Annotated in this window: 50 protein-coding genes and 1 tRNA gene (1 of these 51 only partly in view); 37 read left to right on the top strand and 14 right to left on the bottom strand. The window is 58.6% G+C overall.

What is annotated here, in order from left to right; all coding sequences use genetic code 11:
* Positions 1-22: 22 nt before the first annotated feature.
* The 11 genes from Q1W40_RS01660 to Q1W40_RS01710 all read left to right on the top strand — a co-directional run bounded on the left by Q1W40_RS01660 (position 23) and on the right by Q1W40_RS01710 (position 9901).
* A tRNA-Val gene (locus tag Q1W40_RS01660) sits at positions 23-99 on the top strand.
* Positions 100-194: 95 nt separating this feature from the next.
* Positions 195-1133, top strand: coding sequence for a site-specific integrase (locus Q1W40_RS01665; RefSeq protein WP_300708214.1), 939 nt, complete (start codon positions 195-197; stop codon positions 1131-1133).
* A gap of 2 nt (positions 1134-1135) precedes the next feature.
* Entirely contained in the window at positions 1136-1684 is a 549-nt protein-coding gene (locus Q1W40_RS01670; RefSeq protein WP_300708216.1) for a hypothetical protein, read from the top strand.
* Between the two features lie 80 nt (positions 1685-1764).
* The gene (locus tag Q1W40_RS01675) at positions 1765-2082 is read left to right on the top strand and encodes a hypothetical protein (protein WP_300708218.1); all 318 of its coding nucleotides are present in this window, start codon (positions 1765-1767) and stop codon (positions 2080-2082) included.
* A complete protein-coding gene (locus Q1W40_RS01680; RefSeq protein WP_300708220.1) occupies positions 2076-4589 on the top strand; it encodes a DNA-primase RepB domain-containing protein in 2514 nt (837 codons plus the stop codon). The genes Q1W40_RS01675 and Q1W40_RS01680 overlap by 7 nt, the downstream gene beginning before the upstream one ends.
* Before the next feature lie 109 nt (positions 4590-4698).
* On the top strand, positions 4699-5160 hold the full coding sequence (locus Q1W40_RS01685; protein ID WP_300708222.1) for a P27 family phage terminase small subunit: 462 nt from the start codon (positions 4699-4701) through the stop codon (positions 5158-5160).
* A 333-nt stretch (positions 5161-5493) separates the two neighbouring features.
* On the top strand, positions 5494-6312 hold the full coding sequence (phnC, locus tag Q1W40_RS01690; RefSeq protein ID WP_020200553.1) for a phosphonate ABC transporter ATP-binding protein: 819 nt from the start codon (positions 5494-5496) through the stop codon (positions 6310-6312).
* Between the two features lie 2 nt (positions 6313-6314).
* Positions 6315-7175 (top strand): phosphate/phosphite/phosphonate ABC transporter substrate-binding protein, encoded by an 861-nt coding sequence (gene phnD / locus Q1W40_RS01695; RefSeq protein ID WP_004629229.1) that lies wholly within the window; start codon positions 6315-6317, stop codon positions 7173-7175.
* 12 nt (positions 7176-7187) lie between these two features.
* Positions 7188-7985, top strand: a complete 798-nt coding sequence (gene phnE, locus Q1W40_RS01700; protein ID WP_009238668.1) for a phosphonate ABC transporter, permease protein PhnE — start codon at positions 7188-7190, stop codon at positions 7983-7985.
* 24 nt (positions 7986-8009) lie between these two features.
* Positions 8010-9020, top strand: coding sequence for a phosphonate dehydrogenase (locus Q1W40_RS01705; protein WP_009238667.1), 1011 nt, complete (start codon positions 8010-8012; stop codon positions 9018-9020).
* The gene (locus Q1W40_RS01710; protein ID WP_004629222.1) at positions 9017-9901 is read left to right on the top strand and encodes a LysR family transcriptional regulator; all 885 of its coding nucleotides are present in this window, start codon (positions 9017-9019) and stop codon (positions 9899-9901) included. Before Q1W40_RS01705 ends, Q1W40_RS01710 begins: the two co-directional genes overlap by 4 nt.
* 265 nt (positions 9902-10166) lie before the next feature.
* Here the strand turns inward: Q1W40_RS01710 and Q1W40_RS01715 are convergent, their stop codons facing one another.
* Entirely contained in the window at positions 10167-10613 is a 447-nt protein-coding gene (locus tag Q1W40_RS01715) for a hypothetical protein (RefSeq protein WP_300708245.1), read from the bottom strand.
* Positions 10614-11220: 607 nt separating this feature from the next.
* Between Q1W40_RS01715 and Q1W40_RS01720 the strand changes: the two genes are divergently transcribed.
* Entirely contained in the window at positions 11221-12150 is a 930-nt protein-coding gene (locus Q1W40_RS01720; protein ID WP_300708247.1) for a hypothetical protein, read from the top strand.
* Between the two features lie 8 nt (positions 12151-12158).
* Here Q1W40_RS01720 and Q1W40_RS01725 read toward each other — a convergent pair whose 3' ends face one another.
* The 4 genes from Q1W40_RS01725 to Q1W40_RS01740 all read right to left on the bottom strand — a co-directional run bounded on the left by Q1W40_RS01725 (position 12159) and on the right by Q1W40_RS01740 (position 18422).
* The gene (locus Q1W40_RS01725) at positions 12159-14198 is read right to left on the bottom strand and encodes a M3 family metallopeptidase (RefSeq protein ID WP_300708364.1); all 2040 of its coding nucleotides are present in this window, start codon (positions 14196-14198) and stop codon (positions 12159-12161) included.
* A gap of 141 nt (positions 14199-14339) precedes the next feature.
* Positions 14340-15191 (bottom strand): bifunctional methylenetetrahydrofolate dehydrogenase/methenyltetrahydrofolate cyclohydrolase FolD, encoded by an 852-nt coding sequence (gene folD, locus Q1W40_RS01730; protein ID WP_300708249.1) that lies wholly within the window; start codon positions 15189-15191, stop codon positions 14340-14342.
* 76 nt (positions 15192-15267) lie between these two features.
* On the bottom strand, positions 15268-15894 hold the full coding sequence (locus Q1W40_RS01735; protein WP_300708251.1) for a response regulator transcription factor: 627 nt from the start codon (positions 15892-15894) through the stop codon (positions 15268-15270).
* Positions 15891-18422, bottom strand: coding sequence for a PAS domain S-box protein (locus Q1W40_RS01740; protein ID WP_300708253.1), 2532 nt, complete (start codon positions 18420-18422; stop codon positions 15891-15893). Before Q1W40_RS01740 ends, Q1W40_RS01735 begins: the two co-directional genes overlap by 4 nt.
* A 172-nt stretch (positions 18423-18594) precedes the next feature.
* On the opposite strand from Q1W40_RS01740, the gene aceE reads away from it, so the two are divergent.
* From aceE to lpdA (Q1W40_RS01755), 3 genes are read left to right on the top strand one after another with little or no spacing between them, the layout of a single operon-like run.
* Entirely contained in the window at positions 18595-21291 is a 2697-nt protein-coding gene (gene aceE, locus Q1W40_RS01745) for a pyruvate dehydrogenase (acetyl-transferring), homodimeric type (RefSeq protein ID WP_300708255.1), read from the top strand.
* A 15-nt stretch (positions 21292-21306) separates the two neighbouring features.
* Positions 21307-23031, top strand: coding sequence for a dihydrolipoyllysine-residue acetyltransferase (gene aceF, locus Q1W40_RS01750; RefSeq protein WP_300708257.1), 1725 nt, complete (start codon positions 21307-21309; stop codon positions 23029-23031).
* A gap of 9 nt (positions 23032-23040) precedes the next feature.
* A complete protein-coding gene (lpdA, locus tag Q1W40_RS01755) occupies positions 23041-24900 on the top strand; it encodes a dihydrolipoyl dehydrogenase (RefSeq protein WP_300708259.1) in 1860 nt (619 codons plus the stop codon).
* A 107-nt stretch (positions 24901-25007) separates the two neighbouring features.
* On the opposite strand, the gene Q1W40_RS01760 is transcribed toward lpdA (Q1W40_RS01755), so the two are convergent.
* Both Q1W40_RS01760 and Q1W40_RS01765 read right to left on the bottom strand, forming a co-directional pair.
* Positions 25008-25790, bottom strand: a complete 783-nt coding sequence (locus Q1W40_RS01760) for a class II aldolase/adducin family protein (RefSeq protein WP_300708261.1) — start codon at positions 25788-25790, stop codon at positions 25008-25010.
* Between the two features lie 98 nt (positions 25791-25888).
* The gene (locus Q1W40_RS01765) at positions 25889-26788 is read right to left on the bottom strand and encodes a hypothetical protein (RefSeq protein ID WP_300708263.1); all 900 of its coding nucleotides are present in this window, start codon (positions 26786-26788) and stop codon (positions 25889-25891) included.
* Positions 26789-26934: 146 nt separating this feature from the next.
* Here Q1W40_RS01765 and Q1W40_RS01770 point away from each other — a divergent pair, with 146 nt between their 5' ends.
* The 5 genes from Q1W40_RS01770 to Q1W40_RS01790 are packed head-to-tail and all read left to right on the top strand — an operon-like array spanning position 26935 to position 29859.
* The gene (locus Q1W40_RS01770; RefSeq protein ID WP_300708265.1) at positions 26935-27240 is read left to right on the top strand and encodes a YciI family protein; all 306 of its coding nucleotides are present in this window, start codon (positions 26935-26937) and stop codon (positions 27238-27240) included.
* A 12-nt stretch (positions 27241-27252) separates the two neighbouring features.
* A complete protein-coding gene (locus Q1W40_RS01775) occupies positions 27253-27555 on the top strand; it encodes a Dabb family protein (protein WP_300708267.1) in 303 nt (100 codons plus the stop codon).
* Between the two features lie 18 nt (positions 27556-27573).
* Positions 27574-28191, top strand: a complete 618-nt coding sequence (locus Q1W40_RS01780) for a nuclear transport factor 2 family protein (RefSeq protein WP_108322736.1) — start codon at positions 27574-27576, stop codon at positions 28189-28191.
* 37 nt (positions 28192-28228) lie between these two features.
* Positions 28229-29236, top strand: a complete 1008-nt coding sequence (locus Q1W40_RS01785; RefSeq protein ID WP_300708271.1) for a tripartite tricarboxylate transporter substrate binding protein — start codon at positions 28229-28231, stop codon at positions 29234-29236.
* A gap of 35 nt (positions 29237-29271) precedes the next feature.
* Entirely contained in the window at positions 29272-29859 is a 588-nt protein-coding gene (locus Q1W40_RS01790) for a malonic semialdehyde reductase (RefSeq protein ID WP_199222238.1), read from the top strand.
* 7 nt (positions 29860-29866) lie between these two features.
* Here Q1W40_RS01790 and Q1W40_RS01795 read toward each other — a convergent pair whose 3' ends face one another.
* From Q1W40_RS01795 to ylqF, 4 genes are all read right to left on the bottom strand, one after another.
* A complete protein-coding gene (locus tag Q1W40_RS01795) occupies positions 29867-30460 on the bottom strand; it encodes a 3'-5' exonuclease (protein WP_300708275.1) in 594 nt (197 codons plus the stop codon).
* A 44-nt stretch (positions 30461-30504) separates the two neighbouring features.
* A complete protein-coding gene (locus tag Q1W40_RS01800; protein ID WP_300708277.1) occupies positions 30505-32169 on the bottom strand; it encodes an FAD-dependent oxidoreductase in 1665 nt (554 codons plus the stop codon).
* A gap of 17 nt (positions 32170-32186) precedes the next feature.
* Positions 32187-33056: a fumarylacetoacetate hydrolase family protein gene (locus Q1W40_RS01805; RefSeq protein ID WP_300708278.1), complete on the bottom strand. Its 870-nt coding sequence runs from the start codon at positions 33054-33056 to the stop codon at positions 32187-32189.
* A 153-nt stretch (positions 33057-33209) separates the two neighbouring features.
* Positions 33210-34157 (bottom strand): ribosome biogenesis GTPase YlqF, encoded by a 948-nt coding sequence (gene ylqF / locus Q1W40_RS01810; protein WP_300708279.1) that lies wholly within the window; start codon positions 34155-34157, stop codon positions 33210-33212.
* A gap of 106 nt (positions 34158-34263) precedes the next feature.
* On the opposite strand from ylqF, the gene Q1W40_RS01815 reads away from it, so the two are divergent.
* The 3 genes from Q1W40_RS01815 to Q1W40_RS01825 all read left to right on the top strand — a co-directional run bounded on the left by Q1W40_RS01815 (position 34264) and on the right by Q1W40_RS01825 (position 38517).
* The gene (locus tag Q1W40_RS01815) at positions 34264-36342 is read left to right on the top strand and encodes a DEAD/DEAH box helicase (RefSeq protein ID WP_300708280.1); all 2079 of its coding nucleotides are present in this window, start codon (positions 34264-34266) and stop codon (positions 36340-36342) included.
* 356 nt (positions 36343-36698) lie between these two features.
* A complete protein-coding gene (locus Q1W40_RS01820; protein ID WP_300708282.1) occupies positions 36699-37193 on the top strand; it encodes a hypothetical protein in 495 nt (164 codons plus the stop codon).
* Between the two features lie 148 nt (positions 37194-37341).
* On the top strand, positions 37342-38517 hold the full coding sequence (locus Q1W40_RS01825) for a YbfB/YjiJ family MFS transporter (RefSeq protein ID WP_300708284.1): 1176 nt from the start codon (positions 37342-37344) through the stop codon (positions 38515-38517).
* 6 nt (positions 38518-38523) lie between these two features.
* Here Q1W40_RS01825 and Q1W40_RS01830 read toward each other — a convergent pair whose 3' ends face one another.
* Positions 38524-39228 (bottom strand): VOC family protein, encoded by a 705-nt coding sequence (locus Q1W40_RS01830; protein ID WP_300708286.1) that lies wholly within the window; start codon positions 39226-39228, stop codon positions 38524-38526.
* Entirely contained in the window at positions 39225-39824 is a 600-nt protein-coding gene (locus Q1W40_RS01835) for a C40 family peptidase (RefSeq protein WP_233250002.1), read from the bottom strand. Before Q1W40_RS01835 ends, Q1W40_RS01830 begins: the two co-directional genes overlap by 4 nt.
* Positions 39825-39896: 72 nt before the next feature.
* Between Q1W40_RS01835 and Q1W40_RS01840 the strand changes: the two genes are divergently transcribed.
* From Q1W40_RS01840 to Q1W40_RS01880, 9 genes are all read left to right on the top strand, one after another.
* Complete coding sequence (locus Q1W40_RS01840; protein ID WP_108322725.1) at positions 39897-40502, top strand: isochorismatase family protein; 606 nt, start codon at positions 39897-39899, stop codon at positions 40500-40502.
* 152 nt (positions 40503-40654) lie between these two features.
* A complete protein-coding gene (locus Q1W40_RS01845) occupies positions 40655-42553 on the top strand; it encodes a propionate--CoA ligase (protein WP_300708293.1) in 1899 nt (632 codons plus the stop codon).
* Positions 42554-42762: 209 nt separating this feature from the next.
* Positions 42763-45630 carry a 2-oxoglutarate dehydrogenase E1 component gene (locus Q1W40_RS01850; RefSeq protein ID WP_300708295.1) on the top strand — a complete coding sequence of 956 codons (2868 nt, stop codon included), beginning with the start codon at positions 42763-42765 and terminating at the stop codon, positions 45628-45630.
* A 44-nt stretch (positions 45631-45674) separates the two neighbouring features.
* Entirely contained in the window at positions 45675-46928 is a 1254-nt protein-coding gene (gene odhB / locus Q1W40_RS01855) for a 2-oxoglutarate dehydrogenase complex dihydrolipoyllysine-residue succinyltransferase (RefSeq protein WP_300708297.1), read from the top strand.
* A gap of 59 nt (positions 46929-46987) precedes the next feature.
* The gene (gene lpdA, locus Q1W40_RS01860) at positions 46988-48415 is read left to right on the top strand and encodes a dihydrolipoyl dehydrogenase (RefSeq protein WP_300708299.1); all 1428 of its coding nucleotides are present in this window, start codon (positions 46988-46990) and stop codon (positions 48413-48415) included.
* Between the two features lie 113 nt (positions 48416-48528).
* Positions 48529-49626: a cell division protein ZapE gene (gene zapE / locus Q1W40_RS01865; RefSeq protein ID WP_300708301.1), complete on the top strand. Its 1098-nt coding sequence runs from the start codon at positions 48529-48531 to the stop codon at positions 49624-49626.
* The gene (locus Q1W40_RS01870; protein ID WP_300708303.1) at positions 49623-49955 is read left to right on the top strand and encodes a hypothetical protein; all 333 of its coding nucleotides are present in this window, start codon (positions 49623-49625) and stop codon (positions 49953-49955) included. Before zapE ends, Q1W40_RS01870 begins: the two co-directional genes overlap by 4 nt.
* Positions 49956-49963: 8 nt before the next feature.
* A complete protein-coding gene (locus Q1W40_RS01875) occupies positions 49964-50170 on the top strand; it encodes a DUF465 domain-containing protein (RefSeq protein WP_300708366.1) in 207 nt (68 codons plus the stop codon).
* Positions 50171-50265: 95 nt separating this feature from the next.
* A complete protein-coding gene (locus Q1W40_RS01880) occupies positions 50266-52272 on the top strand; it encodes an ATP-dependent DNA helicase (protein ID WP_300708368.1) in 2007 nt (668 codons plus the stop codon).
* Here Q1W40_RS01880 and Q1W40_RS01885 read toward each other — a convergent pair.
* The gene (locus tag Q1W40_RS01885; RefSeq protein ID WP_300708370.1) at positions 52238-53023 is read right to left on the bottom strand and encodes an outer membrane protein assembly factor BamD; all 786 of its coding nucleotides are present in this window, start codon (positions 53021-53023) and stop codon (positions 52238-52240) included. The genes Q1W40_RS01880 and Q1W40_RS01885 overlap by 35 nt on opposite strands.
* Before the next feature lie 80 nt (positions 53024-53103).
* Here Q1W40_RS01885 and Q1W40_RS01890 point away from each other — a divergent pair, with 80 nt between their 5' ends.
* From Q1W40_RS01890 to rlmN, 5 genes are all read left to right on the top strand, one after another.
* Entirely contained in the window at positions 53104-54102 is a 999-nt protein-coding gene (locus Q1W40_RS01890; RefSeq protein ID WP_300708305.1) for an RluA family pseudouridine synthase, read from the top strand.
* Between the two features lie 133 nt (positions 54103-54235).
* Positions 54236-54988: an SMC-Scp complex subunit ScpB gene (gene scpB / locus Q1W40_RS01895; protein WP_300708307.1), complete on the top strand. Its 753-nt coding sequence runs from the start codon at positions 54236-54238 to the stop codon at positions 54986-54988.
* Positions 54985-56190 carry a pseudouridine synthase gene (locus Q1W40_RS01900; protein ID WP_300708309.1) on the top strand — a complete coding sequence of 402 codons (1206 nt, stop codon included), beginning with the start codon at positions 54985-54987 and terminating at the stop codon, positions 56188-56190. Before scpB ends, Q1W40_RS01900 begins: the two co-directional genes overlap by 4 nt.
* A gap of 124 nt (positions 56191-56314) precedes the next feature.
* Positions 56315-56740, top strand: coding sequence for a nucleoside-diphosphate kinase (gene ndk / locus Q1W40_RS01905; RefSeq protein ID WP_108322715.1), 426 nt, complete (start codon positions 56315-56317; stop codon positions 56738-56740).
* Between the two features lie 32 nt (positions 56741-56772).
* On the top strand, positions 56773-57531 hold the 5' portion of the coding sequence (rlmN, locus tag Q1W40_RS01910) for a 23S rRNA (adenine(2503)-C(2))-methyltransferase RlmN (protein ID WP_300708313.1). It continues 381 nt past the right edge of the window; 759 of the gene's 1140 nt are visible here — the first part of the coding sequence; it begins with the start codon at positions 56773-56775; the stop codon falls past the right edge of the window.

Raw genomic sequence — 57531 nt, forward strand, 5'->3', positions numbered from 1 at the left:
TGCTATAATTCAAGGCTTCAACAGGCGCGTAGCTCAGCTGGTTAGAGCACCACCTTGACATGGTGGGGGTCGTTGGTTCGAGTCCAATCGCGCCTACCATTTCTTCCTTAAGTGGTTGAAATGGTTAATGAAAATGGTATCGCGGCGAAGCGGTGTTTTGTTTGTCACTCACAGTGATCCACAGGAACCGAACGATGCCTATTTCATTGAATATTAACCAGCAAATTGTTTCCCACTCTCGTGGTCAGAAACGCATCGACCTTCGAGCTGCTCTCGAAGCGTCACCTAATACCCAAGAAAATCACAACCTCACCTTTGGTGAGCTTGCTCGAGCTTATCTGGCGACCCACTACAACGGGGCCGATATGCAAATGCGCAAGTGGCTCGACCTGTTGGGCAATCGCAGTGCCTGGAGTATTACTGCCGAAGAATTGGCCCGTGCAGGTGTAGCCATGCTTGAAAACGGCTACAGCCCGAGCACGGTCAACAGAAATTTGTCCCAAATTGGCAGCATCTACCGCTGGGCCAAGCGAAAGATGCTGACCCCTGTGGGGTTCATCTCTCCCACCTTGTCTCAACATCGATACCCTGAGCCAATCAGGCGTGTGAGCCTGAGTGATTCTGAAATTAAACGTATTCTTGATGGAGCTTCAGGGTTCAAGGATCGGCGGTTTTCAGTTCTTGTCAGAATCTTGATCGAAACTGGTGCTCGACGTGGGGAGGTCTGCGAGAGACGGTGGTCCGATATCGACCTAGATAGCTGTTGCATTGAAGTGCTTGAGACGAAAACTGGGAAGCCCCGAATGCTTTTCTTTAGCCAGGAAACATCCGCGCTTATGCGCAGGGTGTGGCCAATCCGAGAGTCCGCAGCATTGCTTTTTGGTAGTACTCGCGCTCCCGGTGCAATTGTTACTTTTAAGAAAAGTTGGGACAAATTGACCCAGGCAATTGGTAGACCTGACTTGCGCTTGCATGATTTGCGGCACTACAGAGCCAAATTACTTATTGAATCAGGAGCCTCTGTGGCGGTTGCCGCGCAAGCATTGGGTCATAGCAGTTTGATTTTGCATCGACGCTATGGGCACCTTGAGTCGGGGACGATTTCTCAAGCTGTACGCTCAAGTTGGAAGTGATCATGGACAAAGAAAACGAACTGCGACAGGCGCTGAATTTCTTATCAAACAACTGGCGACACAACGAACATCTGAGAGAGGCTTTTGAGTCCATTTTTCAGCAACTCAATGCAGGTACGAAGAGTGATAAAGCTAATGCTGAGGCTTTGCGTGAGTACCTTTCATACCCAGGTAGCAAGAGTGCTCTGTCATCCTCAGAAAGCTTCCTGGCTAGCCTCAAAGAGCCAAATGGTCGAAGGGCGGCAGGACTGGTCCGAAAGGGTAGGGGAAAGAGGCATGATCCGGCCACAGTGAAGATGGAAGACGGTGTCATGCAGGTCATGATCGCCTATCTTCTAAAACGGGCCAAAAAATGGGAAATTGACGCAGCCATTCTGGAGCGCGTTGGCGAAGATGCTGATCCGGCAACCATCAGAAAATACAGGAAAGAACTGGAAGCTAGAGCTCAGGCTTTTGTTGTTGGCTATAAAAAATTTCAAAGTTCATTTGGTTCCAAAAAACCATTGTGGAACGAGCCAGAGATCATCGTTAAATCGGAAAATAATCGGTGATTATTTTCACCCTATGAAGTATTGAATCGACGCGTAATCAAGGTTACTCGCTTCGCCGCGATCCATGATGAAAGGTCGAAATGAAACACGCAACGGAAAAAGCCAGCCCCAAGCTGGTGAGAACAGTCAGCAACTGGCATTGCGCCAGAGAGGTGTTCTCTGAATTTATTGAAGTTCACCCTGAATTGGGCTTGAAAGACAGCCCAGTCACATTCAGAAACTTTTGTTGCCGGCATGGTCGTGCACTCATGTCGCTTGGGGTCATGCGAAAGCCAGCTGGCTTGCGTTCACCTGCAATTTTCGACGCTGAGCGTTTTGACCAAGTTGCATTCGAGCTGGTGACATTGCGGTCAAATGATGTCCCCCCACATTTGATTGCTGGGGGCGAAAAATGCTGATCTGGAATGAATCAACATCGGAGCCAAGTAAACAATCTCCAGGAGGAAAGCAAACCGAAACAACCGATCAAACCGATTCTGAACTTGATCGAGTGTCCAACCATGAATTCATGGCAGCCTTGTTTGGGGAAAGCTTTGGCTCGGCTAAACCGCTCGTCTGCCGTAAGCAAGGCGACCCAGTCTCAGGTGGATGGATGCCAAGGGTGTGGCCATGTCCAACAGCAGACGCCGGTTTAAATTGGTACTTCGGCCCAAGCCTCTACGAGCCAGATTCAAACGGTCAGCCGAGAGCAAAACGTGAACATGTTCATTCAGTCTGTGTCATCTGTTTGGATGATGTCGGCACAAAAGCTGACATGCATGTGCTTGATTCACTTGCTCCTACTTGGCTGATTGAAACCAGTCAAGGCAACTATCAGGCTGGTTATGCATTCGATCAGCCAGTCGAAGACCTCGACTTTGTCGACCATCTCAAGCAAAAGCTGATCGAGAAAGGTTTATGCGATCCTGGCGCGACCGGCGGTGTTGCTCGCTGGATGCGCTTGCCAGTCGGGATTAACGGCAAGGCACAGTACGGACCAGACGGGTTCAGATGTCGGCTAGCTCAATGGGCGCCGACCAATCGGTATTCGCCAGCAGAAATTGAAAATGCTTTGCTCAATTTTGGTGCTGAAACATCAGAGGGGGCCGCAACGCGAGCTATCAATGGCTTTAACCCAGTCATTGATGCACTCAAGAATAAAGGGCAATACATTCGCCCGATTGGTGGGCGTCGGCATGAAATTGTGTGCCCTTGGTGGGAGCAGCATTCAGACCCAGCCGATACCAAAAGCTACTACTATGAACCGTCAGAAAAATCTCCGCATGGTGGCTTCAAGTGCTTCCACAGTCATGGTTCTGGATTGAGAGTTCGCGATTTGCTCAAGCACTTGAACATTCCCGCCAAGGATGTTTCTATCAAACCCACTGTCGTTGTACAGCCGGGGCACATTGTTAGGGTGGTCACAGATGCAGAGCTGGCCTTGGCAAAAATGGGAGGCATTTATAACGCCCACAACATGCTTTGCACGGTTCGCCAGGATGCAAGCACAGGAGATGTACAAGTCAAACCCCTGAGCAAGGATCGCCTCTTGCTCGATGCATCGAAGGCTGCCATCTGGGAAAGGCATAAACAAAATGGTGATGTCAATGTGATTGACCCACCTGAAAAGTACATTGGCATTTTGCTTGAAATGGGTGATTACCAGCACATTCCGCAGTTGGCTGGCATCGCTAGACAGCCTTATTTCTATGGCAACTTTGTATTCGGCAGCGTAGAAGGGTACGACCCGGAATCACGCATGTTTGGGGCATTTCGCGCAAACGATTACGTTGTTCCACAGACTCCGACTCTCGAGCAAGCACAAGAAGCCCTCGATGAACTGATCGCCCTGTTGACTGAGTTCAGGTTTCAGTCGCCACGCGATCGTGATGCTGCATTGGCTGGAATCTTCACGGCAGTGTTGCGGTCTTCACTGCCCACATCTCCCATGTTCCATGTCAGAGCACCTCAGATCGCAAGCGGAAAATCGTATCTATGCAATTTGATTGCCGCTTTTGCGGGGCCAGGTGCACCAGCGGTATCAGCGTTTCCTGAGTCTCAAGAGGAATGTCAAAAATACCTGCTGTCAGCATTGCTTGATTCACCTGCTGTGGTGATCTTCGATAACCTGACAAAGGATTTGTTACCTTACACATCCCTGTGTTCCGCACTCACTGAAGAATCAATTCGCGGCCGCATTCTCGGGTTGTCGAAAACTGCATGGGTCAGCACGAAAACGTTGTTCGTGAGTTCCGGCAATAACGTGGGACCGGTTAGGGATATGACACGTCGAACGATTGTCATTGCGCTTGACCCACAGACGGAACTTGCTTCATCAAGGGATTTCAAGCTCGATCCGCTGTCAGTGGTCAGATATCAGCGAGCTTATTACGTTTCACTGGTTTTGACGGTTGTTAATGCATGGCAGGCGGCGGGCCGTCCAATGACCAACTGCCGCAAATTGGCAAGCTATGAACGCTGGTCAGAAATGGTTCGGCAACCGCTGATGTGGTTGGGTGTATCTGATCCAGCTGCTGGTCTGTACTCCGCGCAAGAAAATGATCCTGAAAAGCAGATGCTCCTGAGGCTGTTATTGGCGTGGAAGCAATGTTTCGCTTCAGTGCCGACCATGGTTCGGGAAGCCGTCAGCTATGCCGTTTCTGGCGCAGCTAATTCTGGTGATCTCAGGGAAGTGCTTGAGGAAGTCGCAGAGCGCAGGGGAGAGATCAACCGACGAACTTTGGGGCACATGATTGCCCGTTATGAAGGCAGAGTTGTTGGTGGTATGCGATTCGAGCGGTCTTTCACCAAGGCAAACGCAGAACGCTGGTCTGTCCGGACCCTATCAACAGAGAAATCGGATGTGTCGGATGTATCGGTTAGTTTTTCCCAGGGTGAAACTGATCATCAACACGATGAATTTTGACCAACGGATCAGCTTGAATCATGAAACTTAAATATTTGCGATTTGTGCAAGAGCAAGCGGTGGGCCAATTTCTCACGAGTGGGGTTTTTTTAGGGGGGAGGTGTGAGCCATGAATCTGCCAGCAAATCTTCACATTGTTCGGGGACCACCAAGGAAAAAAGACGGTCACGACAGCTTCATTCGCTCAACTTCAGACGACGATCTCACTTCGGATTGGATTGACCGTCCGGAACGATGGGATCGGACAATGTTTATTGCCAACGCAAGCAACTACCTGCAAAAGAAAAACGGGGGCATTGACACAGCCGACCGGCATTTACTAAGCATGCTGGCATCTCAAATCGAAATCTATGTGGAAAGCATATTAAAACTTCGTTCAGATGGCTTGGTAATGGCCTTCAACGGAGGCATGACTATGGGGCCAAACCCATATATGGCCATAGCTGACAGGGCGTTGTACAGGAGCATTCAGGTTATGAAAGAGTTGGAGTTGTCTCCAAAATCGCGTGATGGTTACCAATCAACACGGCAACTAACGCCAGAACTACAAAGTCTTCTTGATGGACCGTAAGTATTTCTCAAAACCGCCCCTGCCTTGGCTAGGCAGGGCTCGTAAACAGCCGGGGAGGGCGTGTGTTTTCGATGATGGCTCCCAGATGACTGCTTGAGGCTGGAAGCAGGCACCCAGTCCAGCCCGATGACGGGCAGTAGCCGACCCATAGCAGACGTCTATATTTGGCATAGATAGCACAACTTATTTCCCTCACAGGCACCCGCGACCATGCCACAAAAATGACATCAACGAGTCATCAGGGTGTCATATCACGACATTACCATCGCTGCAATTCAGATTCGTAATCAGGTCATCATTTTTGATTACGAATTCAAATCTGCCGGAGGTGTCATGATCGAACTACAGAATGTCTCAGTCAGTTATGGTGATGCGATTGCACTGTATCCCACCACTCTCAAACTCCATCAGGGACAGTTCACCGTATTGCTCGGATCTTCCGGCGCTGGAAAATCCACGCTACTTCGCTGTATTAATTCGCTGCATGCGTCGCAGCGCGGCACCACCATTGTCGCCGGCTTAGGAAATTTGGCGAACTCGCGTGCATTGCGCATGCATCGCCGACAGACTGGCATGGTGTTTCAACAGCATCAATTGATTGGCCGACTGACGGCTTTGCAAAACGTTTCGATGGGCCGAATGGGCTACCACACGGCATTACGCAGTCTATTCCCCCTCCCGGCGAAGGATCAATCCATATGCTTGCAAAGTCTGGACCGAGTCGGCTTATTGCACAAAGCCTTAAGCCGTGTCGACGCATTGAGCGGCGGCCAGCAGCAACGCATCGGTATTGCCCGGGCTCTGGCTCAGCAACCTAAACTGGTGTTGGCTGATGAACCGGTAGCCAGCCTCGATCCTGCTACTGCAGAGCGAGTGCTAAGTCTGCTGCACCGCATTTGTAAAGAGGACGGGATTTCGGCGGTCGTCAGCCTGCATCAGGTAGACCTCGCTCAACGTTATGCCGACCGTATTATTGGCCTGTCCCATGGCCGAGTCATTTTTGATGCCGCCCCGCAGACTTTGGATCAAGCCAGTTACGACACGCTGTATGAACAAGTACCCCGTTCTTCTTTGAGCGTTCCACAAGACGCTCGAGAGGAACGGCTTATCGATACTTCATTTCCCATGCAACTTGCTACCGTAAAGGATTGATTATGAAAAAACTCGCATCCGCATTAATGTCTGTCTTGCTTGCCGCCGTCTGCAGCATTGGCCATGCATCATCCAATCCCGATCCAGAAACGCTCAAAGTTGCGCTGCTGCCGGACGAAAACGCATCGACCGTAATTAAAAACAACAAGCCGCTCGAAATCTATCTGGAAAAAGAGCTGGGAAAGAAAATTGAGCTGGTGGTTACCACTGATTACTCGTCAATGATCGAAGCCATGCGTCACGGCCGTATCGACATGGCATATTTTGGCCCCTTGTCGTATGTGCTGGCTAAGCAAAAGAGCGACATCGAGCCATTCGCAGCGATGAAGCAAAAGGGTAGCACTACCTACCAGTCCGTATTGATCGCCAATACTGGCGCCGGCATCGCCAAAATCAGTGATATCGTCAACAAGAATGTCGCTTACGGTGATAAGGCATCCACCTCCAGCCATTTGATTCCGAAGTCGATATTGGCGGAAAACGGTTTGAAAGCCGGCGAAAACTATCGCGAACACTTTGCCGGTGCGCATGACGCGGTGGCCATGGCCGTGCAAAACGGTCACGCGCAGGCTGGCGGCTTGAGTAAGCCGATTTTTGAATCCCTGGTTCAGCGCGGACTGGTCGATCCCAACAAAGTAAAAGTTCTTGCCGAATCGAAGCCATATCCGCAATACCCGTGGACCATGCGCAGCAATCTGAAGCCGGAACTGAAGGAAAAGATCCGTGCAGCCTTCTTGAATCTCAAAGATCCGGAAGTCCTGAAACCTTTCAAAGCCGATGGTTTCGGCCCGATCAGCGACAAAGACTATGACGTGGTGCGCAGCCTTGGCACACTGCTCAAGCTCGATCTGTCGAAGTTCTAAGTGAGCGACAGCATGCAAGCTGATTTTGGTTTGATTCTGGCCGAGCGCCAGCGCGTATGGAACCGCACGATACTGCAGTTTGCCGTTGTGCTGGCGATTGTGATCGGTTGCTGGTATTACGTCGGCCTATTTGATGCCGAGCGATTGAAGGATGGCATGCCAAGCCTGGTAAAAATTGCCGGCGAGATGTTCCCACCGAACTTCTCGCAGGCTGGCACCTGGGTCAAACCGGTACTGGATACCTTGGCCATGAGTATCGCCGGCACGGCAATCGCGGTATTGCTATCCATTCCCTTAGGAGTGCTCGCCGCGCGGAATACTAGCCCTCATCCACTCGTGTATCAAGCCACACGCGGCCTGTTAAACGCTTTGCGATCGATACCCGAACTGATCATGGGCATCCTGTTCGTGGCAGCCGTTGGCTTCGGCGCATTGCCGGGTGTTTTAGCCCTAGGCTTACATTCGGTTGGCATGATCGCCAAATTTTTTTCGGAATCGATCGAACATGCCGATCCGGCACCGGTAGAAGCCGCGCATGCAGCGGGCTGCACGCCATTGCAGGTGATTTTTCATGGGATCTTTCCCCAAGTGCTTCCGCAAATGGCCGATACCGCGATCTATCGATGGGAATACAACTTCCGTGCTTCGACCGTGATGGGCATGGTCGGCGCCGGTGGAATCGGGTTCGAGCTGATGGGCTCTCTGCGCATCATGCAATACCAGGATGTCTCGGCTATTTTGCTGGTTATTTTAGGCATGGTTACCCTCGTCGACGCCTTCAGCTCCTTCCTGCGTCGCAAGTTCAAATAACTCCCAAAGCTTACAAAGGTTTTTATGAAGCCCAAAGTCGTCCTCACCCACTGGGTGCACCCGGAAATCATCGAATTGTTGTCCGCTAGCGCCGATGTTATCCCCAACACCACACGGGAAACCTTGCCGCGTTCTGAGGTAATTGCGCGAGCCAAAGATGCGGATGCACTCATGGCTTTCATGCCGGACAGCATCGACAGCGCGTTTCTCGAGGAATGTCCAAAGCTGCGTGTCATCGGCGCCGCGCTTAAAGGCTATGATAACTTCGATGTCAACGCCTGCACACGCCACGGTGTATGGCTTACGATTGTGCCGGATTTGCTTACGATCCCGACCGCTGAACTGACTATCGGCCTTCTTCTCGGTTTGACAAGGCATATGCTGGAAGGCGATAGGCAAATCCGTAGCGGACACTTCCAAGGCTGGCGGCCGACACTATATGGCTCTGGTTTGACAGGAAAAACGCTTGGCATCATTGGTATGGGGGCGGTCGGCCGTGCAATCGCCCAGCGCTTGGCTGGCTTTGAAATGAATCTCTTGTATTGCGATCCGATTCCGCTCAATGCCGAACAAGAAAAGGCTTGGCACGTACAGCGCGTCACGCTCGATGAACTGCTCGAAAAATGTGATTATGTCGTGCCGATGGTTCCGATGGCCGCAGAGACACTGCATCTAATCGATGCCACCGCGTTGGCCAAGATGAAAACCGGTAGCTACCTGATCAATGCATGTCGCGGCTCGGTCGTGGATGAGAATGCGGTGATAGCAGCACTGGCGTCTGGAAAACTAGCTGGATATGCAGCCGATGTCTTCGAGATGGAAGAATGGATACGCGCTGATCGCCCGCAGGCTATCCCCAAGGCGCTGCTCGACAATACGGCACAAACGTTTTTTACGCCGCATTTGGGATCGGCGGTCAAGGAAGTTCGGCTTGAAATCGAGCGGCAGGCAGCGATGAACATCATCCAGGCACTCGCTGGTGAAAAACCGATGGGCGCGATTAATCAGCCGTATCCGGGAGTAAAGGCGGCGTGATAGATCTGGAGCGTGTGGCGACGTTCATTGCCGTCGTCAAATGCGGGGGCTTTCGCGAAGCGGCGAAGCAAACTGGATTGTCCCAGCCAACAGTAACGCAGCATATCAAGCGGCTGGAGCAGTCTTTGCAGGCCCGGCTGATTGACCGCGCAACAATGCCGCAAAGCCTGACATTGGAGGGAAAGATTTTTTTCCCCTATGCGGAACAATTGCTCCGTACTAGCCATAAGGCTACGGCAGCCCTCCACAATAAAAGCCTGGTCGTTGGTGCAAGCTCCAATATCGGCATTTATCTTTTACAACCCTATATCAAGGCGCTCCAAGATAAATTAGCAAACAAGATCGATGTGAGGATCGGCAAAAATATCGAGATTGCCGCTTTGCTGGAAACGCTTGAAGTGGATGTAGCGGTAATGGAGTGGTGGGACTCACGTCCTGGGTTCGTCTCAACAGTATGGCGGCGCGAGAGGATGGTTGTCATTGTTCGCCCCGGCCATCCTTGGGCTGCCGAGTCGACCATTCCACTTAAGTGGTTAAAATCCCAGAACTTGCTTGGAGGCGAAGCGGCTACCGGAACTGGGCGCCTACTACAACAATATGCCGGTGCCGACTCGGCAGAGTTCACAGTGGGTATGCAGTTAGGTAGCACCGAGGCGGTCAAACACGCGGTCCACGCAGGGCTAGGAATCTCGCTTGTGATGGAAAGCGCGGTCAAGCATGAACAGGCAAGCGGATGGTTACATGCAATTCCGATTGAAGAAGATGTTTACAAAGATCTTTATCTCGTACATCGCTCAGAAACTTCGTTAAGCGGTCCGGTGGCAAGCCTTGCAGATTTGATTCTCCATTCTCCGGATTTAGGCTCAATAGAATATAAATAGCAAAACGAATGTCTGCTTCTGGCCGGCAGCAGCTAGTCAAGCATCAACTCTGACCGACAGCTACCGCTGCATAGCAGGCACTGTCTTCATACGGCATTGTTTCAAGCGCATGCTCTCCAGAGTAGTTCTAATCCACTAATCACTGCTATATACTTACCTAAACACTGTCTTTTCACCGCGAAATGGCCCTTGACATGGTGGGGGTCGTTGGTTCGAGTCCAATCGCGCCTACCAAATTCGGTAGGAAAATCAAGCACTTAGACACCTAGGTGCTTTTTTTTTCGTCTGTCGTACGGCAAAAATACGGCAAGCCATGTTTTATACGGCATGAGTTTGTGCCGTACGTCACCACAATTTCAGCCACGGCAAAAAGCAAAAACCCGCCGAAGCGGGTTCTCTTGTCACTTGCGGTAGTCTGGTGCCGCCCTGTCATCTCGAAGGTGATTCGTGCGACCTTCATTCGGTGATTCCATGTTTGCTTGATGGCATCGCCCAGCGGTCCGGTCTGACCCTTGCGCCATAGCTCTCTCAGGTCTAGCAGGCTGCCCCCGGTCAAAGCGCTTAGGACTGTTACCACGCCCATCTGCGCCGCTCCGGTTAGCCCCTCGATTCCATTAAGTGCATTGGCAAGGCCGATCAACTCTTTAGACTCAAGGGCGCTGTCCAGTATCGCCACGCGCCTGTCGACGTTGCTCAGTTGCAGGTCGATCATGGCGGCGGTTGTCAGCAGACGTGCGGCCTCTCGCTATGCAGGCAGCTTGGGCTACTCATGCTCTGAAGCTCTGAATGCGTTTTTGCACTGCATCCAGTCCAAAGCATTGGAATGTCCCCTTTGGCTCAGTCAATATGAATGTCCATGTGGATGCACTGCCTATGCGGGTCAATCGCATGCCGCGCACCAGTGCCATCAGTCGTAGGGTTTCAAACATGCAACATGTCAGACCCCCACTTTCATCAGGTGCGAGTTGTCCAGTTTGCAGCGGTTGTCCGGCATTGGGATTGCGCCCGCCGAAATAACATCAATCACAACAGAGGCCAATCTCTCTTCGTCTGGGCCTCATGCTTGTACGTCTCGTGGTGCCTGATAGTCAGCTGCTTTGTTCATTTGAAGTTGATTTTTATTATCAATATGTATAATATATTTCTTAATTTTGATTTCTTAAATTAATTAAAATGATAAATTTGTTTAAATCGGTATCAATTGCTATATTGGCTGTTCTGCTCGCTGCTCGCTGCTCGCTGCTTGTGGTGGAGGTGCCGGGGTGTCAAGCTCATCGGGATTTCTACCTGCAGATTTTTCAGAAAAGTCAATATATTATGTGAGCGATAAAAAATATCAGCTTGCTGTTTTTAATTCCAACGGTATTGTTCATGCATCGGAATATGTCGCAGAAGGTGCTCCGATTGTTAATTCGGATGCGGCAACCTGGGCAATCGTCAAAGGTGAATTGTGGATTACCTACTCAGGTAATACACAAAAGTACAAACTAATAAGTAACGATGCCATAAATCGTTATTATCAAGTAGAAAAAACATCTGCGAATGGCAGTGTTAAAACGGTTGTGTGGTTTTATGATCAAAAAACAGCCTTGGCTCAAGCTCAAGCATTTATAAATAATAATGAAATTTCTGAGGTGGGATCTAATTCATCTCCTAGTACATATCCATTTTCTGTTATTTGGATTAATTCATTACGGCCTTCATCCAAAAATTTCAATATTAGTGGATATGTGAATGGTATGGAAGTTACGGGTTCAGGAACGGTAACGCGAGGGGCTTTTAGCACAGGTATATTTGAAGGAGTTTCAGCAAACCGGCAAATAAAAACTTTGACAGGAGAGTTTGCAGTTGGCGGGACTACTGTGCCAATGAGTAGTTATGTTTTTGATTGGGTTAATTCAAACTATGAGCCATTAGGAAAAAGTGGAGGTGATGATTATTTTGTTGTGAGGGGGGTGCCAACTTTTCCAGCAACAGTACGTGTTAATGACTCGGGTGCTTTGTATAGTGCTGAAATTTACAATAATAGTAGTAAGTCAGGGTATATCGGGACTGTATCTGTTACGTATGTTGTTGAAGCGGATACGGCGACAACGGCTTTATTGAGAATAATCACCGAAGAAAGAAATGCATTTGGCATGATAAAGTCAACCCTTCAATCGGAAGTCAAAATATGGCCATCGGGTGAATTTGAATTAATAAAAGAAATTTTCCGTGGAGATGACTCGGTCCTGATATTTAATTATTAACTTGTGTTTCAGTCGCTGACCATGCCCTGGTGGCGCAGCAGCGCATCCAGGCTGGGCTCGCGGCCTCGGAAGGCTTTGAACGAGTCCAGCGCTGGGCGGCTGCCGCCGGCTTCCAAGATGGCTTGGCGGTAACGGCGGCCGGTTTCCAGGCTGGGGCTGCCGTCGGCAGCGGCGGTTTCTTCAAAAGCGGCGTAGGCATCGGCGCTCAGCACCTCGGCCCATTTGTAGCTGTAATAGCCTGCGGCATACCCGCCCGCAAAGATGTGGCTGAAGGTGTGGACCATGCGGTTGAAAGCTGGTGGCCGCATGACGGCCACTTCGTTGCGCACTTCTTGCAAGAGCGGCATGAAGTCCTGAGACGGGTCGTGCTCGGCGTGCACCAGCATGTCGAACAGCGAGAACTCGATCTGGCGCAGGGTTTGCAGACCGCTTTGGAAGTTCTTGGCGGCCAGCATTTTGTCGAACAGTTCGCGCGGCAAGGCGGCGCCGGTCTCCACATGGGCGGTCATGTGGCTCAGCACCGACCATTCCCAGCAGAAGTTTTCCATGAACTGGCTGGGCAGCTCGACCGCGTCCCACTCCACGCCGCTGATGCCCGAGACATCGCGCTCGTTCACTTGCGTGAGCATGTGGTGCAGGCCATGGCCAAATTCGTGGAAGAGGGTGATCACGTCGTCGTGCGTCAGCAGCGCGGGCTGGCCGTTGACGCCCTCGGCGAAATTGCACACCAGGTGCGCCACCGGTGTTTGCAGCACGCCGGTGTCGGGGCGCTGCCAGCGGCCGCGCACATCGTCCATCCAGGCGCCGCCGCGTTTGCCGCCGCGTGCGGGTTGGTCCAGGTAGAACTGGCCAATCAGCTGGCCTTGGCGTTCGATGCGGAAGAACTGCACGGCAGGGTGCCAGACCGGGGCTTGGTCAGGTCGGATGCTGACTTCGAACAGGGTTTCGATGATTTTGAACAGACCGGCCAGCACCTTGGGGGCTGTGAAGTATTGTTTGACGTCCTGCTCGCTGAAGCTATAGCGCGCTTCCTTGAGCTTTTCGCTGATGTAGGGCACGTCCCAGGCGTTCAGCGGGCCGGTGTGGCCCAGCTCTTGGGCGGCGAACTCGCGCAAGTCGGCCAGGTCTTTTTCGGCAAAGGGGCGCGCACGCAGGGCCAGGTCTCGCAAAAAGCCGATCACTTTTTTGGGCGATTCTGCCATCTTGGGCACCACCGAGACCTGCGCATAGTTGTCGTAACCCAAGAGGCGTGACTCTTCCTGGCGCAAGACGAGGATTTCCTGCATCAAGGCGGTGTTGTCGAACTGGCGGCTGTCTTCAGGCGCCTGGTCCGATGCGCGGGTGACGTGGGCTTTGTACAGTTGCTCGCGCAGCGCCGCGTCATGGGCAAATTGCATCACCGGCAGGTACACCGGCATCTTCAGGCTCAGGCGGCAGCCTTCCTGGCCCTCTTTCTGGGCGGAGGCGCGGGTGGCTTGCACCACGTCAGCGGGCACGCCCGCCAGACGGTCTTCGCTCACATACAAGGAAAAGCTGTCGGTCGCGTCCAGCGTGTTTTCGCTGAACTTCTGGGTCAGCTCGGCCAGGCGCTCCTGAATGGCGGCGTAACGCACTTTGGCCTCGCCTTGCAGCTCGGCGCCGCCCAGCACAAAGGCGCGCAAGGCGTTTTGGTGGGCTTGCTTTTGTTCAGCGTTCAGGCTGGCGGTGTCGATGGCTTTGTACTTGGCGTACAGGCGCTCGTCGCTGCCCAGGCGTGTCCAGAATTCGGTGACCAGGGGCAGGGCCGCGTTGTAAGCGGCGCGCAGCTCGGGGGTGTCGGCCACGCTGTTGAGGTGGCTGACTGCGCCCCAGGCCATGCCCAGACGCTCTGTGCTGACGTCCAGCACCTTGGCGATCTCGACCCATTGCGCTGGGAAATCTGCGGCAGTGACCGTTTCCAGAGCCCGGTTGGTGGCCGCCAGCAGTTCGTCCATGGCGGGTGCCACGTGTTCCGGGGCGATGCGGTCAAACAAGGGCAGGCCGGAGGTGTCGAGCAGGGGGTTGGTCATGGCTTTTTCGGTCTTGTGGGTCAAGGGCTGGGGTCTGGCGGGGATGGACCCCGGGTCAAGCCCGGGGTGACATATTTTGGGCCCGGGGTGACACGTTTGGGGCTCGGGGTGACACGTTTGGGGCTTTGGGTGCCTTGTGGATTACTTGGAGGCGCGTTCGGCGGCTTCAAGGGTGTTGACCAAGAGCATGGTGATGGTCATGGGGCCGACGCCGCCGGGCACGGGGGTGATGTGGCTGGCGACTTGTTTGACGCCTTCAAAATCCACGTCGCCGCACAGTTTGCCTTCGTCGTTGCGGTTCATGCCCACGTCCAGCACCACAGCGCCGGGCTTGACCATGTCGGCCGTGAGCACATTGCGCTTGCCCACAGCGGCCACGATCACATCGGCCTGCAGCGTCATGGCCTTGAGGTCTTTGGTGCCGCTGTGGCAAATGGTCACGGTGGCGTTCTTTTGCAAGAGCATCAGCGCCATGGGCTTGCCCACGATGTTGCTGCGGCCAATGACCACGGCGTGTTTGCCTTTCAGGTCGTAGTTGATGCTTTCGAGCATCTTCATGCAGCCATAAGGGGTGCAAGGCCAGAAACCGGGCATACCGGTCATGAGCGCACCGGCGCTGGCGATGTGGAAACCGTCCACGTCTTTGGCCGGGCTGATGGCTTCGATCACTTTTTGCGCGTCGATGTGCGCAGGCAAGGGCAGCTGCACCAGGATGCCGTGGATGCTGGGGTCGTTGTTGAGCGCTTCCACGCGGGCCAGCAAGTCGGCCTCGGTCATGCTGGCTTCGTATTTTTCCAGCACCGAGTGCAAGCCTGCGTCTTCGCAAGCTTTGACCTTGTTGCGCACATAAACCTGACTGGCTTGGTTGTCGCCCACCAGCACCACGGCCAGGCCGGGCGTGATGCCTTTGGCTTTCAGGGCTTGGGCACGGGTGGCGACTTCGGTGCGCAGTTGTTTGGACAGGGCGTTGCCGTCGATGATTTGGGCGGTCATGTTTGAAACTCGAAAAGGTCAGAGAAAAAATGCAAAACGCCCGACGGGTGCGGGCGTTTGGATGAGGGCTTGTGGCTCAGGCCTTGGGCGCGTTTTGCCCCAGTGCGATCTTGAGCAAGTCGGCCACGGTGTTGGCGTTGAGCTTTTCCATGATGTTGGCGCGGTGCGCTTCCACCGTTTTGATGCTGATGCCCAGATCGTCGGCGATCTGCTTGTTCAGACGGCCTGCCACGATGCGTTCGAGCACCTGGGCTTCACGGCCTGTCAGTTTGGACAGCAGCGCATCGCGGCTGGCCGCTTGCTGGTGGCCAGCAAAGGCTTCACGGGCTTCGTCCAGCATGCGCTCGACCAGACTGAGCAACTCTTCTTCCTTGAAGGGCTTCTGGATGAAGTCCATCGCGCCTTTTTTCATGGTGTTCACGGCCATGGGCACGTCGCCGTGGCCGGTGATGAACACGATGGGCAGGGGGGATTTGCGCTCGATCAGGCGGTCTTGCAGTTCCAGGCCGGTCATGCCGCCCATGCGGATGTCGGCGATCAGGCAGGCCACTTCACGCGGGTCGTAGCGGCTGATGAACGATTCCGCACTGTCAAAGCAACGCACGCGGTAGTCTTTGCCTTCGAGCAGCCACTGCAGGGAATCGCGCACCGCTTCGTCGTCGTCCACGACATAAACCGTGCCTTTTTTCGGAATCAAACTCATTCATTTACCCCAGTGGCTTGTTGGGTGGTCAAAGTGGCTTCGACCGGGATCCAGAAGGAGAACCGGCAGCCGGTCACCTCGTCGGCATTGTAGAGGTTCTCGGCCATGATCCTGCCCTGGTGGGATTCGATGATGCTGCGGCACAAATTCAGGCCAATGCCCATGCCTTCGACCTTGGTTGAGAAGAAGGCTTCGTAAACGCGGTCAATGGCTTCGGGTGGCAGGCCTTGGCCCGTGTCGGTGACAGAAAATTCGACCACCGGTTTGTCGTCCACCATGGTGGGCACCACTTTCAATTCCACATGGCGCTTGTCCGCTGGCCGTTTGGCGTTGTCAATCGACTCGGCCGCATTTTTCATCAGGTTGATCAGGACCTGCTCAATCAGAATCGGGTCCACCATCAGCTGCGGCAAGCGGGCGGCCACGTAATGGCTCAGACGCACATGGCGGCGGCGCAGTTCAATTTCGGCCAGTTCCAACGATTCGTTGACCATGGCGCTCACGTCCGACAAGGCGCGGTTGGGTTCGCTGCGTTTCACAAAACTGCGGATGCGCAAAATGATTTGGCCCGCACGTTGGGCTTGGTGCGCGGTCTTGTCCAGTGCCCAGAGCAGGTCTTTTTCTTCGGCCTGTTGGCTCTTGATGCGCGAAATCATGCCGCTGCAGTAATTGCTGATGGCGGTCAGGGGCTGGTTCAGCTCGTGCGCCACGCTGGAGGCCATCTCGCCCATGGTGATCAGGCGGCTGGCGGTTTGTGCGCGCTCGGCCTGTTGGGCGGCCAGCTCTTCGGCCTGTCGGCGTGGCGTAATGTCACTGGCAATCACCATCTGTGCCAAGCGGCCATCGGCCCAATTGATGTAGCGCGAACGCACTTCCAGCCATTTGCCAAGCTCGGCGACAAAGATTTCGGCGTTTTCCGACGAGGCCACGGTCAAACTGTCGATGGGCAGACCTGCGAGGTCGTCCACATCGTCGGAAGCTTTTTCGCCACTGTAGGCACCCGCTTGTTGCACCAAGCGCAAATGCCCCTCAGTGTTTTGGCCGAACCACAGGCGGTAGAGCTTGTTGGCAAACAGCAGCTCTTCGCTGCCCAAGGGCGCAACCGATACAGAGGCGTCCAGCGCTTCGAGCACGATGGTGAAACGCTCGTGCGAACTGGCCAACTGTTCGCGAATGCGGTTGGGCTCGGTGATGTCGGTCATCGACGTCATCCAGCCCGTTTGCTTGCCCGTCGCATCGATCAGGGGCGAGACGTACATTCGGGCATCAAACAACTTGCCGCTTTTACGCTTGACCCGCACCTGAAAGCCTGCGGATGAATGTTGTCCGCTGATTTCTTCTTCCAAGCGCTTCATCAGCAGTTCCCGGTCCTGGTCGGGCCAGTAAGGGAAGGGGGCTTCTGCCCCCACCAATTCGGCCTCGCTCCAGCCGGTCATCTGGCAAAAAGCGGGATTGACGTAAGTGATGCGTCCACGCAAGTCCAGTGCACGCATGCCTGTGACCATGGAGTTCTCCATGGCCCTGCGAAAACTGGTTTCTGCAACCAGTGCCTTTTGTGCTTGCAGTCGTCTGCGGGTATGCCGCCAATTGCCGATCAGCATCCAGGCGGTCATGACGCTGAGCACGCTCACCAGCCAAAACAAACCGCTTCCCACCAAGCCCTGCGAGGTTCGCCAGGCTTGTGCGCGCAAGATCAGATCGTTGCCCACCGGGGGCACAGGGATTTCGTAGTCGTTGTCCAAACGCTGGGTGCCTGGCAGCAAGTTGAGCAAATGAATACGTTTGGGAATGGTTTGCCCTGCCAGCAATTTCCCTGTGCTGTCTTGTAACGCAACGGCGTATTTCGCCAGAACCTCGGTGGGGATGCCGTAACGAAGCAAGCCTTCCATGGTGTATTCGGCCAGGATGACACCACTGAAACGGCCTTGCTCGTCGCTCAAGGGCGAGTGCAGTTGCAGCACCTCGTTGTTGTTGTCTTTGTCCTCATCCGCGTCGACACGACCGTAGATCGGTTGCATCAAATCACGCGCCAAGCTGAAGTGGGCCTCTGTCTCACCGACTTTCAGAACACTGCCTGTTTTCAAATACTGGCTGGGCAGCAAACTGGAGATGCTCTGGTTGGCAATGATCCGACGGCGGTCATCGATCCAGGACAAGGATTGGTATTCGGGGTATTGCTGCACCAGGGCTTCGGCGCGCGACATGAATTGATCGGGTCTGACTTCGCGGTTGGACACATCGCGTGCCAAGCGCATCACCTGTTCCTGGCGCTCGATCAGTCGCAGTCGCAGTCTCTGCTGTGCGTATTCCACATCACGTTTGATCGCTTCTTGCTCGCGCTCGACTTCTTCAATGCGCAAGTACCAAAACGCACTGGCGATGGCTGCCAAGAACAGCAAGACGGCAGCAACCGGCGCCAAATTTGCAAATCGATCTTGCCTATTGGGTGATTGCTGCACCCACCATGAGCGCCACCATGCCCAGGGACCTACCTTTTTGACCACCGATGCAGCTTTGTTCAATTCCATGGGCTGAGTTTAGGTGACAACCCTTGCGTACCTACCCGTAAAACGGCTGTGCCAACACGGAAAATTCTCTCAAAATTTCACAATGAGAAATCATTAGGCACCATTTGAAATATTTGAAAAATTATGAGAAACTTACGGGCATCATTTAACCCACAACAAACAGGAGACACGCATGACAGCGGCCAACCCACATCAGCCGAAGCCCGATCTGGATTCGCAAGAGACCCGTGAATGGATGGACGCACTGTCCGCCGTGATTGAAAAAGAAGGTGGCGAACGTGCCCACTTTCTGATTGAGCAACTCCTTGAACATGCCCGCGAGAACAGCATCGACATGCCGTTTTCCGCCACCACGGGCTACGTCAACACCATCGAGCCGCAGGAAGAAGAGCGCGCTCCTGGCAACCTCGAAATCGAAGAGCGCCTGCGCGCCTACATGCGTTGGAACGCCATGGCCATGGTCGTCAAGGCCAACCGCCACAACCCTGAAGACGGCGGCGATTTGGGTGGCCACATCGGCTCCTTCGCGTCTTTGGCCAGTTTGTTTGGCGCTGGCTTCAACCACTTTTGGCATGCCGAGAGTGAAAACCACGGTGGCGACTGCCTCTACATCCAGGGCCACGTGTCGCCCGGCGTGTACGCCCGCGCCTACCTCGAAGGCCGCCTGACCGAAGAGCAACTGCTCAACTTCCGCCAGGAAGTGGACGGCAAGGGTCTGTCGAGCTACCCGCACCCCAAGCTCATGCCCGAGTTCTGGCAGTTCCCCACGGTGTCCATGGGCCTGGGCCCGCTGATGGCGATCTACCAGGCGCGTTTCCTGAAATACCTGCACGCCCGTGGCATTGCCAACACCGAAAACCGCAAGGTCTGGGTGTTCTGTGGCGACGGCGAGATGGACGAAGTCGAATCGCTGGGCGCGATCGGCCTGGCCGCACGCGAGAAGCTGGACAACCTGATTTTTGTCGTCAACTGCAACCTGCAGCGCCTGGATGGCCCGGTGCGCGGCAACGGCAAGATCGTGCAAGAACTCGAAGGCGAGTTCCGTGGTTCCGGCTGGAACGTCATCAAGTGCCTGTGGGGCAGCGAGTGGGACGACCTGTTGGCCCGCGACAAGGACGGCGCGCTGCGCAAGCTGATGATGGACACCCTGGATGGCGACTACCAGGCTTTCAAAGCCAACGATGGCGCGTATGTGCGCAAGCATTTCTTTGGCCGCGACCCCCGCACACTGGAGATGGTGGCGCACCTCTCTGACAACGACATCTGGAACCTCAAGCGCGGTGGCCACGACCCTCAGAAGGTCTACGCCGCTTACCACAAGGCCGTCAACACCAAGGGCCAACCTACCGTGCTGCTGATCAAGACCGTCAAGGGCTTTGGCATGGGCAAGGCCGGTGAGGGCAAGAACACCGTCCACCAGACCAAGAAGCTGACGGACGAAGACATCAAGTACATGCGTGATCGCTTCAACCTGCCGATCCCCGACAGCGAGTTGCCCAACATCCCTTTCTACAAGCCGGCAGAAGACACGCCCGAAATGCGTTACCTGCACGAGCGCCGCAAGGCGCTGGGTGGCTACCTGCCACACCGCCGCACCAAGGCCGAAGAAAATTTCACCGTGCCTTCGCTCGACACCTTCAAGGCCGTGATGGAGCCCACTGCCGAAGGCCGTGAAATCTCCACGACCCAAGCCTATGTGCGCTTCCTCACGCAGCTCTTGCGTGACCAGGCCTTGGGCCCACGCGTCGTGCCCATCCTGGTGGACGAAGCCCGTACCTTCGGTATGGAAGGCCTGTTCCGCCAGATCGGTATCTACAACCCCGCAGGTCAAAACTACACCCCGGTCGACAAAGACCAGGTCATGTACTACAAGGAAGACAAAGCCGGTCAGATCCTGCAAGAAGGCATCAACGAAGCCGGTGGCATGTCCAGCTGGATCGCTGCGGCCACCAGCTACTCGACCAGCAACCGCATCATGGTGCCGTTCTACGTGTACTACTCGATGTTCGGCTTCCAGCGCATTGGCGACCTGGCCTGGGCTGCGGGCGACATGCAAGCGCGCGGCTTCTTGCTGGGCGGCACATCGGGCCGCACCACGCTCAACGGCGAAGGCTTGCAGCACGAAGACGGTCACAGCCACATCATGGCCAACACCATCCCCAACTGCGTGTCTTATGACCCCACCTTCGCACACGAAGTCGGCGTCATCCTGCACCACGGTTTGAAGCGCATGGTCGAGAAGCAAGACAACGTCTTCTATTACCTGACGTTGCTGAACGAAAACTACGCCATGCCCGGCCTCACACCCGGCACCGAAGAGCAGATCATCAAGGGCATGTATTTGTGCAAGCCTGGTGCCGCTGGTGAAAAGCGCGTGCAATTGCTGGGTTCGGGCACCATCCTGCGCGAATCGATTGCCGCCCAAACCCTGCTGGCCACCGACTGGGGCATTCAGGCCGATGTGTGGAGCTGCCCAAGCTTCAACGAACTGACCCGCGACGGCCAGGACGCCGAGCGCTTCAACTTGCTGCACCCGCTGGAAACACCCCGTGTGTCGTTTGTCGGTCAACAACTGGCCAAGCACAGCGGCCCCGTGGTGGCCTCGACCGACTACATGAAGGCCTATGCCGAGCAGATCCGTCCTTTCATTCCGAAAGACCGCACCTACAAAGTGCTGGGCACCGATGGTTTTGGCCGCTCCGACTTCCGCAGCAAGCTGCGCGAGCACTTCGAGGTCAACCGCCACTACATCGTGGTTGCGGCCCTGAAGGCGCTGAGCGAAGAGGGCAAAGTGCCCGTCGCTCAGGTGGCTGAGGCCATCAAGAAGTACGGCATCAAGACCGACAAGATCAACCCGCTGTACGCATAAATTCGGGAGACACACATGGCATTGGTAGAAGTACAAGTCCCGGACATCGGGGATTTTGATGAAGTGACCGTCATCGAGTTGATGGTCAAAGTGGGCGACACCGTCAAAGCCGAGCAATCGCTGATCACGGTCGAGTCCGACAAAGCCTCGATGGAAATCCCGTCGAGCACGGCGGGCGTGGTCAAGGAAATGCGCGTGGCCCTGGGCGACAAGGTCAAGCAAGGCTCGATCGTGTTGGTGGTGGAGGCTGCTGGCGCGGCAGCTGCACCTGCCGTCGCTGCAAGCGTATCTCCCGTCACGGCGAGCGCCGCTCCTGTCACTGCAAGCGCCTCTCCCGTCATTGCGAGCGAAGCGAAGCAATCCAGTGGAGCGACCGCTGCCCCCGCTGCACAAGCCACAGGCCCTGTCGAAGTGCGCATTCCCGACATCGGCGACTTCAAAGACGTGGCCGTCATCGAAGTCATGGTCAAGCCCGGCGACACCATCAAGGTCGAGCAATCGCTGATCACGGTCGAGTCCGACAAAGCCTCGATGGAAATCCCGTCCTCGGCTGCTGGCGTGCTCAAAGAGCTCAAAGTCAAAGTGGGCGACACGGTCAACATTGGTGACCTGCTGGCGGTGCTGGAGGGCACCGCTGCTGCTGCGCCTGTGGCATCTGCTGCTGTTGCTGCCCCCGCAGTGGCCGTGGCTTCAGCGCCTGTATTTGCACCTGCTGCAGCGCAAACGCCTGTGGCCGCTGCAGCCGCTGCCGTGGCAGCGCCCGCCCACGCCCCCGGTGGTGCCACGCTGGGCTTACCCCATGCGTCGCCCTCGGTGCGCAAGTTTGCCCGCGAGCTGGGTGTGCCGCTGGACGAAGTTAAAGGCTCCGGCCGCAAGGGCCGCATCACCACAGACGACGTGCAAGCCTTCACCAAGGCCATCATGTCGGGCGCTGCACAAACCAAGGCACAGGCTGCCAAGGCCCCTGCGCAAGGTTCGGGTGGCGGCGGCTCCGAGTTGGGCCTGATCCCCTGGCCCAAGGTGGACTTTGCCAAGTTCGGCCCGATCGAGCGCAAGGAAATGTCGCGCATCAAGAAGATCAGCGGCGCCAACCTCTTGCGCAACGCCGTGATGATCCCGGCCGTCACCAACCACGACGATGCCGACATCACCGACCTCGAAGCCTTCCGCGTCTCGACCAACAAAGAGAACGAGAAGAGCGGCGTCAAGGTCACCATGCTGGCCTTCCTGATCAAGGCCTGCGTGGCCGCGCTCAAGAAGTTCCCCGAGTTCAACAGTTCGTTGGACGCTGCATCAGACAATTCGGCGCTGATCTACAAACAGTACTACCACATCGGTTTTGCCGCCGACACGCCCAACGGCCTGGTGGTGCCTGTGATCAAGGACGCCGACAAAAAAGGTGTCCTGCAGATCAGCCAGGAAATGGGCGAGTTGGCCAAAAAGGCACGTGACGGCAAGCTCGGCCCCGCCGACATGTCGGGTGCGACCTTCACCATCTCCAGCCTGGGTGGCATCGGTGGCAAGTACTTCACGCCCATCATCAATGCGCCCGAAGTGGCCATTTTGGGCGTGTGCAAGAGCACCATGGAACCCGTCTGGGACGGCAAGGCCTTCCAGCCTCGCCTGATGCTGCCCCTGTCTTTGACATGGGACCACCGCGTCATCGACGGCGCCGCAGCGGCACGCTTCAACGCGTTCCTGGGTCAAATCCTCAGCGACTTCCGTCGCGTGTTGCTCTAAGGACTTGATATGGCAATGATTGATATCCAAGTTCCAGACATCGGCGACTTCGACGAAGTGGCCGTGATCGAGTTGCTGGTCAAACCCGGCGACACCGTCAAGGCCGAGCAATCGCTCATCACCGTCGAGTCCGACAAGGCCTCGATGGAAATCCCGTCCTCCCACGCTGGCGTTGTGAAGGAACTCAAAGTCAAGCTCGGCGACAAGGTCAAGCAAGGCTCTGTCGTGTTGGTGCTCGAAGGCGAGGGCGCTGCTGCGTCTGCCGCCTCAGCACCCGCTGCTGCATCTACACCGGCATCTACACCCACGTCGGCACCGACCGCTTCAGCCGCAGCGCCTGCGGTGGCTGCAGGTCCCGCACCCGTGGCTTCGAGCTTCGGTGGCTCTGCCGACATCGAGTGCGATGTGCTCGTGTTGGGCGGTGGCCCAGGCGGCTATTCGGCAGCCTTCCGCGCGGCCGACCTCGGCTTGAACGTCGTCATCGTTGAGCGCTACGCCACCTTGGGCGGTGTGTGTTTGAACGTGGGTTGCATTCCATCCAAAGCCTTGCTGCACGTCGCAGCCGTCATGGACGAAGTCAGCCACATGGCCGACTTGGGTGTGGACTTCGGTGCACCCGTGGTCAACATCGACAAGCTGCGCGGCCACAAAGAAAAAGTCATCGGCAAACTCACCGGCGGCTTGGCTGCCATGGCCAAGATGCGCAAGGTCACCACCGTGCGCGGCTTGGGCCAATTCGTGGGTGCCAACCACCTTGAAGTGTCCGAGACCACTGGCACCGCGCAAGAACAAAACGGCAGCAAAAAAGTGATCGCCTTCAAGAAGGCCATCATCGCCGCAGGCTCACAAGCCGTGCGTTTGCCTTTCATGCCCAACGACCCCCGCGTGGTTGACAGCACAGGCGCTTTGGAACTCAAAGAAGTGCCCAAGCGCATGCTCATCTTGGGCGGCGGCATCATCGGTCTGGAGATGGGCACGGTTTACAGCACGCTGGGCGCACGCCTGGACGTGGTGGAAATGATGGACGGCCTCATGCAAGGCGCTGACCGCGACTTGGTCAAGATCTGGCAAAAGATGAACGCCAAGCGCTTTGACAACATCATGCTCAAGACCAAGACCGTGTCCGCACGCGCCTTGCCCGAAGGCATTGAAGTCACGTTTGCACCGGCAGAAGAGGGCGGCACAGCCCCCGCGCCGCAGGTGTACGACCTCGTGTTGCAAGCCGTGGGCCGCACGCCCAATGGCAAAAAACTCGCTGCTGAAAAAGCAGGCGTGGCGGTGACCGACCGAGGCTTTATCAACGTCGACATCCAAATGCGCACCAACGTGCCGCACATCTTTGCCATTGGCGACATCGTGGGCCAGCCCATGTTGGCGCACAAGGCGGTGCACGAAGCACATGTGGCGGCTGAAGTCATCGCGGGCGAGTTGCAAGGCAACAAAGAACTCGCTGCCGCTGCTTTCAACGCCCGCGTCATCCCCAGCGTCGCCTACACCGACCCCGAAGTGGCTTGGGTGGGCTTGACCGAAGACCAAGCCAAAGCGCAAGGCATCAAGGTGAAAAAGGGCTTGTTCCCCTGGACCGCCTCGGGCCGCGCCATTGCCAACGGCCGCGACGAAGGCGTGACCAAACTGCTGTTTGACGATTCACCCGAGGCCCACGGCCACGGCAAGATCTTGGGCGGCGGCATGGTGGGCACGCATGCGGGCGACATGATTGGCGAGATCGCTCTGGCCATCGAAATGGGCGCAGACGCTGTGGACATCGGCAAAACCATCCACCCACACCCCACGCTGGGCGAGAGCATCGGCATGGCGGCGGAGGTGGCACACGGCAGTTGCACGGACTTGCCGCCTGGCAAGAAGTAAACGCTTCAAGCCCCAACTGAAAAGCCGCCAACCTGAAAGGGTTGGCGGCTTTTTCACATCAGGCCTTGAAAGCAGGGCAGCCTAGTTCAGCGGCCCATTTTTTTGAATCAATCGGCATAACCCGGGTTCACCCGGTCAATCACCCGCATCATGGCTTCAAAAAAAAGGCGCTCGCGTTCGCTGCGGGGGTGGCGGTCTTGCGGGCTGGGGTTTTTGATGCGCTGGATGACCGATTCGGTCAGCACGTTCAGGGGCTGGCCTGTGCCCATGGCCAGCACTTGGGTGCGGCAGGCTTTTTCGAGTTTGTAAAGCCTGCGGTAGGCTTGTGCCACGGTATCGCCAACCGTCATCACGCCATGGTTTTTCATGAAGAGGACGGTTTTGCCGCCGCTCATCAGCTGCGACAAGCGTTCGCCCTCGGACAATTCTGCGGCCAGCCCGGTGTAGTGGTCATCGTAGGCGATGACGCCGTCAAAAAAGGCGGCGGTTTGGGTGGCGGGCAGCAAGCGGTTGGCTTTGAGCATGTTCAAAGCCAGTGCCCAGGGCTGGTGGGTGTGCAGCACCACTTTGGCACCCGTGAGGCGGTGCACCGGGGCGTGGATCGATTGCGCCGACAGCTCGACCACGCCCGTGCCTTCCAGCGTTTCGCCCGCTTCGTTGAAAACCATCATGGTGCTGGCTTTGGCTTCAGACCAGTGCACGCCAAAGGGCGAGATCAGGTACTGGTCTTCACGCCCAGGCACCATGACGGTGAAATGGTTGTCGATGCCTTCGTCAAAGTCGTGCAGCACCGCCAAACGCAAAGCGGCGGCCAAGTGCACCTTGGCTTGCCAAACGGGGTCGTCTTGGCTGTGTGATGTGGCGTTTGCTGAGGTTGATGCGGACGACATGGGTGCTCTTTCGATGAGGGATCTGGACTGCACTTTATGCATGTACGGTCTGCAGAACTGTCACGTGTGCGGCAAAAGGATACGCGCCGAAAAGCTGCTCAATGCGCCCCGAGGTAACACCCCTCAGCCCGCTCCCCATCCGATTCATCACCTTCTTCGCTGCACAGCGCCGCAATCAAGGCTTGGTCCACCACCTGGCCGGGCAGCAGCAGCTCTTCATTCGTCCAGCGCTTGACCAAGTGGCCATTGGCCACGCCGCCGGTGTGGGGGGCTTGGTAGGCGCGGCGGTGTTGCATGGTGATGCCGCTGTTGGCGTTGGCAATGAAGCGGCTTTCGCCCAAGGCCCAAGGTTCAAAGTAGGCGTTGGCGGCGGCATCGACTTGGCGGAAGTAGCTGCGTGCGCCTTCGGCGTTGAGCTTTTTGCGCACGGTGCGCGTGATGAGGCCTTGCAAGTGGTCGAGCGCGGCGTCGTCCATCTGGTCCAGTGTTTCGCGGCGCATGTCTTGCCCAGCGAGTGCCGCGTTGGCAGCCAGCTCCGTGGGCAGCACCTGCACCATGGCTTTGACCACATCGCGGTGCGGTGCCACGGCGGTGGCCACGCCGCGTGTTTGCGGCTGGATGGGGCAGCGAATTTCCACAAAGCGCGGCTTGACGGGGCCGGTGCAGCCGTCGTGGTGGTAGTACTCGCCTTGGCTCAGCCGCCCTTTGCTGGAGCGCCCGCGCACGTCGCGGTAGGTGGGGTGCTCTGTGTGTGTATTCAGGCACACCACCAAGCCGGTGGCATCCACCAATTGGTAAAAGGCTTCGCGCCATTCGGGCAAGAGCAGTTGCTCGTGCAGGTAGTCGCAGGGCGCTGTGCCTTCTTGGCCGACTTCACCTTCGATCACCAACACAAACGGCTTGGGCCTGCGCACGCGCCACAAGGCGTTGGCAAAGTCCAGCACTGTGTTGGTGGTTTCTGGGGGTGTGTCGGCACATGGGGCCGTGGCTTCGGACATGGTGGAAATTCGGTTGTGGTTGGGCTCGAACAGCGATCCCAGGACCGGGCCAATTTTAGGGCTTCGCAGGGGTGTCTTCTGCAGGACTGATCCTGTGCTGGGCGCATGAAAGAATGATCTCAAACACCCCAACACGGAGACAAATGATGCTTTTTGCATTCATCTTGATCGATAAACCCGACTCGTCCGCGCTGCGCCAGCGCGTTCGGCCCGAGCACAAGGCTTATTTGGCGGCCGCAGCTGAGCGCATCGCGTTTGCAGGGCCGTTCACCCACGACGATGGCAGCACCATGTTGGGCAGTTTGTTGGTGATGGATTTCCCCAGCCGCGATGCGGCGCATGCGTGGCTGGCCGATGAGCCGTTCACCCGAGCCGGTTTGTATGGCAGCGCATCGGTGCAGGCCTTTGTGAACCTATGGCCCCAAAAAATGGGCTTTCCGCCCGCAGCATGAAGGACATACGCCATGATCAAACACATTGTGATGTGGAACGTGCGCGGCGACTCAGCCGAAGAGCGCCTGGGGGCTGTGAATCAGATTCAGCGCAGCTTTGAGAGTTTGCGAGGCCGTATCCCTGGTTTGCTGCACCTGGAAATCGGGGTGGACAGCAGCCGCATCGACTACGCCTGCGATGTGGTGCTTTACAGCGAGTTTGACAGCCAGGCCTCGCTGGATGCCTATGCCAGTCACCCAGAGCACACGCGTGTGAAGAATGAGGTGGCAGATTTGCGCATTGCGCGCCACCAAGTGGACTACACCCCCAATTGATTGATCAGGAGACAAGAGATGAGCCCAGCATTGAACGACGAGTTGTTGATCCGCCAAATGGTCGAGCGTTGGGCCGTATGGCGCGACGCCGGCGATTGGGACCGCTTTGCCACCGTGTGGCACCCCGAGGGTGTGATGATGGCCACCTGGTTTCAGGGGCCGTTCAGCGAATTCATCCGCGTGACCCAAGAAGGTTGGGCCAAGGGCGTGAGCATCCTGCACTTTCTGGGCGGCTCTGCCGTCGAGGTCGCGGGTGACCGGGCCATTGCCCAGACCAAGATGACCATTTCGCAGCGCGGCATGGTGGAGGGCGAAAACGGCCCCGTGCTGTGCGATGTGGTTTGCACAGGGCGGTTTTACGATTTCGTGACCCGTCACAACGGCGAGTGGAAGTTGCTGCACCGCCAACCGATCTACGAAAAAGACCGCATTGATCCGGTGGACTCCACGGCTGTGCTCAAGCTTGACACAGCGGCACTGGCCACCTTCCCGGAGGGTTATCGCCATCTGGCCTATATCCAGACGCGCATTGGTTACACGGTCAAGATGGACATGCCCATGCTCAAGGGCCCGGTGGTCGATGAGCTGTACAAGCGCGGCGCACGCTGGCTCGCTGGTGGCGCACTGGAGCGCTGAGTTCAAAAAATCGCATTCATTTTGTGAGGTGAATTCCATGGATCAAAGTTGTATTCCTGTGTCTGATGCGCATCGCCGGGCTTTCTTGCAGGCCTTGTCCGCTGCGGGCTTGGTCGGGCTGGCGCCTGGCGCATGGGGGCAGGGCGCGTACCCCAATCGCGCACTCAAGGTGATCGTGCCTCAGCCACCCGGTGGCGGTTTTGACTTTGTGGCGCGTGCGCTGGCCGAGCGATTGGGCAAGCCGCTGGGGCAAAGCATCGTGGTGGAGAACAAGCCCGGTTCGGGCACGCTGGTGGGCACGGACGCTGCCGCCAAAGCCGATCCCGATGGCTACACATTGCTGTTGGGCTCGGTCTCCAACATCGCGCTGAACATGGGTTTGTACGACAAGCTCTCCTACGACAGCTTGCGCGATTTCGAGCCGGTGGGTCTGGCCGTGAGCTACAGCTACACCTTGATGGCCCGTAAAGATTTGCCTTTCAACTCGCTCAAAGATGTCGTGGCGTATGCCAAGGCCAACCCCGGCAAGCTGACCTATGCCTCTGCGGGCAACGGCTCAGGACAACATGTGCTGGCCGCGGCTCTGTGGCATTTGGCGGGGGTGAACCTGGTGCATGTGCCGTATCGCGGGGCCCAGGCGGCTTATCAAGATTTATTGGGCGGGCGCGTTGACCTGTTCTTCGATCTGTCTTCCACGGCCCGCGTGCAGGTGAATGCGGGCACCGTGAAGGCCCTGGCGGTTTCGGGTGCCGAGCGCAACCCCATGCACCCGGATGTCTCCACCATTTTGGAAAGCGGTGTGGCACAGCTGGACCTGGAGTCTTGGTTTGGCTATTTCGTGCCCAAAAAGACACCCGCCGATGTGCAAGAGCGCCTGCGCAGTGAGCTGGCCAAAGTGATCGCGCAAACGGATTTGCAAGACAACTTCCGCAAGGCGGGTGGCAAGCCCTTGGCACTCAATGCCGAGCAGACCCGCGCCTTGGTGCGTCGCGATGTGGAGCGCTGGACCAAGTTGGTGCGCGACATCGGCATCAAAGCAGAATAAATTCTCCCCATCTTTCCAACTGGAGCCTCCTCCTCATGAAAATTGACAACGCCGCCATTGAGCAACTGTTTCTGAACGCCCGCACGGCCAACGGCTTTCTCGACAAACCCGTGCCAGCTTCGCTGCTGCAAGACATTTACGACATCGCCAAGATGGGCGCGACATCGATGAACGCGCAGCCCACGCGTTATGTGTTCCTCACGACCGAAGCGGCCAAGGCGCGTCTCATGCCAGCACTGAGCCCTGGTAACGTGGTCAAGACCGAATCGGCACCCGTGTGCGTGATCGTGGCCACCGACAACCAGTTCTACGAACACATGCCTGTGGTCTTTCCCAACAACCCTGGGGCCAAAGCCTTGTTTGAGGGCAATGCCGCATTGGCACAAGGCACCGCCACGCGCAACGGCACTTTGGGTGGGGCTTATTTCATGATCGCTGCCCGCGCCTTGGGGCTGGATTGCGGCCCGATGAGCGGTGTGGACCTGGCCAAAGTCAATGCAGAGTTTTTCCCGGACGGGCGCTGCACGGCCAACTTTCTCATCAACCTGGGCTATGGCGATGAGAGCAAACTGTTTGCGCGCAACCCGCGCTTGAGTTTTGAGCAGGCGTGTACGGTTTACTGAGCTGTATTCAAATCGCCAAGGCTTGCCAAACGCGGTAGGCCGCGTAGGCATCGTTGGCGGCGTACACCAGTTGTGACTCGCTCAAACGGGCGTTGGCCCAGTTGCTGGTGGCCGCCTTCTTGGATTTGATGAAGCGTTCATTGAACAGCACCGCCACCGCGCCTTTGACACCCATGTCTTTGCGGTAACCGCGTTGGTGAAAGACGGTGTTGAGCTCCAGGATGCCTTGGGGCTCAATGCCCAGTTTCTGGATGATGCGTTTGCGGTCATCGCCCAAACCAAAACCAGCCTTGACGATGCCTGCAAGCGCCAGCAGTTCGGCCGCCACGTCTCGGCACGCGCCTTCGTGCAGTTGAAACACCCAAGCGCGTTCAGCGGTGGACAACTGCAGGATGTGCGGCCCGTCCGATGGTTCGCCCACACGAAAGGTGGGCTTGGACTCTGTATCAAAGCCCCAGGCCGCAGCGTTGCGCAGTTGCGCTTTGGCCTCTTGCGCTTGAGCACCCGTGCTCACCAGTGTGATGCGGTCCAGCCCCAGCCGTTCAAAAGGTGGGAGCAGGGCGATGGCGTCTTTGTCTGGCGTGGCGTGGTGGATGTTCATGAAGGCGTGTTCGGGTCCGTGGATTGACCATGGACTGTAGCGCCTTATCCCGTTACCAGTCCCAGCGCTTGTGCCAGGATGGCGTGTGCGTGGGTGGCCTCGTGACCTCGCCATGCCACGATCTGGTCGGGGCGGATCAAGACCAAGGGCGCCTCATACAGCGCCAGCAAGTCGGGGCCAGGGTGGCTCACCACTTTCAAATCCAGTCCCTTGTCACGGGCCGCTTGCGTGAAAGCCTGGGCATTTGGCGGCGCATCGCCCAATGCCAGCAAGGTCCATTCGAAGTTGAAGCTGTCATACAGCGAGCGGCCATCGGCCAGCCAGGCGTGGGGCGGTCTGCCGCCCGGCGTGGCGCAGGGGGTGTAGCTGTTGGCGGCATCGGGCGGGGCCGAGCTGCCGTCGCCCACGATGATGGGGCTGCCGTCGTAGCGCCCGCCAAAGGTCACGCCGGGGATGTTGAATTCGCGCCGCACATGGCCGTTCAGGTATTCCGAGGCCAGCGTCCGTGCCGCTTCGCCTTGCGGGCTGTCGTCTTCCAGCTCGGGGGCTGCGTCGAACAAACCGATGGAGTCCGCAAATTGACGGGCATAGCCGGTGTTGCGCACCGCCAGCGGGTGGCGCTCCAGGTGGTAGCTGTCCAGCAAAGCGGGCGGGGCCAGTCCCTTGAGCACGCTGGCGAGTTTCCAGCTCAGGTTGACCGCGTCTTCGACCGCCGTGTTGTAACCCAAGCCACCGGTGGGGGTGAACAGGTGCGCGGCATCGCCGCCCAAAAAGACACGGCCTTGCTGGAACGACTCGGCCACCAGCGCGTGCCCGGCCATCCAGGTGGCCATGGACAAAATCTCGATCTCGATGGCTTGCCCATAGGCCTGCGCAAACAAACGCCGGGCATCGGCTTCGGTCAGGGCCTCGGTGGCAGCGTCATCGGCCATCTGGATGTGAAAGGCAAACTCGCTCACCCCGTCGACCGACATGATGAAGGCGCGCAGCTCGGGGTTGACCACCACGTACATCCAGGACCGGTCATTGGGGTTGCGGGCATAGAACTCGGGCGCCTTGAGGTACACGGCCAGCATCTTGCCGCCCATGAAGTTGCGCTTGAAGCCGGTGGCGCCGCCCCAGGCAATGCCCAGTTCGTGCCGCACAAAACTGCGTGCGCCATCGGCCCCCACCATGTAGGCGGCCTGCACGTTCAGCGACTCGCCGCCATCCACGGCTTGCACCGTTGCCTCGATGCCCGCGCCGGTGTCCTTGAACGCCTGAAGCCGCCAGCCGTAGCGCATGTCAACACTGGCTTGTGCTTGGGCATGCCGGTGCAAGTTCACTTCGACAAACTTTTGCGAGACCCGGTGGGGCAGCTCGGCCGCGCTCCATGAGCCCGACATGTTTTTGATCGCTTGTGGCGCAGCGGCCGCTGTGGGCAAGCGCAAGCGGGCCAGCTCGGTGCCGGCAAAGCGGGTCAGGTAAGCGATGTCGGTCGGGTGATCGGGCGGCAAACCCATGCTGCGGATTTCATGCGCAAAACCCAGTCGCCGGAAATGCTCCATGGTCCGTGCCTGCGTGGCATTGGCTTGCGGGTTGAAGGCGGTGCCGGGCTTGGCATCCACCAGCAGGCAGCGGATGTTGCGTCGGCCCAATTCAATGGCCAGCATCAGGCCGCAAGGGCCACCGCCCGCAATCAGAACATCGACCTGGAGGGTTGGCGTCATGAAGCGATGTGTCCGGTTCAGCGGGCCAGCAAGCCGATCTGGTTGCTCAAAATGCCGATGCCTTCGATGTCGATCTCGATGGTGTCGCCGGGCTGCATCCACACCGGCGGTTTGCGCGCATAGCCCACACCGGCTGGCGTGCCCATCACGATCACGTCACCGGGCTCCAGGGTCATGCAGGCCGACATCATGGCAATCGTGGGTGCCACATGGAACACCATGTCGGTGGTGCTGGCGCTTTGCATGACCTGGCCGTTCAGGCGTGACTCGATGTGCAGGCCCACGCAGCCGGGTGGCAACTCGTCGGCGGTGACCAAGTGGGGGCCAAAGCCACCGGTTTGGTCAAAGTTCTTGCCCACGGTCCATTGGGTGGTTTTGCGCTGGTAGTCGCGGAAAGTGGCGTCGTTGAAGCAGGCGTAGGCAAACACCGAATCCAGCGCGTTGGCCTCGCTCACATTGCGGGTGGTTTTGCCAATCACCAAGGCCAGTTCGGCCTCGTAGTCCAAAGAGGTGGAGATCGGCGGAATCGGGATGGTGCCTTTGTGCGCCAGCAGCGACGAAGGCCCACGGAAAAAGATGGTGGGGTAGTCTGCCACTTTGTTGCCGCCTTCGGCCGCGTGGTCGTGGTAGTTCACGCCCAAGCAAATGATTTTGCTGGGGCGTGGCACGCAAGGCAGCAAGCTCACTTGGCTCAAGGGCGTGGCTTGTGCGCTGGCGGCGCGTTGGGCGATGCTGGCCATCAGCGCCGCGTTGCCGCTGGCCTGGGCAAAGAAGTCGTTGATGCTGGTGGGCGCGTTGTCCATGCAGTGGCGCATGTCCACCACGCCTGTGTCCAACAAGACCCCGTAGCGGGTGGCGTTGTCCTGCGTGTAGCTGATGAGTTTCATGGGATCCTTCGGGGAGTGGTCGCTGTACTCGGGTTGAGTTCTGAGCCGCTCGCTTACAAGCAACATCAGGCGCATGACCTGTCTTGCTAAGAATCCTAGGTGAGAAATTTCTCCCCCTGTGTCACCTGTGGGGCTAGGCTGGCCCCCAGCCGATCAGCCTGCTTGTTTACCAGCCGACTTGCGCCCCGACTTCTTGCCCTTGTCGCTGGCTTCTTTGCGCACAGCGCGCTCGGCATCGGCTTTCTTGCCTTCGGCCAGCCATTGGGCAAATTGCGCTGGCGTTTCGATGCTCACGCGGCCCAGGGCCCCAGAGCGGAAGTCGTGGATCACGATGTGCGCAGCCTTGGTGGTGTTGACGCGACCGCCGCTTTGCATGGCGCCGCGCACGCGACCGATGGCTTCGAGCAGGGTTTCGTCGGTGTGGCTGGGCACGTCGGCGATCTTGTAACGCTCGGTCAGCGCCTGCGGGTAGTGCGGGATCAGGTAGTTCAGCAGCTCCAGCGCAACGACTTCTTCGTCAAACGCATTGACGCCAATCGCGCCGCTGGCGGCCAGGTTGAAGCCGCTTTGCTCCACGATGATGCGCGGCCACAGCACGCCGGGGGTGTCGTAGAGGTAAAAGTCATCGGCCAGCGCGATGCGCATTTCCTGCTTGGTGACCCCGGCTTCGTCACCGGTCTTGGCGGCGCGTTTGCCTTTGAGGGTGTTGATCAGGGTGGATTTGCCCACGTTGGGGATGCCACAAATCAGGACCCGCATGGGCTTGATCATGCCGCCCCGGTTGGGCGCGAGTTGCCGGCAGGCATCGATCAAGGCCTTGGCGGGCGATGTCATGCTGGTGTCCAGGCCCAAGGCGCTCACGCCGGGCATGGCGTTGTAGTGGGCCAGCCACTGCGCCGTGCGGGCGGGGTCGGCCAGGTCTTGCTTGCTCAGGATTTTGAGCGCAGGCTTGCCCTTGATCAGCTCGGCCAGCATGGGGTTGGCGCTCGAGCCGGGCAGTCGTGCGTCGAGCATCTCGATGACGACGTCAATCTCTTTGATGCGCTCCCCGATCGCCTTGCGCGTGAGGTGCATGTGTCCGGGGAACCATTGAATCGCCATAAAAAGCTGCTGAAGACCAAATGTCAAAGATGGTGATTGTCGTTGACTTCCCGAATGGCCCACTTGGTCGCAAAATGCCACAAACAAAATATCAGGGAGAAACGTCATGAACACCCGCCAAGCCGAAGACTGCGCCTTTGCGCAAGACCACATGAACACCGTGCTGGCCCGCTTGGCCGGACCGGGTGCCACGCCGCGCCCGGACCAGGTGGACGCTGTTCATGCGGTGCTACAGCCCGCATCCCGTGTGCTGGTGGTGCAGGCCACGGGTTGGGGCAAGTCGGCGGTCTATTGGGCGGCCACGCACGCCATCCGCAGCACGGGCGCGGGGCCCACGCTGGTGGTCTCGCCCTTGCTTGCCCTCATGCGCGACCAGGTGAGCGCGGCTGAGCGGGCGGGCCTGAAGGCAGCCACTGTCAACTCCACGAACATTGACGATTGGGACGAGGTGTTTCAGCGGCTGGACGACGACGCCATCGACGTGCTGTTGGTCTCGCCCGAGCGGCTGGGCAACCCGCGTTTTGCGGCGCGGCTGGGCGCTTTGCTGGCCCGGGTGGGCCTGATCGTGATCGACGAGGCGCATTGCATCAGCGATTGGGGTTTTGACTTCAGGCCCGATTACCAGCGGCTGGCGCGGGCGCTGTTGTCCACGCCCCATGCAAGTGTGTTGGCGACGACGGCAACCGCCAATGAGCGGGTGACGCTGGACATTGGCAGGCAGTTGCAAGCGGGCGGGGGCGCGGGCACCGTGACGTTTCGTGGCACCTTGGCCCGCACTTCGCTCACCCTGTCGGTGGTGCCAGGTTTGTCGCCGCTGCAACGCTACGCCTGGATCGCCGATGCGCTGGCGCAGTTGCCCGGCTCGGGCATTGTGTATGTGCTGACGGTGGCCGAGGCCGAGCGGCTGACGGCGTTTTTGCGCAGCTGTGGCCATGCGGTCGATGCCTACAGCGGGCAGATCGACGCCGACACCCGATTGAAGGTGGAAGAGCGTTTACGCCACAACCAGGTCAAGGCGGTGGTGGCCACTTCGGCCTTGGGCATGGGTTACGACAAACCGGACTTGGGCTTTTGCGTGCATGTGGGTTCGCCCTCCACCCCGGTGGCCTATTACCAGCAGGTGGGCCGGGCGGGCAGGGCGGTGGCGCACGCCGAAGGGGTGTTGCTGCCGTCCGATGCCGACGAGCGCATTTGGGATTACTTCGCCACCGCCTCGATTCCCGATCCGACGACGGCAGCCAAGGTGCTGAAAAGCCTGGGCGGTGACGAACGCAGCTTGATCGAGATCGAAGCCGACACGGGCGTGCGCCGGGGGCGGCTGGAGGCGCTGCTGAAAATTTTGGCGGTGGAGGGCGTGGTGGACAAAGACGGCTCTGCCTGGCGGGCCACGGGCGTGCCGTATGAGCACGACACGGCCAAATGGACAGCATTGGCCCAAGTGCGTCAGCAAGAGGCGGGCATCATGCGCCAGTACGCGCACGGTGCGGGCTGTTTGATGGCGTATTTGCAAACGGCGCTGGACGATCCGTCGCCTGCGCCTTGCGGGCGGTGTTCGGTCTGTACTGGGCATGTGCCGTTTCCGGGCTTGACGCCCTCACAAGACAAATTGATCGCGGCACGTAACTTCTTGCGCGGCATGGACGTGGACATCGAGCCGCGCAAACGCTGGCCGGCCGGGGTCGGGCGCAAAGGCACGATCCGAGGTTTTGATGCGGGCCGCGCTGTGGCCTTTGCCGATGACCCGGGCTGGGTGGCCGAGCTGCAGGCTTTGCGCTTGGCCCCCGGTGAGGTGCCGCCCGATTTGCTGGCCGGGGCCGTTGCCACATTGGGGCGCTGGGCCAAGACCTGGCCTGCACGCCCGGTGTGTGTGGTGCCGCTGCCCGCGCCCGACATGGCCGCCAACCGCTTGCTGGCCGAGCACATTGCGCGCAAGGGCCGCTTGCCGCTGCACGATGTGTTCAGTTGGCGCGGCGGGCCTGCGCCCGACGACACCGCTTCGACCCCTGTTGTGGCGCATCTGGAGTCGGCCATGCGTTTGGCAGGTGATGCGCAACTGCCGAACGGGCCGGTGCTGCTGGTCGCCAGCACGGTGCGCACCCGCTGGGCCGCCACCGTGGCCGCAGCGCTGTTGCGCGAGCAAGGCGCAAGCCAGGTGCTGGTGCTGGCTTTGCATTTGCAGCCTTGAACCGATGCGTGCAATGGGTGTTGGCAAAGGGCTGTGCTGCAAAATGGATCCCGGGTCTTCGCCCGGGATGACAAAACAGAGCGGTCATGCCGGACTTGCTGCATCTGTCACCCCAGACTTGCTCCATCTGTCATCGCGGAATTGCATGGTCTGTTATGCCGGAATTGGCTCATTTGTCATCCCGGACTTGATCCGGGATCCATCGCGCCCAGCTGGCGTTTGCAAAGGACTGCCCTGAACCATGGACCCCGGGTCTTCGCCCGGGATCACAAAAACAGGTGCTGCGCTGACATGTCAACTTCATCGGGCTTGGTTTCATCAGGCATGATCGCCATCCCACATTTCTCTAACAAACCATGACCGAAGACACCCAAGACACGCCCTTGCTGCAGGAAGCCCGCTTTTGGCAAGACGAGCAATGGACCGCCAAGGTCATCAAAAATGAAGACGATGACGGTTGGGCAGTGGCCATGTACAAAGCCGGTGAGTCCGAGCCCGCGTTGGTCGGCCCTTGGACCATGGGCCGAGACAAAAAGAACCCCAAGCCGCTGGATGGCACGGCCTTCATCACGCTGGTCAAAACCGCCAGCGAGTTTGTGCGCCGCAGCGAGCAGCAGCTGCATGCGCAGCTCAACCAGAGCGTGACGGTGAACAGCCAAGACGGCCGTGTGACCGTGCTCTTGCGCATCGTGCCCGATGAGGACAACCCTTATGCCTTGCTGACCGCCCAAGACGAGGTTGGCGAGACCCTGGCCGAGTTCAAGGTGGAGGCCGGCTTCAAGCTCAACCGACAGACGGCGCAAGCCTGGGTGGATGCCGACTTGGTCAAACCCGGCAGTGGGCGGCGCTGAACGTGGAGATGTCTGCGTGGCAAAGCTGGCGACCTGAGCTGCGACTGCGGTGGCTTTTGGTGGGGCACCTGTCTTGGCGGCTACAAGTCCATTACGTTGGCTAAGCCACAATCTGCACCAAGGCCACTTGGCTTCAACATCGCAATCCATGAGCACTGACGCATCGCACCTCAAACCCTGGCAGGTCATCATCGGCGGCATTTTTGGTCTGGTGCTCAGCATTGGTCTGGCCCGGTTTGCTTACACCCCTTTGTTGCCCGCCTTGCAATTGCAAACCGGCTTGAGCGATGCCAGTGCGGGCGCATTGGCAGCCATCAATTACGCGGGCTATATCTCGGGCGCGCTGGCCGCCGCTTGGATCGACGATGTGCGCTGGCGCCACCGGCTCTACAGCATGGGGCTGTGGATGTCCTTGCTCACGGTGGCCGGCATGGCGCTGTCGACCTGGATGCCGGCCTGGGCGCTGTGGCGCTATCTGGGCGGTTTGTGTGGCGCCACGGGCATGTTGCTCGGCGCCGGGCTGGTGCTGGGCTGGTTGATGCGCCAGGGCCGCAGGCCTGAGCTGGGTGTCCTTTTCATTGGTCTGGGCTTGGGCATCGTGGTGTCGGCCGTCGGGGTTTGGAGTGTCTCGAAAATTTGGACTTTGTGGTCATCGCAGTGGCTGGCCATGGCGGCCATTGGCTTGGTGTTTTTTGTGCCGGCTTGGGCTTGGCGACCACCGGTGCCACCTGCACCTGCGGCCAGCAGCGCCGCCGATGCACCCAACAAGGTCTCGCGCCGTTGGATGCTGACCATGGCGGGCAGCTACTTTGCGGCGGGCTGGGGCTTTGTCATCAGCGCCACCTTCACCGTGGCCATTGTCGAGCGCGAACCGGCTTTGGCCGGGCAGGGCGCATTGGCTTGGGCCTTGGTGGGCCTCGCAGCCATGCCTGCGGTGTTTTTGTGGGACAAGGTGGCGCGGCGCTGGGGCGACACGCGGGCTTTGTTGCTGGCCTTTGGCTTGCAGACGCTGTCGGTGATCTTGCCCGCCTTGTCGGGCTCGCTCGCCGCTGCTTTGGGAGGGGCCATCGGCTACGGCGCGACCTTCATCGGCATTGTCAGCTTGACGCTGGCTTTGGTCGGTCGCCGTGCACCGCAAAACCCCGGTAAGGCCATGGCCCGCCTGACCTTGAGCTATGGCGCCGCTCAAGTGATTGCGCCGGTGGTGGCGGGGGCCATGGCGCAAGCCACGGGCACTTTCAAGGGGGCTTTATGGCTCACGGCAGGCGTCATGGCCGCAGGCATGGCGCTGCTGGCGACCCTGCCCGATGAGGGGCAGGGCTGAGGCTTTTCAAATGCCCAGGCTGTCCAGCTGCACCAGGCCTTTGGGGGTTTGCAAGGTGGCGGTGATGTTGGCTGGGCCCGTTGCGATGGCGATGCCCTGCAGACCGATCGCTTCGTAGGCGGCTTGCAGCTTGGGGCCGCTGGGGTGGCTGATGGCGATGCTTTGCAGCGTCACGCCCGAGCGGGGCAGACTGTTGCGCGGGTGCAGGCGCAGCGGCTCAGAGGCATCGGGCTTGCCCCACTGGATCAAGGTGGGCAGGCAACCGTTGAAAAGCCGTTCACCGTCTTCGCGCACGGTGATTTGCCAGTTGAGGGTGCCTTTGTTCGATTTGCGGCTGGCATGCACGATTTGGCCGCGCTCGATCTCCTGGGTCCGCAGCGCATGGCGAGCGCCCTTGATGTCGTCGGTGCTGGCCACAAAAGTGACGAGACGAGGCGCCTGGGCCACGGCTTTTTGCAGAGCCTTGTCGTCCATGTCGAACCAGCGTGCCACGGAGCCTTTGGGGGCTAGGGCATCCGGGTTGATGGCGATGATTTCAAAATAGGCCAGCGGGTGCTTGGGCGACGCGATTTTGAACAGGCGGTTGTGGGTGCCGTATTTGTCGTGCTCGCCGCCAGCTGCAGGGGTGATGCCCAGAGTGGCTTCGCACCAGGCCACGCCCGCATCCAGCGTCGAGGCCATGACCACGAGGTGGTCGATTTGAGAGTTCATGGTTTGTTCGGTTCGGTGTCAAGTGGAACGCGCCGCGCCCCATTGAACCGTTTTTGCCAATAGGCGCTGCGCATGTCGTCGACTTTAACCGCCTTGCCAGTGCGTGGGGCATGGATGAATTTGCCATCGCCCACATAAATGCCCACATGGCTGAAAGCGCGCTTCATGGTGTTGAAGAAGACCAGGTCGCCGGGCTTGAGTTCGCTGCGGTCAATGGTTTCTGTGCTGTGGGCTTGTTCTTCAGCGCGTCGAGGCAGGATTTGCCCGACCGAATTTTCATACAGGTAGCGGACAAAACCACTGCAATCGAACCCCGATGCTTCGCTGGTACCGCCACGGCGATAGGGCACACCGAGCAGGTCCATGGCTTGTGTGATCAGTCCTGTGGCTTGTCCGCTGGCTTTGTCTTTGGCTGTGCTCAATTGACCTGCGAATTGGGACATCAAACCTTTTTCGACCAAAGGTTTGAGCGCTTCTTCATCCGTCGGCGCGGCAAGTGCCACTGACGAGAAGATCAGGCAACAAAGAGAAAGGAATAACTGACGCATAACTTTCGAGCATAACTGATTGTCGGATTGGATGTCATGCCAAATCATTCAATATTCATGTCGTCAAAGTGCGCTGGGCGCTCCTGCGACAATCGTTCCATCTAAAGAATGGATTTTGATATGTTGATCGATGTCGAAGAGAGTCAGTTGGTTTTGGTGGATTTCCAGGCCAAGCTCAAGCCGGTGATGCTGGACGCCGAGAGCGTCTGGTCCAACGCCGCCAAGCTGGCCGAGTTGGCCGCTGCCTTGGAGCTGCCCGTGTGGGGCACCGAGCAGAACCCATCGCGCCTGGGGGAGATGCCGCCAGAGTTGCGCTCGCATTGCCGCAAAGTGCTGGCCAAGATGCAATTCAGCGCCGTGGAAGAGGGCCTGGGGGAATGGCTGCAACCCGTGCCTGCCCAGCCGCCCCGTGGCAACGCCCGCAGCTTGCCGCGTCACTTGCAAAAGCCCCAGCCTGAAAGCCAGGAGCGCAAAACCATTGTGTTGGCGGGTTGCGAAGCCCACATTTGCTTGCTGCAAACGGCGCTCGATTTGCTTGAAGACGAATTCGATGTGTGGGTGGTGACCGACGCCTGCAGTTCGCGCACCGAACGCAACCGCGATGCGGCCTACGACCGCTTGGCCGGTGCTGGCGCCGAGTTGGTGACGGCCGAGATGGTGGCCTTTGAGTGGATCCGAACGGCGGAGCACCCCGACTTTAAATTGCTGCAAAGTTTGTTCAAGTGAAGCCAGGCGGCTTGTCCGCCTTGTCTTGCGTGTGACAAAGTCAGCTTGTTGCAAGTCCCTTATCCATAATTAAGAATTCATAAAGAGCTCTCTGGCCGCACGCGGCGAGGGGGCCTCACGGGTTCTTATTGGCAGGTATTCAGGAGACTTTCATGGGCAGCTTTGCTGACTTTCACGCACGCTCGATCAACGACCGCGACGCATTCTGGGCCGAGCAGGCCAAACTGGTGGACTGGAAAGTCCAGCCCCAGCAAATCTGCGACTACAGCAACCCACCGTTTGCCAAATGGTTTGTTGGCGGTCAGACCAATCTGTGCCACAACGCCGTGGACCGTCACTTGGCCGAGCGCGCTGACCAGCCTGCGCTGATTTTTGTGTCGACCGAGACCGATCAGGAAAAGACCTACACCTTCCGTGACCTGCACGCCGAAGTGCAGCGCATGGCCGCGATCCTCAAAGACTTGGGCGTGGTCAAGGGCGACCGCGTGCTGATTTACATGCCCATGATCGCCGAAGCCGCGTTCGCCATGCTGGCCTGTGCACGATTGGGGGCTATCCACTCGGTGGTGTTTGGCGGGTTCGCTTCGCACTCGCTGGCCACCCGCATCGAAGACGCATCGCCCAAGGTCATCATCAGCGCCGATGCCGGTTCGCGTGGTGGCAAGGGTGTGCCCTACAAGCCATTGCTCGACGAAGCCATCCGCTTGTCGGCCCACAAGCCTGCCAACGTGATCATGGTTGACCGCCACCTGGCCGCGTTCACCCCTGTGGCCGGGCGTGACGTGGATTACGCCACCGAGCGCGCCAAGCACATGGACACCGTGGTGCCTTGCGAGTGGGTTGAATCCACCCACTCCAGCTACACGCTTTACACCTCGGGCACCACCGGCAAGCCCAAAGGCGTGCAGCGCGACACCGGTGGCTACACCGTGGCTTTGGCGGCCAGCATGCCGCACATTTTCCAGGGCAAGCCCGGCGGCACATTTTTCTGCACCAGCGACATCGGCTGGGTGGTGGGCCACAGCTACATCATCTACGGCCCGTTGATCGGTGGTATGGCCACCATCATGTATGAAGGCCTGCCGATCCGCCCGGATGGTGGCATCTGGTGGAGCCTGGTCGAGAAGTACAAGGTCAGCGTCATGTTCAGCGCGCCCACGGCCATCCGCGTGCTGAAGAAACAAGACCCCGCATTGCTGACCAAATACGACCTGTCCAGCCTGCAAGCGCTGTTCCTGGCCGGTGAGCCGCTCGATGAGCCCACGGCCAAGTGGATTTCCGAAGGGCTGAATGGCAAAGCCATCATTGACAACTACTGGCAGACCGAAACCGGCTGGCCGATTCTCACGATCTGCAACGGCGTGGAAAAAGCTGAAAGCAAGTTCGGCTCGCCTGGCAAGGCCGTTTACGGCTACAACGTCAAGCTGGTCGATGACCAGACCGGCGAAGAACTGACCGGCGCCAACCAGAAGGGCGTGTTGACCATCGAAGGCCCTCTGCCTCCCGGTAACCTGCAAACCATCTGGGGCGACGACGATCGTTTCGTCAAGACCTACTGGAAGACCGTGCCCAACAAGCTGGTCTACAGCACCTTTGACTGGGCTGTGCGCGACGAAGACGGTTACTACTTCATCCTGGGCCGCACCGACGACGTGATCAACGTGGCCGGTCACCGCCTGGGCACCCGCGAGATCGAAGAAAGCATTTCCAGTCACCCCAATGTGGCCGAAGTGGCGGTGGTGGGCGTGGCCGACCAGCTCAAAGGGCAGGTGGCGATGGCCTTTGCCATTGCCAAGGACACCACGGGCCTCACTGACGCGGCAGCGCGCCTGAAGCTTGAAGGCGACGTCATGAAGGTGGTGGACTCGCAGCTGGGCGCTGTGGCCCGTCCTTCGCGGGTGTTCTTCGTCTCGGCCTTGCCCAAGACGCGCAGCGGCAAGCTGCTGCGCCGGGCGATCCAGGCGGTGGCCGAAGGCCGCGACCCCGGCGATCTGACCACCATGGATGATCCCGCCGCTTTGCAGCAGATCGTCGATCTGATCAAAGGCTGATGAATCTGGACCTCGCCCCTGGCGGGGTCTTTTTTCATCGGCACTTCTTGAACCTGTAAGTTAGACATCGGACAAGCCGTGGCACAATGCGCGAGTTACTCAGGCCCTTCCCATGCCACAGTCGCATCCGCCAACCGGTTCAGCCGTGTCGCGGAAGGTAAATCTCAACCAACTTATGTTTCCCAGAGGGAAACGGAGGTCAGCGAAATATGAGCGAGACTAATTCCGTCTACGCTGCCTATTCAGGCAACACCCACCTTTTCGGAGGTAACGGCCCGTACGTCGAAGAGATGTACGAGAACTACCTGGCCAACCCAGGCAGCGTGCCCGACTCCTGGCGCGAATACTTCGACGCCCTCCAGCATGTCCCCGCAGTCGACGGCTCCAACGCCAAAGACGTGCCGCACCTGCCCGTGATCAACGCTTTCGCAGAGCGCGCCAAAGCCGGCGGCACCAAGGTCGTCATGGCCAGCGAAAACGTCGAGATGGGCCGCAAGCGCACCGCCGTGCAGCAGCTGATTGCCGCTTACCGCAACGTCGGCCAACGCTGGGCTGATCTGGACCCGCTCAAGCGCACCGAGCGCCCCAACATTCCTGACCTCGACCCCGCTTTCTACGGCTTCACCGATGCCGATCAGGAAACCGTGTTCGACACCAGCAACACCTTTTTCGGCAAGAACAACATGTCCTTGCGCGAGTTGCTCAATGCACTGCGCGAAACCTACTGCGGCACCTTGGGCGCCGAGTACATGTACACCACCGAGCAGGCTGAAAAGCGCTGGTGGCAGCAAAAGCTCGAAAGCATCCGCAGCAAGCCCAACTTTGGCGCCGACAAGAAAAAGCAGATCCTCGACCGCCTGACCGCTGCCGAAGGCCTTGAGCGTTATTTGCACACCAAATACGTGGGCCAAAAGCGTTTCTCGCTCGAAGGCGGTGAAAGCTTCATCGCCGCGATGGACGAGCTGATCCAGCAAGCGGGCCTCAAAGGCGTGCAGGAAGTCGTGATCGGCATGGCCCACCGTGGCCGTTTGAACGTGCTGGTCAACACCATGGGCAAGCTGCCTTCGGACCTGTTTGCCGAGTTCGACCACACCGCCCCTGAAGAGCTGCCTGCCGGTGACGTGAAATACCACCAGGGCTTCAGCTCGGATGTGAACACCGCCGGTGGTCCCGTCCACCTGTCGCTGGCCTTCAACCCCTCGCACCTGGAAATCGTGAACCCCGTGGTGGAAGGCTCTGTGCGCGCACGCATGGACCGTCGCAACGATCCGCTGGGCCAGCAAGTGCTGCCCGTGCTGGTGCACGGTGACTCGGCCTTCGGCGGCCAGGGCGTCAACCAGGAAACCCTGGCGTTGGCCCAAACCCGTGGTTATTCCACAGGCGGCACCGTCCACATCATCATCAACAACCAGATCGGTTTCACCACCTCTGACCCACGCGACATGCGCTCCAGCGTGTTCTGCACGGACATCGTCAAGATGGTCGAAGCACCCGTGTTGCACGTCAATGGTGACGATCCAGAGTCCGTCGTGCTGGCCACCCAGCTGGCCCTCGAGTACCGCATGACCTTCCGCAAGGACGTGGTGCTGGACGTGGTCTGCTTCCGCAAACTGGGCCACAACGAGCAGGACACGCCTGCCCTGACCCAGCCGCTGATGTACAAAAAAATCGGCGCTCACCCCGGCACCCGCAAGCTGTTTGCCGACAAGCTGGCCACGCAAGGCTTGGGCGAGACCCTGGGCGACGACATGGTCAAGGCCTACCGCGCCGCATTGGACGCAGGCAAGAACACCACCGAGCCTGTGCTGACCAACTTCAAGACCAAGTTCACGGTGGACTGGGCGCCTTATATGGGCAAGAAGTGGACCGATGCAGGTGACACTTCTATCCCATTGGCGGACTGGAAGCGTCTGGCCGAGAAAATCACGACCATCCCTGAGTCGGTCACACCGCACCAGCTGGTCAAGAAGGTGTATGACGACCGCGCCGCCATGGGCCGTGGCGACACGCCTGTGGATTGGGGCATGGGCGAGCACATGGCTTTCGCATCCTTGGTGGCCAGCGGCTACCCTGTGCGTTTGTCGGGTGAAGACTGCGGCCGTGGCACCTTCACACACCGCCACGCCGTGATCCATGATCAAAAGCGCGAGAAGTGGGACACCGGCACTTACGTTGCTCTGCAAAATGTTTCTGACAAGCAGGCGCCATTCGTTGTCATCGACTCGATCCTGTCCGAAGAAGCTGTGCTCGGCTTTGAATACGGCTATGCATCGAACGACCCCAGCACCCTGGTGATCTGGGAAGCTCAGTTCGGCGATTTCGCCAACGGTGCACAGGTTGTGATCGACCAGTTCATCGCCTCGGGTGAAGTCAAGTGGGGCCGTGTGAACGGTCTGACCTTGATGCTGCCGCACGGCTACGAAGGCCAGGGCCCCGAGCACAGCTCGGCCCGCGTCGAGCGTTTCATGCAGCTGGCGGCCGACACCAACATGCAGATCGTGCAGCCCACCACGGCCAGCCAGATCTTCCATGTGCTGCGTCGCCAGATGGTGCGTGACCTGCGCAAGCCGCTGGTCATCTTCACCCCGAAGTCGCTGCTGCGCAACAAAGACGCCACATCGCCCGTGTCCGAATTCACCAAAGGCAGTTTCCAGACCGTCATTGGCGAAACCAAGGACATCAAGGCCGACAAGGTCAAGCGCGTGATCGCCTGCTCGGGCAAGGTCTACTACGACCTGGTCAAGCACCGCGAAGCCAAGGGTGCCGACGACGTGGCCATCATCCGTCTCGAGCAGCTCTACCCCTTCCCACACAAGGCTTTCGCTGCCGAGATCAAGAAGTACCCCAACGCCACCGACATCGTGTGGTGCCAGGACGAGCCACAGAACCAGGGCGCCTGGTTCTTCATTCAGCACAACATCCACGAGAACATGCTCGATGGCCAAAAGCTCGGTTATGCCGGTCGCGCAGCGTCTGCATCGCCAGCGGTGGGTTATTCACACCTGCACCAGGACCAGCAAAAAGCACTGATCGAAGCGGCGTTTGCGAAGCTCAAGGGCTTCGTGCTGACCAAGTGATCGACAAGAACAACCTTGCGTTTAACCTTTAAAGAGAATTCAACATGGCTATCGTAGAAGTCAAAGTCCCCCAACTGTCCGAGTCCGTGGCAGAAGCCACCATGCTGCAGTGGAAAAAGAAAGTCGGCGAAGCCGTCGCCGCTGACGAAATCCTGATCGAAATCGAGACCGACAAAGTCGTGCTCGAAGTGCCCGCACCCGCTGCTGGTGTGATCTCTGAAATCATCGTGGCCGATGGCGGCACTGTGGCGGCTGAGCAGCTGATCGCCCGCATCGACACCGAAGGCAAAGCCGGTGCAGCCGCTGCTGCGCCAGCCGCCGCGCCTGCTGCAGCCCCAGCCGCTGCGCCAGTGGCCGCTGCTGCCCCCACCGGTGGCAACATGGCCGGTGTGGCCATGCCTGCCGCTGCCAAGTTGATGGCCGACAACAACCTGGCTGCAGGCTCCGTCGCTGGTTCCGGCAAAGACGGCCGCGTCACCAAGGGTGATGTGCTGTCCGCTGTGGCCGGTGGTGTCAAGTCGACCGCCGCTGTGATTCCCACAGGCGCACCCACCAAGTCCTTGCCGCAAGTGGCCGCACCGGCTGTCGCTTTGGGCGACCGTCCAGAGCAGCGCGTGCCCATGACCCGTCTGCGTGCCCGCGTGGCTGAGCGTCTGTTGCAATCGCAGTCGACCAACGCCATCCTGACGACCTTCAACGAAATCAACATGGCCCCGGTCATGGACATGCGCAAGCGCATGCAAGAGCGTTTCGAGAAGGAACACGGCTGCAAGCTGGGCTTCATGAGCTTCTTCGTCAAAGCCGCTGTGCACGCCCTGAAGAAGTTCCCTGTGCTCAACGCTTCGGTGGACGGCAACGACATCGTGTACCACGGCTACTTCGACATCGGTATCGCTGTGGGCTCGCCACGCGGTTTGGTGGTGCCCATTCTGCGCAACGCCGATCAGATGAGCTTTGCCGACATCGAGAAGAAGATCGCCGAATTTGGCGTCAAGGCCCGTGACGGCAAACTGGGCATCGAAGAGATGACCGGCGGCACGTTCTCGATCTCCAACGGCGGCACCTTCGGCTCGATGATGTCCACCCCGATCATCAACCCACCCCAGTCGGCCATTTTGGGCGTGCACGCGACCAAAGACCGCGCCATGGTGGAAAACGGCCAGGTTGTGGTTCGCCCCATGAACTACTTCGCGATGTCTTACGACCACCGCATCATCGACGGCCGCGAAGCTGTCTTGGGCCTGGTCGCCATGAAAGAGGCGCTGGAAGATCCAGCACGCTTGCTGTTCGACATCTAAACCCCTTGTTTTGAATGCCCCCTGCCCAGGGGGCGTTTTTCATCCAGAAGACAAATACCATGAGCAAACAATTCGACGTCGTCGTCATTGGCGGTGGCCCCGGTGGCTACATCGCAGCCATCCGCGCTGCACAACTCGGTTTCCAGGTCGCTTGTATCGACGAGTGGAAAAACGCAGCCGGTGGCCCAGCGCCCGGCGGTACCTGCACCAACGTGGGTTGCATTCCCTCCAAGGCTTTGCTGCAGTCCAGCGAACACTTTGAGCACGCCAATCACCACTTCGCAGACCACGGCATCACCGCCAAGGACGTGAAGATGGACGTGGCCAAGATGATTGCCCGCAAGGACAACGTCGTGAAGCAAAACAACGATGGCATCTTGTACCTGTTCAAGAAAAACAAGGTCACGTTCTTCCACGGCCGCGGCAGCTTTGCTGGCAAGGCTGAAGGCGGTTACACCATCAACGTGGCTGGCAAGACCGAAGAGGCCATCACGGCCAAGCAAGTCATCATCGCCACAGGCTCGAACGCCCGTGCGCTGCCCGGCACACCGTTTGACGAAGTCAACGTGTTGTCCAACGACGGCGCTTTGCGCGTGGGCGCTGTGCCCAAGAAGTTGGCCTTGATCGGCTCAGGCGTGATTGGTTTGGAGATGGGTTCTGTGTGGCGTCGTCTCGGCGCTGACGTGACCATCCTCGAAGGCCTGCCCACATTCCTCGGCGCTGTGGACGAGCAAATCGCCAAAGAAGCCAAGAAAGCATTCGACAAGCAAGGCTTGAAGATCGAACTCGGCGTGAAAGTCGGCGAGATCGTCAACGGCAAGAAGGGCGTCACCGTCAACTACACCAACGCCAAAGGCGAAGCCATTGTGTTGGACGCTGACAAGCTGATCGTGTCGATTGGCCGCGTGCCCAACACCATCGGTTTGAATGCCGAAGCCATTGGCCTGCAGCTCGATGAGCGTGGTGCGATTGTGGTGGACGGCGATTGCCGCACCAATGTGCCAGGCGTCTGGGCGGTGGGCGACGTGGTGCGTGGCCCGATGCTCGCGCACAAAGCCGAAGAAGAGGGCGTGGCCGTGGCTGAGCGCATCGCTGGCCAACACGGTCACGTCAACTTCAACACCATCCCTTGGGTCATCTACACCAGCCCCGAAATCGCTTGGGTGGGCCGCACAGAGCAACAGCTCAAGGCCGACGGTGTGGCGTACAAGGCCGGCACGTTCCCGTTCCTCGCGAACGGCCGTGCACGCGCTTTGGGCGACACCACCGGTATGGTGAAGTTTCTGGCCGATGCCACGACCGACGAAATTTTGGGCGTGCACATGGTGGGCCCACAGGTGTCAGAGTTGATCTCTGAAGCTGTGGTGGCGATGGAGTTCCGCGCCAGCGCCGAAGACATCGCCCGCATCTGCCATGCACACCCCAGCTTGAGCGAAGCGACCAAGGAAGCGGCTTTGGCGGTGGACAAGCGCACCCTGAACTTCTAAGCCCATGGCCCGTTGCCGACTGCGGTCGGCAACGAGTTGGGTTAAAGTTCTTGCATCCCCAAAACCCGGGCTGGCCCCGGGTTTCGTTTTTGACGTTGAAGATCGATCCACCCATGTCTGTTCGTGCTGTTTACGAAGAAGAACTCCGCAAACGTGGGTTCCAAAGTGATCCTGCCCAGTTGCGTGCCATCGATGCGCTGGAGCAGTGCGCCAACGACTGGGCGGCCTACCGCGCCAAGCGCTCCAATGCGCTGAAAAAGCTGATCAACCGCCCTGAAATCCCGAAAGGGGTTTACATGTTTGGCGGGGTAGGGCGCGGCAAGAGTTTCCTCATGGACTGCTTTTACGAAGCCGTTCCGATCAAACGCAAAACCCGCCTGCATTTTCACGAGTTCATGCGGGAGGTGCACCGCGAACTGACGGCCATGCAGGGCACCGTCAACCCCTTGGATGTGCTGGGCAAGAAAATGGCCAAGCGCTACCGGCTCATCTGCTTCGATGAATTCCACGTGGCCGACATCACCGATGCGATGATCCTGCACCGGCTGCTGGTGGCGCTGTTCGACAACGGCGTGGGTTTTGTGACCACGTCCAACTTCATGCCCGATGGCCTGTACCCCAACGGCTTGCACCGCGACCGCATCTTGCCGGCCATTGCCTTGTTGAATCAGCGCATGAATGTTCTGAACGTGGACAACGGCACCGATTACCGCCGCCGCACACTGGAGATGGTCAAGCTGTACCACTCCCCGCTGGGTGAACAAGCCGATGCCGAAATGCAAGACGCCTTCAACCGCCTGGCCACCGGGCCGGACGAAGACCCGGTGCTGCACATCGAGGCGCGCAAGATCCAGTCACGTCGCCGCTCGGGGGATGTGGTCTGGTTCGATTTCATGGCCATTTGCGGGGGGCCGCGCTCTCAAAACGATTACCTGGAAATCGCCACGCAGTTCCACACGGTACTGCTGAGCAATGTGCCGCAACTGCCAGTGAGCATGGCGTCCGAAGCCAGGCGCTTCACCTGGCTGATCGACGTGCTGTACGACCGCCGGGTCAAGTTGATTTTGTCTGCGGCCGTTGAGCCTGAAGCGCTTTACTTGCAAGGGCCGATGTCGCACGAGTTTCCGCGCACGATTTCGCGTCTGCATGAGATGCAGTCCAGCGAATTCCTGGCGCTGGAGCACCGCACTGTGGACACGCACCTGACATGAAGAAGGGCTTTCTTCTTTTGTTGTGTTCAAGCGCCTGTGCGTTCGCGCAAACCGCCGATGACACGGCGGCTGCTTTTGCCAAAGAGCGTGAAGTCCTGGCGGCGCAACGCCAGTTGGTGCTGGATGCTTTTGAAGAACGATCACAAGCTTGCTGGCAAAAATTTGCCGTCAACAATTGCATCATCCAGGCCCGTCGCACACGCCGCGCAGATCTGGAGCCCATCCGTCAGGCTGAATTGGCCGTCAATGAGCGAGAGCGTCAATGGCGCACTCAGCAACGCAACGAGCGCTTGCAAAACAAACAGGCGGAAAGCGCTGCCAAGCCATGATGGATTCATTGTCCGAGGATTTGCACTCGCCACAGCGTCAGTTGATTGAGCTTCAAATGGCGCACGCCGATCTGGATGCGCTGATTGATCAGGCCAGTTTGCATCCCCAGCCGCTCGATGAGCTGCGCATGCGCCGCCTGAAAAAGCGCCGCTTGGCTTTGCGCGATCAAATGGCCCAACTGCAAGCCATGCTGGACCCCAAGGAGCCCGCTTGAGTCTGCTCACGCAAAGGGTGCTGCAGACCTTGTCAGGCCAGGGCACGTTGGCGCAAGCCATTCCAGGCTACCATGCGCGTGATGGGCAAACCGACATGGCCTTGGCCGTCAGCCAGACCGTCGAAGACGGGGGGCAGTTGGTGGTGGAGGCCGGAACAGGTGTGGGCAAGACCTATGCTTACCTGGTGCCTGTACTCCTAAGTGGGCAACGCGCCTTGATTTCCACGGCCACCAAGGCCTTGCAGGACCAGCTGTTCTCCCGCGACATTCCGCGCCTGGTGGATGTGCTGGGTTTGCCCATCCGCGTGGCCTTGCTCAAGGGGCGCTCCAATTACCTGTGTCTGCACCGCATGGAGCAGGCCCGTCACAACCCCGAGTCGGCGCAAGCCGGTGCACAGCGCGCTTTGGCCAAGATCGAAGTTTGGGCGCAGAGCACGCGCACGGGCGACATGGCGGAACTGCCGGGCCTGGATGAGCGTTCATCCTTGTGGCCTTTGGTGACCTCAACGCGCGACAACTGCTTGGGATCGTCTTGCCCGCGTTACAAGGCCTGTCACGTGAATTTGGCGCGCAAAGAGGCCATGGCATCCGATGTGGTGGTGATCAACCACCATTTGTTTTTTGCCGATGTGGCGGTGCGCGAATCCGGGGTGGCCGAGCTGTTGCCCACCGTGCGCGTGACGGTCTTTGATGAAGCGCACCAGCTCAACGAAATTGGCGTCAATTTTCTGGGGCAGCAGCTGTCGACCGTGCAGCTGCTCGAATTGTCCCGGGATGTGTTGGCCACAGGCTTGCAACTGGCCCGAGGTCTGGTGGATTGGCAGGTTTTGAGCGCCCAGTTGGAAAAAGCTTCGCGCGATTTGCGTTTGGCGGCAGGCATGCACCGTGGCGCTGTTCGCCTGCGCTGGACTGACAGCTTGCCCGAGGGCGTAGAACCCGCCGAATGGCAGCAAGCCATGCGGGTGCTGACGCGTGCCCTGGAGTCTTTGCGCGATGGCCTGGACATGGTGAGCGAGTTGGCGCCGGACTTTCAGCGCCTGGGCGACCGGACCCGTGAATTGGTGCAGCGTGTGGCGATCTTCTGCGATGCCCCCAATCCCGAAGGGGTGCGTTGGCTGGAAGTCAGCGCGCAGCTGCGCATGGTCGAATCACCCTTGGACATTGCCAATGCCTTCATCAAGTTGACCCAATCGCCTGTGGCGGCCACCTCTGGGCAAGACGAACAGACCAATGATCTGCCGTTCACCACCAGCATGGACAGCGCTGCTTCAGCGGGGCAGGCGACAGGCGAGGGCGGTGGTGTCGGTCAGAAAGCCTGGATATTCACCTCGGCCACTTTGGGTGATGAGCCCAGTTTGCGCTGGTTCACGCAGCCCTGCGGCTTGACTTCTGCTCGCGTGATGCAGGTCGGCAGCCCCTTTGACTATGCATCGCAAGCTTGCCTGTATGTGCCTGAGCATTTCCCCAAGCCAGGCGATTCTTCCCATGTGCAACATGTGGCCCAGCTGGTCACCGAGGCCGTGACCGCCTTGGGTGGCCGCACCTTGGTGTTGACCACCACCTTGAACGCCATGCGCAGCATTGGCGAGCATTTGCAGTCGCGTCTGGATGCCAGCAGCCACATTGAAGTGCTGGTTCAGGGCCAGAGCCCGAAGCGGCGCTTGATGGAGCGTTTCCGCGAAGGCGCCAGTGAAGGGCGTGCCGGCTGCATTCTCGTGGCTTCGGCTTCGTTTTGGGAGGGCTTTGATGTGCCCGGCGAGGCCTTGCAATTGGTGGTGATCGACAAATTGCCTTTCCCTCCACCGGGCGATCCGCTGTTTGAGGCGCGCAGCCAACGCATCACGCGAGAAGGCGGCAGTGCATTCGCCGACCATGCTTTACCCGAAGCCGCCGTGACCCTCAAGCAAGGGGCCGGGCGTTTGATTCGCAGTGAGAGCGATCAGGGCATTTTGGTGGTGTGCGACAGCCGTTTGAGCAGCATGTCTTATGGGCGGAGACTGGTCAGGGGTTTGCCCCCCATGCGCCGCTTGAGCGATCACCAGGCGTTTTTGGACGCCGTGGCGCAGCTCACCAAAAACGCCACCAGCTCTTCGACTTTTTGAACGCTTGTCCCTTGAGATAGGGTGAGGCGGGGAAGTTCTTTTCCAACACGCGTTGCGCATCGTTGCGCAAATCCGTCATGCCCATGGCTTCGTAGGAGCTGATCAGGATCGACAAGGCTTCTTCGTTGGCGGGCACGCCGGGAAAGTCTGAAATTGCTTGCTGTGCGCGGTTGATGGCAGCCACATGGGCGCCACGGCTGGCGTAGTAACGCGCCACGTGCACTTCATAAGCCGCCAATGAGTTGACGATGTAGGTCATGCGCTGGCGTGCTTCGGGCGAGTATTTCGAATCCGGAAAGCGTGCGCTCAACTCCCGGAAGGATTCATACGCGTCTTTGGCCGCCTTTTGATCGCGCTCGGACAGATCCTGGTCAACGATGGAGGAGAACAAGCCCAGGTTGTCATTGAAATTGACCAGGCCCTTCAGGTAGAGGGCGTAATCGACGGCCGGGCTGGACGGGTGCAAGCGGATGAAGCGGTCCAAGGTGGCCACCGCTTGGACTTTGTCGCCCGTTTTGTACTGTGCGAAAGCTTTGTCGATCTGTGCCTGCTGAGCCAACACGGTTCCTGCCGCGCGGCCTTCGAGTTTTTCGAACATGCCGATGGCCTTGTCCCATGCACCCGAATCAGCATCTTCCTTGGCTTGGCTGTAAATCTTCTCTGGGGACCAGCCCACAGTCACATCTTTGGGCGTGTTCGAGCAGCCTGCCAGCATCAGGCCCGTTGCCAACACCAAGCCGGCTGGAACCATCGATAATCTGTTGCTTTGCATCTCTGACGTCCTTGAACTGTTCAATCGAATTGATTATATCGACCACCCCTGAAGCCCACGTGTCTCAAGCCTTGGCGCAAGACGATGTTTTACAAGTCAGTGATGCCGCTGAGGAAGAGCTTCGCCAAAGCCAGGTGCCCGTGACTTTGCATGGGCAACGCCTGGACCGCGCGCTGGCCCAATTGGTGCCCGAGTTTTCCCGCAATTACCTGCAGCAACTGATCGAGCAGGGCGATGTCTTGGTGGACGGTCGCGTCACCACCAAGCCGTCGACAAAGGTGCGGCTGGGCCATGCGGTTCAAGTCACCTTGCGCGCCACACCCCAGTCGAAGGCCTTTGTGCCGGAGGCCATGCCCATTGATGTGGTGTACGAAGATGCCCATTTGCGTGTGATCCACAAGCCTGCGGGTTTGGTGGTGCATCCTGCACCCGGCAATTGGCAGGGAACGCTGCTCAACGGCTTGCTGGCCCTGGACCCCATGGCCGCAGATGTGCCGCGTGCCGGTATCGTTCACCGTTTGGACAAGGACACCAGTGGCCTGATGGTGGTGGCCCGCACCCGCCAGGCCATGGATGCTTTGGTGCAGCAAATTGCGGCCCGTGAGGTGCATCGCCAATACCTCGCTTTGGCCCACAAACCATGGACGGGGCCTTCACCACGCACCATTGAAGCGCCCATCGGGCGCGATCCGGCCAACCGCTTGCGCATGGCGGTGGTGGACTTGGCTTACCAGTCAGGCAAAACAGCGGCGACCACCATCGATGTGCTGGACCAGAATGAGCGCGTCTGTCTGGTCCAGTGCACCTTGCACACGGGGCGCACGCACCAGATCCGGGTGCACATGGCCCATCTGGGCCATCCCTTGGTGGCGGATGCCGTGTACGGCGGTGCCCCTTTGGCCGGCATGACCCGGCAGGCCCTGCATGCCTGGCATCTGGCATTCGAGCACCCGATCACGGGCCAGGCCATTGACCTGCGGATCGCATTGCCCGATGACATGGCCCGCGCCTTGGCCGATTTGGGCCTCAGTTACAATGCAATTTCACAGGGAGCATGAGCTGGCAGCGCCGGTTTGAGCGAATCCAGAGCCAGGCATGTTTGCCAAGGCTCTCAGAACGGGGTGGTCAAGACGACCACCATCTCTGCACTTTCGACGCCGTGAGGCGTCTTTTTCCCGAAAGATTGACACCATGAATACGGCGCAAGCCAAGCGTGTCCTGGAAACGGCCCTGCTCACGGCAGGCCAGCCTTTGTCATTGCGCGACATGCGCGTTTTATTTGACGATGCACTCGGGGCCGATACCCTGCGGCAATTGCTGCAAGAGCTTCAACTCGACTGGGCTCAACGAGGCCTGGATCTGGTGGCCGTGGCCAGTGGCTGGCGTTTCCAAAGCCGCCCGGAAATGCGCGAATACCTGGACCGTTTGCATCCCGAAAAGCCACCCAAGTACACACGTGCGGCGCTGGAAACCTTGGCGATCATTGCCTACCGTCAACCGGTCACGCGTGGTGACATGGAAGACATCCGCGGTGTGACGATCAACTCTCAGATCCTCAAGCAGCTCGAAGACCGTGGCTGGGTGGAGGTCATTGGTCACCGTGAAACCGTGGGCCGTCCCGGTTTGTATGCCACCACACGCCAGTTTCTGGACGATCTGGGGCTGGCATCGCTCGATCAGTTGCCCTTGTTGGCACAAACAGATTCCCCGGCATCTGCCTTGACGGGGTTGGTTGATGAGTTGCCGCTGCAGCCAACCTTGTCGCTTGAAGATGCCATCGAGGCCTTGCCTTCTGCGTTTGTCGCCCCGTCTTCTGAGTCTCAAGAGAGCTTGGCTTTTGAACCCATTTCTAATGCTTCTGCTGATCAAGCAGAGGCCTCCTTCGCCGTGCCTGACACGTTAATTTCACCTATTTCGCCCGGCGAAGAATCCCCTAATCCATGACAGATCACACCCAAGACGACGCCCGTCCTTCCAAACCTGCTGGCCAGCGCGCGCAGTCCCGCAAGCCGCGCTCCATGTTTGACCCCGAAAGGGCTTACAAGCCGATCGAGCTGTCGGACGTGGTATCCGGTCAATTCGACGAAGACGAGACGGCACCAGAAGAGGCGGTGGATCTGGGTAAACGTGTGCTGGCCCCTGAGGCGGACTCGCCCAAGCTGCACAAAGTGCTGGCGCAAGCCGGCCTGGGTTCGCGCCTGGAAATGGAAAAGCTGATCGCCGAAGGCCGCGTCGCGGTCAACAACGAGCCGGCCCATGTGGGTCAGCGCGTTCAGTACGGCGATCAGATCAAGGTCAACGGCAAGCCGCTGCGCATCCGGATCGATCCGCCGCCAGCCCGTGTGATCGCCTACCACAAGCCCGCTGGCGAGATCGTCAGCCATGACGACCCGCAAAACCGTCCTTCGGTGTTCCGCAAACTGCCACGCCTGATGAACGGCAAATGGCAGTCGGTGGGCCGTCTGGATTTGAACACCGAAGGTCTGTTGTTGTTCACCAGCTCCGGTGAGTTGGCCAACCAGTTGATGCACCCCCGCTTTGGCCTGGAGCGTGAGTACGCGGTCCGCGTGCTGGGCGCTTTGAGCAAAGACGAAAAACAAAAACTGCTCGACGGCGTGATGCTGGACGACGGCCCGGCCCAGTTTGGCTCGATCGAAGACGGCGGCGGTGAAGGCTCCAACTGCTGGTATCGGGTCACGATTTCCGAAGGTCGCAACCGCGAAGTCCGCCGCATGATGGAGTCGGTGGGCCACGCTGTCAGCCGGTTGATCCGTATCCGTTATGGCGCGATGGTTTTGCCGCATGGTTTGCGCCGCGGGGCCTGGCTGGAACTGGACGAGGCCGACATCCGTTCCTTGATGCGTGCGGCGGGTAGCGCCGAGCGTCCTCGCCCCGTCACCGAGCGGCCAGTCTCCCGTACCAATCGAAATGACCGACGCCCTCGCACGGGCGGCGGTGGTAAAGCTGGCACGGCCGTGCCTCGGGCCAAACCTGCAGCCCAATCGGGCATGGGCGGGGCAGCCGCCCAGCCTGAAGCGGTGAAGTCATCGCAAGGTTTCATTGGTGCAGAAAGTTTCAATCGGCTCAAGCGCAACCCGGTCGGCCCTGGCCGTGGAGGTCGCGGCGGTAGCGGTCGAAGCCGCTGAAAACCGGATTTCCTGTGTGCCCTTGTCCCAGAATGAGGGGGATTCGGGAGCTGCGCAGGTTAGAATAGTAGGCTTTGCTGAATGGCAAAAATGCTTTAAAAACACTCTGTTAGAGGAAATTACCATGGCTATCGAACGCACTCTCTCCATCATCAAGCCCGACGCAGTCGCCAAGAACGTCATCGGCCAGATCTACGCTCGTTTTGAAGCTGCTGGCCTGAAAGTGGTCGCTGCCAAGATGGCTCATCTGTCGCGCCGCGAAGCCGAGCAGTTCTACGCTGTGCACAGCGCACGTCCTTTCTTCAAGGACCTGGTGGACTTCATGATCTCTGGCCCCGTCATGATCCAGGCCTTGGAAGGCGAGAACGCCATTGCCAAGAACCGTGACCTGATGGGCGCAACCGATCCCAAGAAGGCCGACGCTGGCACCATCCGTGCTGACTTCGCTGACAGCATCGATGCCAACGCTGTGCACGGCTCTGACGCCCCTGAAACTGCTGCTGTGGAAGTTGCTTTCTTCTTCCCCGGCATGAACGTTTACGCACGCTGATTGCGTCGCGGCTCCAGCGCGACCCTATCCGTATGACGGCCAACCTTCTCGAATTTGACCTGGAAGGTCTGGCCGTTTTTTGTGACGGATTGGGCGAAAAGCGCTTTCGAGCCACCCAGCTGTTCCGCTGGATTCACCAGCGGGGCGCTTCTGATTTCGATCAGATGAGCGATTTGGCGAAATCTTTGCGCCAAAAGCTCAAATCTCACGCGCACGTTTCGGCGCTGCCCGTGATCAGTCAACACATTTCTGCCGACGGCACCATCAAATGGCTGTTCGACGTCGGCGATGGCAATGCCATTGAATCGGTGTTCATCCCAGAAGACGACCGGGGCACTTTGTGCGTTTCTTCCCAGGCCGGTTGCGCTGTGGGCTGCCGGTTTTGTTCCACCGGGCACCAGGGCTTCAGTCGCAATTTGACGACTGGTGAAATCCTGGCGCAGTTGTGGTTTGCCGAACATTTCCTGCGCAAGCATTTGGGCACCGATGACCGCGTCATTTCCAACGTGGTGATGATGGGCATGGGCGAGCCGCTGCAAAACTACTCTGCTCTGGTGCCCGCATTGCGCACCATGCTCGACGACCACGGTTATGGTTTGTCGCGCCGCCGCGTGACGGTGTCCACCTCGGGCGTTGTGCCCATGATCGAGCGGCTCTCGGCCGATTGTCCTGTTGCGTTGGCCGTGTCCTTGCACGCGCCGGGCGATGCGCTGCGCGACAACCTGGTGCCGCTCAACCGCAAATACCCACTGGATGAACTCATGCAAGCTTGCATCGCTTATTTGGCGCAT

This window comes from Limnohabitans sp. (assembly GCF_030158565.1).
Lineage (GTDB): Bacteria > Pseudomonadota > Gammaproteobacteria > Burkholderiales > Burkholderiaceae_C > Limnohabitans_A.

Coding starts and splice junctions, on each gene's coding strand:
- Q1W40_RS01885 (WP_300708370.1), bottom strand. CDS start 53,023: ATGGTTCCAGCCGGCTTGGTGTTGGCAACGGGCCTGATGCTGGCAGGC.
- Q1W40_RS01850 (WP_300708295.1), top strand. CDS start 42,763: ATGAGCGAGACTAATTCCGTCTACGCTGCCTATTCAGGCAACACCCAC.
- Q1W40_RS01790 (WP_199222238.1), top strand. CDS start 29,272: ATGAAAATTGACAACGCCGCCATTGAGCAACTGTTTCTGAACGCCCGC.
- Q1W40_RS01725 (WP_300708364.1), bottom strand. CDS start 14,198: ATGACCAACCCCCTGCTCGACACCTCCGGCCTGCCCTTGTTTGACCGC.
- Q1W40_RS01770 (WP_300708265.1), top strand. CDS start 26,935: ATGCTTTTTGCATTCATCTTGATCGATAAACCCGACTCGTCCGCGCTG.
- folD (WP_300708249.1), bottom strand. CDS start 15,191: ATGACCGCCCAAATCATCGACGGCAACGCCCTGTCCAAACAACTGCGC.
- Q1W40_RS01680 (WP_300708220.1), top strand. CDS start 2,076: ATGCTGATCTGGAATGAATCAACATCGGAGCCAAGTAAACAATCTCCA.
- lpdA (WP_300708299.1), top strand. CDS start 46,988: ATGAGCAAACAATTCGACGTCGTCGTCATTGGCGGTGGCCCCGGTGGC.
- Q1W40_RS01805 (WP_300708278.1), bottom strand. CDS start 33,056: ATGAAACTCATCAGCTACACGCAGGACAACGCCACCCGCTACGGGGTC.
- Q1W40_RS01815 (WP_300708280.1), top strand. CDS start 34,264: ATGAACACCCGCCAAGCCGAAGACTGCGCCTTTGCGCAAGACCACATG.
- lpdA (WP_300708259.1), top strand. CDS start 23,041: ATGGCAATGATTGATATCCAAGTTCCAGACATCGGCGACTTCGACGAA.
- Q1W40_RS01665 (WP_300708214.1), top strand. CDS start 195: ATGCCTATTTCATTGAATATTAACCAGCAAATTGTTTCCCACTCTCGT.
- Q1W40_RS01775 (WP_300708267.1), top strand. CDS start 27,253: ATGATCAAACACATTGTGATGTGGAACGTGCGCGGCGACTCAGCCGAA.
- ndk (WP_108322715.1), top strand. CDS start 56,315: ATGGCTATCGAACGCACTCTCTCCATCATCAAGCCCGACGCAGTCGCC.
- phnD (WP_004629229.1), top strand. CDS start 6,315: ATGAAAAAACTCGCATCCGCATTAATGTCTGTCTTGCTTGCCGCCGTC.
- Q1W40_RS01800 (WP_300708277.1), bottom strand. CDS start 32,169: ATGACGCCAACCCTCCAGGTCGATGTTCTGATTGCGGGCGGTGGCCCT.
- Q1W40_RS01715 (WP_300708245.1), bottom strand. CDS start 10,613: ATGATCGACCTGCAACTGAGCAACGTCGACAGGCGCGTGGCGATACTG.
- Q1W40_RS01900 (WP_300708309.1), top strand. CDS start 54,985: ATGACAGATCACACCCAAGACGACGCCCGTCCTTCCAAACCTGCTGGC.
- Q1W40_RS01820 (WP_300708282.1), top strand. CDS start 36,699: ATGACCGAAGACACCCAAGACACGCCCTTGCTGCAGGAAGCCCGCTTT.
- zapE (WP_300708301.1), top strand. CDS start 48,529: ATGTCTGTTCGTGCTGTTTACGAAGAAGAACTCCGCAAACGTGGGTTC.
- Q1W40_RS01780 (WP_108322736.1), top strand. CDS start 27,574: ATGAGCCCAGCATTGAACGACGAGTTGTTGATCCGCCAAATGGTCGAG.
- Q1W40_RS01830 (WP_300708286.1), bottom strand. CDS start 39,228: ATGAACTCTCAAATCGACCACCTCGTGGTCATGGCCTCGACGCTGGAT.
- Q1W40_RS01870 (WP_300708303.1), top strand. CDS start 49,623: ATGAAGAAGGGCTTTCTTCTTTTGTTGTGTTCAAGCGCCTGTGCGTTC.
- Q1W40_RS01765 (WP_300708263.1), bottom strand. CDS start 26,788: ATGTCCGAAGCCACGGCCCCATGTGCCGACACACCCCCAGAAACCACC.
- ylqF (WP_300708279.1), bottom strand. CDS start 34,157: ATGGCGATTCAATGGTTCCCCGGACACATGCACCTCACGCGCAAGGCG.
- Q1W40_RS01670 (WP_300708216.1), top strand. CDS start 1,136: ATGGACAAAGAAAACGAACTGCGACAGGCGCTGAATTTCTTATCAAAC.
- phnE (WP_009238668.1), top strand. CDS start 7,188: ATGCAAGCTGATTTTGGTTTGATTCTGGCCGAGCGCCAGCGCGTATGG.
- Q1W40_RS01835 (WP_233250002.1), bottom strand. CDS start 39,824: ATGATTTGGCATGACATCCAATCCGACAATCAGTTATGCTCGAAAGTT.
- Q1W40_RS01795 (WP_300708275.1), bottom strand. CDS start 30,460: ATGAACATCCACCACGCCACGCCAGACAAAGACGCCATCGCCCTGCTC.
- aceE (WP_300708255.1), top strand. CDS start 18,595: ATGACAGCGGCCAACCCACATCAGCCGAAGCCCGATCTGGATTCGCAA.
- scpB (WP_300708307.1), top strand. CDS start 54,236: ATGAATACGGCGCAAGCCAAGCGTGTCCTGGAAACGGCCCTGCTCACG.
- Q1W40_RS01825 (WP_300708284.1), top strand. CDS start 37,342: ATGAGCACTGACGCATCGCACCTCAAACCCTGGCAGGTCATCATCGGC.
- Q1W40_RS01840 (WP_108322725.1), top strand. CDS start 39,897: ATGTTGATCGATGTCGAAGAGAGTCAGTTGGTTTTGGTGGATTTCCAG.
- Q1W40_RS01740 (WP_300708253.1), bottom strand. CDS start 18,422: ATGGAATTGAACAAAGCTGCATCGGTGGTCAAAAAGGTAGGTCCCTGG.
- Q1W40_RS01880 (WP_300708368.1), top strand. CDS start 50,266: ATGGCCTTGGCCGTCAGCCAGACCGTCGAAGACGGGGGGCAGTTGGTG.
- Q1W40_RS01705 (WP_009238667.1), top strand. CDS start 8,010: ATGAAGCCCAAAGTCGTCCTCACCCACTGGGTGCACCCGGAAATCATC.
- Q1W40_RS01760 (WP_300708261.1), bottom strand. CDS start 25,790: ATGTCGTCCGCATCAACCTCAGCAAACGCCACATCACACAGCCAAGAC.
- aceF (WP_300708257.1), top strand. CDS start 21,307: ATGGCATTGGTAGAAGTACAAGTCCCGGACATCGGGGATTTTGATGAA.
- Q1W40_RS01675 (WP_300708218.1), top strand. CDS start 1,765: ATGAAACACGCAACGGAAAAAGCCAGCCCCAAGCTGGTGAGAACAGTC.
- Q1W40_RS01685 (WP_300708222.1), top strand. CDS start 4,699: ATGAATCTGCCAGCAAATCTTCACATTGTTCGGGGACCACCAAGGAAA.
- Q1W40_RS01735 (WP_300708251.1), bottom strand. CDS start 15,894: ATGAGTTTGATTCCGAAAAAAGGCACGGTTTATGTCGTGGACGACGAC.
- phnC (WP_020200553.1), top strand. CDS start 5,494: ATGATCGAACTACAGAATGTCTCAGTCAGTTATGGTGATGCGATTGCA.
- Q1W40_RS01785 (WP_300708271.1), top strand. CDS start 28,229: ATGGATCAAAGTTGTATTCCTGTGTCTGATGCGCATCGCCGGGCTTTC.
- Q1W40_RS01845 (WP_300708293.1), top strand. CDS start 40,655: ATGGGCAGCTTTGCTGACTTTCACGCACGCTCGATCAACGACCGCGAC.
- odhB (WP_300708297.1), top strand. CDS start 45,675: ATGGCTATCGTAGAAGTCAAAGTCCCCCAACTGTCCGAGTCCGTGGCA.